Here is a 57671-nt window from a genome sequence, read left to right on the forward strand (position 1 = left end):
TCCGCCATTGGGTTTGATCGGATCCATCGCGCTATTCGGAGCGGGCGCCCTGCTGCTTTTCCTGACAACTCGAATAGCCGTACCAGCGCTCGTCTCCGCAACCAGAGCCGAGCCTGTCGTAATGTGGTTCTTGGCCGCGAGCGCATTCCTCTTTGGCCCCTTACTTCTCATGGCCGTTCTATTGCTTTCTCGAGAACGGCGGTCAGGAAAGCCTCACTCATGGGGTGCGCGGCTGTGGCTGCACCCGATGAATGGCAGAGACCTGCTTTGGTCCCTCGGCGGGCTCGTGGTTGTAAGCATGCTGACGGGTGGGATCGCAACTGCCCTCGGGTCGATTACGGACAGGTCCAAGTTCCACCCTTCGTTCATGGCGTTCGCCCCTCGTGGTCCCGGGCGATACTGGATACTCGGCGCTTGGCTCCCCTTTTTCATACTCAACATCCTCGGTGAAGAGTTCATCTGGAGAGCGTTCATGCTGCCGAAGCAGGAGGCCGCTTTCGGAAGGAATGCTTGGTTGGTCAATGGTTGCCTTTGGTGCCTATTCCACGCTGCCTTTCCCTGGCAGGTCTTGGTAACCCTTATCCCGATCACCTTGATCCTGCCCTACATCGTCCAGCGACGGCGCAGTACCTGGGGCGGCGTGATTATCCGTGCCGGGTTCGGTGCGATCGGCTTTCTCGCCCTGGCATTCGGGCTTGGCTAAGCGTCCAAGTATGGAACTATTTTTGGGTCGGGAAAAAGGAAAGTATGAAGCAAGAAATGTGTTTTAAGTTCCTAGAACACCTCTACAAGTACTCGGCTGGGATCCTGAAAAAAGAATACATCAACGACACAGATATCACGTATATCAACAATGAAGTCGATAATTTTTTCCGTCGAGTACAAGCTTCTGGGAGCGCTATTAGGGGCGAAGGATGATGAACATGTGCAAAGGTTCAATAAAATATCCGAATTCAATGAGAGAATCAAAAAAGTAATTGCGGTTCTGGAATTCGGACAGAACCATTAACTGGTCCTTCGCATAAGTTCTTGTTCCATTGCAAAAGCATCGATACAAAATGAGACCTCGAGGCCGCCTTCAGCTAGGCGTATCGAAATAGTGGACTGGAATCTACCTTGAATGAAACAGGATCTTCTCCTCGTTCGTCCAATGGCTTGCACCCTATGCGAAGATGGAGCCCGCAAGCAAATCCTATGAAACCCTATCTTAGCCTCATCGCCCTGGTAATCCTCTCCCAATCGCACCCGATCCGCGCCCAAGCGGTGGATTCCAATTATCAAGAACAAATCCGACGCGTAAATTCCCAGATCCATGCCGGCAAAACCCTGATGTGGACCGGCACCGCCCTGCTGCCCGTAAGCGCTTTGGCCCTGGTCCCGGTCCTCTACGATGGGGCTTTCGGGATTACCGGGGCCGATGCCGGTTTCTCGGTCTTCTTCGCGGTCCTTGGCCTCGGGCTTATCCATATCGGCATTCCCGTTTATGGAGAGGGCGCCAGCAATCTGGAGAATGCCGCGGGCGGGGAGGCCTCCGCACGATCTGTATCCGCCGAATCCGGCTGGTCCCATTACCGGAGGAGCTGGGGATTCATGGCCGCCGGGTCGCTTGTGCTGGTGGCGGACTTTCCCGTGGCGTTCTTAGCCGCCTTCGAGCACAGAGAGAACGCTCTGACTTACTCGGCAGATGCCCTGGGACTCACCGGCCTCAGCCTCCTGGGCATTGGCGCGTTGGAACAGCATTACAGCCTGTACCGGTTCATTAAAGCCTCCGATCATGCCCGGGACAGCCTCAAGGCGCATCCTCAAGTTTCGCTTCTACCTTATTTACGCCTGGGTAAACAGGCGCCGGGCGCGGGAATGCGCCTGACTTGCTCGTTTTAAGGGGTATTTAGAAGGAGCTCCCGCTTCCGGAATCGATTAAATAGATTCGCGGGACATGAATGCTTTCGGGAATACCAATCAGACCTTGATGCGGCACGACTTCAAGCGCGCCTACTACCGCACATTGTTATCGGAGTTCGATCCCGAAGACATAAAGGAGCTCCTCTCCCGGCAGCCTTTGGCGATCGGGGAAAAGCGATATTCCCTTTCCGAAGTATGCGAGCTCTTATGGAAGGAAAAAGGGAAAGTCCCCTTCGCATGGGATTGCGCCACGGATAATGATCTGGAACCATTCCTGGTGTCCAAAGGACGGACCATGGAATGGTTCATGAAGAAGGTTCTCTGGTTGAACAACAACAGTTCGGTAATGCCGGGTAAGGTTTTGCTGAGTTGGTTCTATCCGAAGCTGGAGTCCATGTTCCGCGCCTTGGACGCGCGCGAGCTTATTTTCCCCCTCATTACCCTGCACAACGAGAATTGGATGCCGAACGTAACCAGCCGCCGGGTCAAGAAGCGAGAGGAAGGGGATTGGATCAAATCCGTGCTAGTATTCATCCATGATTCCACGTATTCGGAAAGGTTGGACTGGGATTTCGATGCGATAGCCGGGCCCCAGTTCCTTTCGGTGCCTGGTGTGCTGGCGATGCCGCATTTCGAGAGGCACGTGATGATCAGCGATAGCCGGCACGTGGAGCGGGTGATTTGGGAAGAAGCCGATGCTCCAAGCTACGCAGAGGATTCCATGCTCATCAACGGCGAACCTTACGGGAAAAAGACTTCCTTCTCCGCCTTCTGCAAGAAAGCGGATATCGATTTGGATAAATATAAGCCGCCGGATTTGCCGGTGATCGAAATGGATCGGGATTACTTTTGCCCCATCCGCAAGCGGAACGTCCTATACGCGGGATGCGCTTACGGAGCGCCCTTTTATCTTCATTCGATCGAATACCGCAAGATCGCGCATATGAAGAAGGACTTGCTGAAGACCATCGTTTCCGATCTCGTGCGTGAAGACGAGATGAACATGGATGATCTGGAATCCAAGCATCTGGCATTGCTCGCCGCCCTTAAGGAAACCTACGCCTTCAGGTATTTCCATGCCGATGAAAGCATGACGCTGAACGACGCCGGCTTCATCAAGGGGGTATCCGCCAAGATCCTGAAATACCTTTTGGAGGCGTATCTGACCCATGGGCGGGATGCGTTCGAGTATAAGGAATTGAAAAGGCAATTCGAAATCACCTTGGGCCAGAAAAACGCGAATTTCGAAATCCGCTTTTACCGGTTAGTGGAAAAGCTGGATAACGATTCGCCCGGTTTCCGCATCCAGAGGACCGGACGCGGGAAATTCCGCGTGGCCACAAAAGGCATGCTGCGTTTCTCGGATGGCTGATTTAATGGAGGGCGGGTGCGAGACCGAGTCTTCTTTACATGCTCCCTTACTCGCCACCAACCCGATCCACGGGTTCCAGCCCATGCAGATACAGGTAGATCGACTCAAGATCGAAATCGGTCATGCGGCTGAACGGCCCCCAGGGCATCGGGCTCCATTGCCTCACCTTGCCCCGGTGGAAGCGGGCCACGAACTGTTCGCGGGTCCAACCGGTGATGATGCCCGTGCGAGGATCGGGGGTGAGGTTCGGGCTGACCACCACCTGCGTAGGATAGTCGGCCTTGCGAAGGACCAGGCCGCCCGCGAATCGGGGTCCGGTGAATTCCCCCGTCTTCATGTTCCGGGCCGTATGGCAGGATGCGCAAGTGGCCAGGGAATTGGCCAGGTAGCCGCCCCATTCCGCCGAAGGCGCGGCCGGCGGGCCCGCCGGGGCGGGTCGCTCCCCGGAGAATGGCCCCAGGAACCAGGCCTTGGTGATCCAGCCCATGGCGTTGTACCGGCTCGGGGGTACCTCGTGGGTTACGGGGGGCAAGGTACGCAGGTAGGAAACGATGGCGAGAAGATCGGCATCGGAAAGGTCCGGGTATTGCATGACGGGGAGGCCCACGTGCCCGCGGTGGTCGATGCCGGTGCGGAAGAAGCGGGCCAAGAGGGAATCGGGAACCGCGCCCAGGCCCGTAGCGACGTCGGAGGTGAGGTTGGTCGCGCGCATTTCGCCCAGGAAGGTCCGTAAGACGTACCCGCCGGTCAGAGGCGCTTCCCCGCCCGGCGTCCCGGCGCCCGGCGTCCCGCCGCCCCCATCGACAATCGCTTTTGCCTCCGGCGCGGCATGGCAGTCGGCGCAATGCCCAGGTCCATAGACGAGATAACGCCCGTGGGCGATAACCGCCGAATCCCGCGAGGCCGTAAAGGACCGGGCGGGCGCCTCGAACACGCGATCTTTTCGCAGATAGGATAAGCCCAAGCCCCCGGCGCATAAGAGCGCCAAAGCGGCGGCCCCGTATGCGAGGGCGCGCAACCAGCGCCGCGGCTTCCGTCGCCTAAGCGGGTGAGAAGGCATGGCCCTTTTCGGAACTATTCGGATTGCCCAGGACAAGCTCCCGCGCGGCCTCCGGGGAAGCGGCCTCCGGGGAGGCGGCTTCTGGGGAAGCTTCGCCCAGCGCGAAGCCTTGCCAGGTGCCCCGACGCGCGAATTCGCTTTCCAAAGCGGCGCGGAGCGCATCCTTGTCCCGACACCATAGGGGGGCGAGCAGCATTCCCGGCGGCGCGTCCCCGGACAAGCGTTGCACGCCGACCTGGGCCGGGGTGCGTTCCAGGACATCGGCGAGGCCGGCGACGTAATCTTCCGAGCCCAAGGGCGCCCAAATGCCGGACAGATAATCCGCGCCCAGGACCGTCCCGCGCACGGCATGCAAGGGATGGATCTTGACCGATTCGAAGCGCCAGGGCCGCAGGGCATCCGCGGTGGCGCGGAACTGATCGGGGCCTTCGCCGGGGAGCCCCAGGATCAGATGCACGCAAAGATCGAATCCGCGGCCGGAGCAGAGGTCCATGGCTTGGGCGAACTCCGCGAAGCAGTGGCCGCGGTTGATGCGCCGGAGGCTGGAGTCATGGGCCGATTGCAGGCCCAACTCCAGGGTCAGAAAGGTTTCCGCGCTCAGGCGGGACAGCAGGTCGGCGACCTTGGCGTCCACGCAATCGGGACGCGTGCCGATGGACAGGCCCACCACATCGGGATGGGCCAAGGCCTGGCGGTACAGGCTTTCCAGGCGCTCCACGGGGGCGTAGGTGCCCGAGAAGGGCTGGAAATAAGCGATGAAGCCGTCCACGCGGGAGCGGTCGCGATGGAAGGCTATGCCGGAACCCAATTGCTCGGCGATGGGAATGCGGCGGCTGCCGGCCACCGGCGAAAAGGCGCGGTTATCGCAGAAGGTGCATCCGCCCCGGCCCTTGGTCCCGTCCAGGTTGGGGCAGGTGAACCCGCCGTTGAGGGTAACCTTCCGGATACGGCGGCCCGCGAATCCCTTGCGCGCCAGCACGGACGCGTACGATGTATGGCGCATTCCCGAAGGCATAAAGCAAAAAACCGACCGCACGGGAATGGCTTTTATTCCCGCGGACACGGGAGTAAAACGCGATTACAACGGGTAGCGCGCCAATCCGGCAAGCCAAAATGGCGCGGAGCACCTGGCGACCGGCGTTTTCGGGGCGCCAATCGCATGCGTAGGATTGGCGCGACCCTTGCACTCCATATCGGCAGACCTATGAATCCGAATCGCCCGGAAGGCGCCCGCATCGCCGTCCTGTTCCTGCAGCCGCAATGCAATATGACCTGCCGCTTTTGCATCACGCAAGACGGCTTCTCGGCCATGCATCCGGAGGACGTTTTCCCCCTGCTGGATGGATTGGCGCGCTCAGGCATCGGGAACGTCATCTTCGGCGGCGGCGAGCCGCTGGCATGGCCCCATGATCTTCTCGGCCCGGCCCGCTATGCCAAACGTTTGGGCATGACCGTTCAGGTAGGCACCAACGGCATCGCGCTCAGGCCTCGTATCATGCAGTCCCCCGTCTTGGATCGCTTCATCCTGCCTTTGGAATCGGCGGATCCGCATGTCCACGATCGCCTGCGCCACGCCCGCGGCGGCCACCACGCGTTGATCCTCGATCGCCTGGAAGCCTTGGCCGAGCTTGGCCGCGAGGTCACCCTATCCACGGTGATCACCCGCGTGAACCGGAAAGGGCTGATGGGCCTGGCCGAATGGATCGCGGATTATCGCGCGCGCGGCGGCCATTTGCATGCGTGGCATCTATATCGATTCCTGGCGCGAGGCCGCGGCGGCGCGGTTTCCGGGAAAGAGCTGGGAACGCGGCGGGAGGAGTACCAGTCCGATTGCGAGGCGGTGAAGTCACGCTTTCCCGAACTGCCGATCCTCAAGCGGCCGGACATGACCCGTTCGCGCGCCGTCGGTTTCTATTGGATGGAAAACGGCCAAGTTCGTTGGTCGGGTCCCCATGGAGCGCCCGCGATGCGTAAGGAGATGAGGCAGGCCGCCGTCGCCTGACAAGGGCAGCCTTCCTCGATGCGGGCCTTCGGAAGGCCCTACTCCCCGCGATCCTTACGGGCCGCCGCCTCCAGGATACGGGCCGGGATCAAATCCAGCGACGCGACCTTCTCGGCCGCGCCAAAGGCGATCGCTTCCTTAGGCATCCCGAATACCACGCAACTGGCTTCGTCCTGCGCCAGGGTCGCGGCGCCCGCCTGCCGCATGGCGAGCAGGCCTTCGGCCCCGTCGTGGCCCATGCCGGTGAGGATGACGCCCACCGCGTTGCGGCCGGCATAGCGGGCCACGGAATGGAAAAGTACGTCGACGGAAGGGCGGTGGCGGCTGACCTGGGGGCCGCCCCGGACGACGGCGCGGTAGGCCGCCCCGTCCCGCATCAGTTCCATATGGTGGTTGCCCGGGGCGATGAGCACGCGGCCCGGAACCACCGAATCCCCGTCTTCCGCTTCCTTGACCTCCATCGCGCAAAGCGTATCCAGGCGGGTCGCGAAAGAGCGGGTGAAATGCTCGGGCATGTGCTGCACGATGAGGATGCCGGGCGCGTTGGCGGGCAGCGCGGTGAGCACGGCTTGCAACGCTTGCGTGCCGCCCGTCGAAGCGCCGATGGCGACGACGGAATGGGTGGTACGCGACAGGGACAGGCGGCCTAAAGGCGAGGCGGACGGAGCCTTTTTCGCTTCTTCGCGCCGGGCCACCCGCACGTGGGCCGCCGCGCGCACCTTGTCGCGCAACTCCACCGCCATCTCGCCGACGGCATAGGCCGCCCCCGGCTTGCAAACCACTTCCACGGCGCCGGCGTCCATGGCCTCCAAAGCGATTTCGCCGCCGCGCGGCGTCAACGAGGAAACGACGACGACCGGCATGGGGCGGAACTGCATCAGCCGCCGCAAGAAAGTAAGGCCGTCCATGCGCGGCATCTCGATGTCGAGGGTAATCACGTCCGGTTCCAACTGGACGATCATATCCCGGGCCACGAAGGGATCCGGGGCCGCGCCCACGACTTCGATATCGCCTTCCCGGCCCAGCTCTTGGGTCAGGACCTTGCGGACGATGGCCGAATCGTCGACGACGAGGACCTTGATGGGCCGGGATGGAACGGTTTGGTTAAGCATGGAGGGCTTCTTCCGGGTCGTAGGGCGCGCAGAAGCATGCCTGGAAAAGGATGGGCACGCCGTCGATCTCGAAAGCCATCACGTCCGATTTGCGCGCCAGCAGATCGGCCACGGCCGAAGGGAAGCCGAAGATGCGCGGGGACCCGAGATTGAAAGCGGTTCCAGTACCAAATAAAGTGGTAAGCAGGTGTCCGCAGGCGACGTTCAGGAATTCGCCCAAGGCGTCGCCGGCATGTTCGGCGGACTTTTCGTCCCCGGGCTCGGCGCCCAACAGGTTGGCGGCCAACTCCCGGGCCAAGGACTCCGGGAAAGCGGCCAAGGCCCCGCCGCGCGACGGGCCGTCGAAGACGAGGGATGCCGCCAGGTATTCTTCTCCTTGGGCCTTGAAACCGCCCTGGGAAAGCGCGTCGGCGAATAGGAAAGCCTGTTGCTCTAATATGGCGGGGACCGTGCTCAAGACCGCTTCGCGTTGCTGATTATCCATTTTCGACTCCCAGTATCTGGACCACGAGCGCCTTTAAGGCCTCGGGCCGGAATGGCTTCCGCAAGAAGGCGGCGATGCCGCGCTCCTTGAGTCCGCCGATGCGTTCATCGCTGCCTTCGGTGGAGATGACCACGATGGGGACGTCCCGCAAGGACGCGTCGTCCTTCAAGGCCGCGATCATTTCCAATCCGCCCATGACGGGCATGTTGAGATCGGCGAAGATGAGATCGGGCTTCCGCTCCCGCGCCAGGTCCAACCCCTCCTTGCCGTTCCCCGCCTCGCGCAAAGCGGCGATCGGGATGCCCGACAAGTTCAGGCATTTGGTAATGACGCTCTTCACCGTGCGGCTATCGTCCACCATCAGGATTTCGTATCCGGCGCTCATAGTTCCACCTCCCGCCCGGCGATCTTAAGTACGGTCTGGCCCGTGGCCATCCTGAGGCTCATGGTGCGGGGCACGCTGCCCCCCGTGTCTTCCCCCGAAACCAGGATGTCGTTCTTCCAAAGCAGCTTGCGCAGCACCGTGCAATTGCGTTCGCCGATGTTGAAGATGCCCTTCTCGTCCATGATGGCCGAGCCGCCGGCGACCTTGGCCACCAGGCTGCCTTTGCGCGCGCCCAGGTCGAAGAGCGCCTGCAGCAAGGCGGGCACGCCCGTATCCACGAACATGGGCGGATTGGCCGCGGCCTTGGCCGGGTCGATCTTGGACAAGGGTAGCATGCTATGGATGAGCCCGCCCACGCCGGCCTTGGCGTCATACAGGGACAACCCCACGCAAGAACCAAGGGAATAGGTGATCAGGGTTTCCTCGGGGGAATGGGAGATGGCCATTTCCGATATGCCTACCGTACGCATCATCTACCTGGCCTTTCCGTAGATGGACGGCCTCAGGCAGGCGAATCCGGTGTTCAGCCCGTTCAGGCTTTCGGCATGCCCCACAAGCAAGAATCCGCCCGGCCGCAGCAAGCGATAGCATTCGCGTATCAGCGCCTCGCGGGTGGGGCCGTCGAAATAGATCATGACGTTACGCACGAGGATGAGGTCGAAGGGCCCCTTCATGGGAAAGGGGGGCTGCGACAGGTTCAGGCGCTGGAAGGAGATGAGGGATTTGAGCGACGCGCGTACCGCCACGGAAGGCGTCTCGGCTTCGGGAGCGGGTTCGAACCAGCGGTTGAGGTAAGCCCGCGGGATCCCATCCAGCTTAGAGAGCGGATAGATTCCGGCGTGGGCGGCGGCGAGGATGCGGGTGGAAATGTCGGTGGCCAGGATGCGCGTATCGGTGCCGGGGCCGAGCCCGCATTCGGCCAGGGTCATCGCCAAGGTGTAGGGCTCTTCGCCCGAAGAGCTGGCCGCCGACCAGATGCGGAATCGGCTTTGCCCTTCGGCGCGCCAGCGGGTCACGTTTTCGGTGATGAACTCGAAATGCTCTGGCTCGCGGAAAAAACTGGTGGTGTTGGTGGAGATGGCATCCAACATGTGGATCATCTCGTCGCCGGCGGCGTCCTCTTTCAGGAGATCCAGGTAGGTCCCGAATTCCTCCAAGCCCAATTGCCGCATCCGTTTGCCGATGCGGGCGCTGACCAGGGATTCCTTGCCTTCGCTCAGGGCGATGCCGCAAGCGTCATAGACGATGTCCCGGAAGCGCGCGAATTCTCGGGGCTTGAGTTGCATGGAATCCCCCTCCGACTTGAGGATCCGGATGCGAACCGGACCCCGTAACGGGGAGGATACCTAGGCAATCGCCGTGCCATCTGGGAATCGGCCCTCCGGAAGGGAGCGCGCGGCCCTCGCATGGCCGCCGGAAGGGAGGGAACGAGGCCGGATGGGGGGAATCCGCACCGGCCGGATCCGGATTACTGATCGGTTTGAGGATCTAAGGGGCGGCCAATTCCTGGCCGTCGACGGACCCGATGGAGGTCAAGGTCCGGGCGGGGGCGGGGTTACGGGATTTTCCGGAATTGGCCGCGGGCCGATTCTAGCCGCGCGTTCCGGTGCGGGAGGGAACCGAGTCCGCGGAGGCTTCCAACGCCGCTTCGGCCGACTTCCGCTCTTCGCTGATCGCGTAAGAGGAGAAGAAACTCAAGAAGGCGAAAAGCAGGACGCCGATGGCGACCTGGCCGTAGGTACGGCTGCGTACGGCCATCGCCGCGCCGGCCTCCGCCTGGCGGTTCCGGGATTTGGCCAGATTCACCACGGCATCGATGCGCTCCCGGTGCCGCTGGTAGTCCGGGTTTATCTCCTTATCGAGCACGGCGCGGGCCGCTGCCTTGTCGCCCGCGCGGATGGCGGGCAGGAAGCGCTTGGTCAAGGCCTCCTGGATCCGCTGGGCCGGCAGATAGGAAGAATCCACCAGGGCCGAGCGCAAAGCGCCGGGCGGCAAGGCCCGTTCCCAATACTCGTGGCGGATCAGATACTCCGATTGCAGGCGTTCCGCGCGATCGCTCAAACTTTCGATTTCGCCGGAATCGCCGGCCTCCAGCAATTGATAGGCGATGAGCATGGTTTCCACCAGGTATTCCGGCGGCGGCAACACGTCGGCGATGACGTCCTGGCTGCGCTGGATGTCCTGGTAGATGGGGCCGTTCACCTTCACTTCGTTGACCGTGCTGATGCAGTAAAGACCGTAGAGCGAGAACGAGAGCAGGAAAACCGCGGCGAGGGTGGTCACCTTGGCCTGGGATCGGATGTTGCGCAGAAGGGGGGGCATAAAAAGCCTCGCTGTCCGGGTGATCAATGCGACGGACTCCGGCAATGATACCATTATCGGTTGCCCGGCCGATCGGTTAAATATTAGTATTCATCGGGATCCGGGCCGGATCCGAGGCCATCCGAAACATGGACGTTTCCCATCTCCCTCCCTCGCGGGAACGCGGCAGCGGCGGGAAATCCGGTTTGCCTTGGTGGACGTGGTTCCTACCCTTCCTCTTGTTCCAGCTCTGTACCGGTTTGTCCCTCCGATTCCAAATCGGCCACGGCATGTCCCTTTGGTATCTGCCCTTGCCCTTGGCCTTGGCCCTGGCGCAGTGGTGGGGCCCGCGCGTCTTTCTGGGGATGTACGTCAACGCCGTCTTGAGCGCGGGATATTGGGGCCTCTACCGTTGGTGGCTATGGCCCTTGTACGGCATCCCGGCCACTCTCGCCGTGGTCCTGTCCTGGTTCCTGTTCGCGCGCCTGCTCAAAGGCCGGCCGTGGATGCCCGATCTCCCCGATCTGATCCGCTTCCTGGCCCTGGGGGCCGGCCTTCCCTGCCTCCTCGGATCCTTCCTAGGCCAAACGATCTTCGCCATCCTCGGGGATGCGCCCTGGCAGGGATTCTGGCATCGCGTCCACGCCCAATTCGTCCTGGATTCGCTCAGCCTATTCTCGCTGACCATCCCGCTTTTGCTGTTCGCCACTTCCGCGATGGAACGCATGGGCCTTTCCTTAACCCAGGGCGCCTATCCCCGGCCGCCGCTGTTCCCCGCGCGCATGCCGGCCTTGCAACGCATCGAGATGGCCGCCTTGTTCCTCGCCCTCCTGGGGCTCAACCTGGGCTTTTCCATCGAGCGTTTCTGGTTCGCGTACGGGTTCTTCCTCATGTGGGCGGCCGTGCGCTTCGGGATCGGCCTCTCCTCCTTGGCCTGCGTCTGGGCCATCCTGCTGGCCGTGCCTTTGCGCGCGTTGATCTCCCAGGGACCGGCTTCGGATTGGATCGATCAAAACCTCATGGTGCAGATGAACCTGTACCTGGCCACGCTCTGCTTCGCGTCCCTGTTCGTGGGACGGGCCTTGAGCGATCTCACCCAGCAGATCGCGGTGCGCGCCCGCGCGGAAGAGGAATTGCGGAAGAGCCGATCGTTGCTGGAACACGCCCAGGACATAGCCAAGATCGGCTACTTATACATCGAGCCGGAAACCGGCATACGCATCTGGTCGCGCAACCTTAAGCGCTTCTACGGCCTCGACCCCGACGGCCCCGACCCCGATCGGGAAGAGCATTTCCGCATCCTCGGGAATGCGGCGGAGATCTTCCATGCGGGCGAAAAGGCGCTTGCGGAAAAAGGTTCCTTCGTCAACGAGGCCTTCGAGTTGACCCGTCCCGATGGGGAAAAGCGCCTCTTGAGGGTGGTGGCGAAACGGGAAGAAGCCAATGGAAACCGGCCCGCTTCCACCGCGGTCGTTTTCCAGGACGTCACCGAATGGGAGGCCTTGCAAACCAAGGCGCGGGAAGAGGAGGGCCGCTACCGGACCCTGTACGAATCGGCCGCCGACGCCATCCTGCTGGCGGAGAAAGGCCAGATCCTGGCGTGCAACCCCGAAGCCTTGCGGATGTTCCGGTGCGACCCAAGCTTCCTGATCGGCCGTTCTCCCATCGCCTTCTCGCCGCCCCAGCAGCCCGGCGGAACCGACTCGGCGCAAATGATCATCGCCGCCCGGGAAGCCGCCATGTCCGGACAGCCGCAACGCGTCGAATGGTTGTATCTCCGCGCCGACGGGACGCTCTTCGAGGCGGACACCACGCTGAACTCGGTGCAGTACGGGGGCCAGACCCGTCTCCTAGTCGTCATCCGCGACATCTCGGCGCGCAAGCGGATGGAGCGGGCCCTGATCGAAAGCGAAGAACGCTTCCGCCAGATGGCCGAGAACATCGAAGAAGTCTTCTTCCTCTTGGACTGCGCCGCGGGCGCCTTCTTGTACGTAAGCCCCATCGCCAGGGACATGCTGGGCCTTCCCGTGGCCGGCCTCGCCGAACAACCTTTGCTTTTCCTCGACCGTATCGACGCGGCGGATCGGGAACGCATCGGCCTTTTGACCGCGGCCGATCTGTGCCGGCGCCCCCGCAACGAAGAATTCCGCTACTCCCGTCCCGACGGCGTAAACCGGTGGCTGCGTTTGCGATCCTTCCTGGTCCCCGGCAGCGCCGGGGGCTTGGCCTACCGGGCGGCGGGGGTCATCGCCGACATCACGGAATACAAGGATGCCCAGGAAGAGGCCCGGCGCCACCAGCAGCGCCTCATCCAGTCGGACAAGATGAACTCCCTGGGGCTCATGGTATCGGGCGTGGCGCATGAGATCAACAATCCCAACAACCTCATCATGCTTAATGCGGACGTGATGGATACCTTCTGGAAGCATATGAAGCCGGTCCTGCGCGAGCACGCCGGAATCAATCCCGATTGGAAGCTGGCCGGCTTGCCTTTCGGGATCGCCGAAGGGAAGTACGAAACTTTGCTGGGCGGCGTCTCGGGCGGCTCCAAACGCATCAAGCGCATCGTGGAGAGCCTCAAGGATTTCGCCCGCGTCGATCGCCCCGATCTTTCCGAGGAAGTGGATCTGGATCGGGTGGTGGACGCTTCGGTATCCATCATCGGGAACGTCATCCGCAAGTCCACCGACCGTTTCTCGTTCGAACGCGCCGACGGCCTGCCCAAGGTCCGCGGCAGCTTCCAGAAGCTGGAACAGGTCGTGATCAACTTGATCACCAACGCCTGCCAGGCCCTGGACTCCCGGACCAAGTCCATCCGCATCTCGACCTGGCATGATAGCGAGGGCGGCTGGGTGGGGGTGCGCGTGGAAGACGAGGGCAAGGGCATCCCGCCCGAGCACCTCGGCAACGTCACCGATCCCTTTTTCACGACCAAGCGGGACGTCGGGGGCACGGGCCTTGGCCTCTCGGTGAGCTATGGGATCGTCCGTGAGCACCGCGGACGCATGGAAATCACGTCGGAAGTGGCGCGCGGGACGCGGGTGGAAATCCGCATCCCGGTCCTGGCCGGCGGCAAGGAAAACGGGAGCGCGGCCGTCGCCGCCGAACCGGAAAAGCGAGGAACCGATGGATAACGAGATTCCCGTCCTGATCGTGGACGATGAAGCGGAAATGCTGGACTCGGAGGCGCTCGCCTTGCAGATCAACGGGATCGAACCGGTGCTGACCTGCTCCGATCCGCGCGAAGCCATGGGCATCATCGCGCGTCATCCCGAATGCGTGGCGGTGCTCGACGTGACCATGCCGCACCTGGACGGGCTGGAACTGCTGAAGCGCATCGGCGAAACCTATCCGGACGTGACGGTGGTGATGATGACGGGCCTGAACGACGTGGGCACCGCGGTCCAATGCGTCAAGCTGGGCGCCTTCGACTACATGCTCAAGCCCATAGACCAGCAGCGCTTCCTGGCAACCGTGCGCAAGGCCCTGGATCATCGCGCCGGGCAGGGCGAAGCGGCCCGCCTGGCCCGCGGCCTTTTGGAAGATACGGTGGCCCATCCGGAGAGCTTCGAGGCCGTGGTGACGACCGAGCGGCGCCTACTCAATATCTTCAAGTACATCGAAGCGGTGGCCCCCACCGGCCTGCCCATCCTTCTGACCGGGGAGACGGGCGTGGGCAAGGAGCTCTTCGCCGGGGCCGTGCATAAGGCCAGCGGGCGCAAGGGGGAATTCGTTTGCGTCAACAGCGCCGGCATCGACGACACCATGTTCAGCGATGCGCTCTTCGGCCATGCGGCCGGCGCCTATACGGGAGCGCATAAGGAACGGCGCGGACTTATCGACAAGGCCAAGGACGGCACCTTGTTCCTGGACGAGATCGGGGACATGAAGCCCGAGTCCCAGGTCAAGTTGCTGCGCCTGCTGCAAGAGGGCACCTTCTATCGCCTGGGCCATGACGCCGAAGAACGTACCAACGCGCGCATCGTGGCCGCCACCAACCGGTCGCTGGGGGAATTGCAATCCGATCCCAGATTCCGCAAGGATCTCTTCTATCGCCTCAAGGCCCATCACGTGCATATCCCGCCCTTGCGCGAACGCATGGGGGACGTGCCCGTGCTGACGCAATGGTTCCTGGCCCGCTGCGCCGAAGAGCAAGGCAAGCCCAAGCCCACCGCTCCGCCCGAGCTGGCGGTCATCCTGGGCAACTACGCCTTTCCCGGCAACGTGCGGGAACTGCGCGGCATGGTCTACGACGCGGTGAGCCGCCATCAGGGCGGCGTCCTGTCCTGCGCCTCCTTCAAGGAGGCCATCGCCGGGAAGGACGGCGTTGAAACCTCCCGGGTCGCCCGCCCTCCCGAAGCCGACTCCGGGATCACTTTCCCCTTTCCCCTGCCTAACGCGCATGAATCCGAGCTGGCTCTCATCCGCGAGGCGCTCGCGCGCACGGGGGGAAACAAGACCCTCGCCGCCGAGATGATCGGCATGGCCCGCCAGACCTTCCGTACCAAGCTCAAAGAACTGGAATCAGCGGGCCCTGCCTAATTCCGGATCCCGGTTAAATCCCGGTCAGGCGCTAAGGCGCGCCGGGGCCGCGAGTTGCGCTTCTTTCCGCCCGGCCCGGCTGGAATTCATCCACCCCTTCGCAAGCCCTTTATCCCCCGGAACCGTCCCGAATGCGGCCGGATCGGCGCCGGATCGCGGGGTAACGCCGAAGTAACCTCCATGGCACGGCTCTTGCCATAGTCCTCTCCCGAACCGCGTCGGCTCCGCAGGCCTACGCGACGGTATACGGGGGACATATGGCGACTTCAGCGCTGCTCGGCACCGACGATACGACCACCCGGTCAACCCGATCGGGCGAACGGGAAATGGCGGACCTGGCCGACCTCGCCGATCTGGCGCGCGGCCTGTGCGGCCTCGCCGACGTGGCCGATCGATTTCCCGCGGCCCTGCCCCAAGTCGAACGCGGCTTCAAGGAACTGGCCGACCTCGCGCAGGAGTGCGGGGAAGCGCGCATCCGCCGTATCGCCATCGCCTTCGCGTCCATCCTCGGCAATGCCTATCGCGCGCCCCGGGAGGATTTGCCCTTCATCCTGGAAACCGCCGCCGCCTATCTGGAAGCCTTGCCCGGGAAATTGGCCCGCGCCCGCGGAAAGAAGGCCGCATGAACCCGGCCACCTTCGCGAGCCCATCCTTCCTCCTGCCCGCCGATGCCGATACCAGCATCCTGACCGATTTCATCATCGAAGCCTGCGAGCATCTGGAGTCTTCCGATCAGCATCTCCTGACCCTCGAATCCGATCCCGGCGAACGCGCCAGCCTGGACGCGGTCTTCCGGGCCTTCCACAGCATCAAAGGCGTGACCGGGTTCCTGGGGCTGGAAGGCATCAAGACCCTGGCCCACGAAGCGGAAAACCTGCTGGATCAAATCCGCACCGGCTCGATCAAACTGTCGCCCTCGGTCATGGACTGCGTTTTCGATTGCGTGGCCTTCCTGAAAGGGACGGTGGCGGACCTCAAGCGGGGCGTGGGCGAAGAGGACGATCGCCGCTGCCAAGCGGCATCTATCGCCTTGCGCGAACGCATCTCCGCTATCCTGCGGGGCGATGTCGCAACCGAATCCTGGACCGCATCGGCGCCGCAGGAATCCGAGTCAGCCGCTCCCGAGAGCCCAGACTCTCAAGCCGAGGTACCTCCGGTCGTAGTGGTTCAAGCAGAACAACCTCGGGCCGAAGGGCCGGAACCTACGTCAGTGAAAACCAACGCTCCCGCCATGGCCATCGCGCTCAAGGAAACCGTCAAGGTGGACGCCACCCGCCTCGATCGCCTGCTGGACGCCATCGGCGAGTTGGTGATCGCCGAGTCGATGGTGCTGGGCTCCCCCGAACTCAAACGCTCCCTCTCCCCCGCCCTGGTCCAGAAGATCGGGCAGCTCGACAAGATCACCCGCGAATTGCAGGAGATGGGGACCTCGCTGCGCATGGTGCCCGTCCGCCCCACCTTCCAGAAGATGCAGCGCCTGGTGCGCGATCTGGCCAAGCAAAGCGGCAAGGCTGTCGAGTTCGTCACCGACGGCGAGGAGACCGAGCTGGACAAGACCGTGGTGGAAAAGATCAGCGATCCGCTGGTCCACATGCTGCGCAACTCCCTCGATCACGGCATCGAATCCGACCCCGAGGCGCGCGTGCGCGCCGGCAAGCCCCGCACGGCCCGGGTGCGCCTTTCCGCCTTCCAGAAGGGCGGCAGCGTCTGCATCGAGATCGCCGACGACGGCCGCGGGCTGAACCGCGACGCCATCCTGGCCAAGGCCCGTGAACGCGGCCTATGGCGCGAGGAAGCGCCCCCTTCCGACAAGGAAATCTTCGGCTTCATCTTCGAGGCCGGCTTCTCCACGGCCAAGCAGGTCACCGAGCTTTCGGGCCGGGGCGTGGGCATGGACGTGGTCAAGCGCAACATCGAATCCCTGCGCGGACGCATCGACATCCAGAGCCGGCCGGGCGAAGGGACCACCTTCAGCATCTGGCTGCCGCTAAGCTTGGCCATCATCGACGGCATGGTGGTGCGCATCGGGGGGGACCGTTTCATATTCCCGACCCTCTCGATCGTCTGCATCGCGACCCCCGCGGCGGACGCCATCCATACCGTGCAGGGCCAGGGCGAGATGCTGCGCCTGCAGGACGAACTCATCCCCATCTATCCTTTGCGCGGTTTCCTCTGCGGCGATCGCTCCGGCGACCGGCGCCTCCTGGTGGTCGCCGAAGGCGAGGGACGCAAGGCGGCCTTTCCCGTGGACGAGCTGCTCGATCAACAGCAGATCGTCATCAAGAAGCTGGAAGAATCGTTCCCGCCCATCCCCGGCATCTCCGGGGGCGCCATCCTCACGGACGGCCGCGTGGGCCTCATCCTCGACGTCGACGCCCTGATGAAATTCGGATTCCAACCTTGAAAGGAGCCAATATGGCCGCCGGTAAATATCTCACCTTCCAATTAGGCAAGGAAGCCTACGGGATCGGGATCATGAAGGTCCAGGAAATCGTAGGCGTCATGCCCGTAACGCGCATGCCCAAACTGCCGCACTTCGTGCGCGGCCTGGTCAACCTCCGCGGCAAGGTCATCCCCGTCTTCGACCTGCGCCTCAAGTTCGGGCTCGAAAGGAAAGAGGATACGGACCGTACCTGTATCATCGTGGTGCGCCTCTCCCTGGACGGCAATGGCGCGGATGCTTCCGAGGTTACTCTCGGCATCATCGTGGACGAAGTGTCCGAGGTGGTCAACGTACCCGCCGATGCCATCGAACCCGCACCCGCCTTCGGATCCTCCGTGGACGTGTCCTTCCTGCTGGGCGTGGGCAAGCTGGGGAACAAGGTCGTCATGTTGTTGGACGCGGACCGCATCCTGCCGCGCGAAGAATTGCAGTCGGTCACCCAAGAAGCCGCGGTAGCGGCGTAAAGAAGGGCAATAACCATGTTCTCCAAATTAGGCCTTCGCGCCAAACTCTACCTGGGCTTCGGTACCGTCCTGGCCATCATCTTGTTCCTGGGCTCGTTCATCTACGCCAAGCTCGGCTCGGTGCGCGAGCTGGAAAAATTGATTACCGGCGATTGCCTGCCGGGCATGGCCGCCATGGCCGACGTGGAGGGCCTGGTTAGGCATCAGCACGACATGCTTCCCGAATACCTGCTCACTAAGGACGCGGAAACGAAGAAACAAATCGAATCCCGCCTGGCCGAAGCCAACATCGAGATGGATAAGTCCCTCGCCAAATACGAAGGCACCATCACGCAGCCCGAGGACCGGGAACAGTATTCCAGGATCGCTCCCGCCCGCCAGGCCTATGAGGAAGTGATCAAGGAAAGGATTTTGCCTTTGGTCAAGGCAGGCAAGATCCCCGAAGCCATCGCCGTCTACCTGAACGAGGCGAGGCCCAAGTTCGCCGCCTACGTCGGAGTCGTCGGGAAGCTCTCGGATTGGAACGCAGAGCACGGCAAGGATGCCGGCGACCGTATCTCGGTCGCCGTCAGCGGCGCCAACCGCGGCTTGGCCATCGGCCTGCTTATCGCCGTGTTCGCGGCCGCGGCCCTCGGTTTCCTCCTCAGCCGGTCCATCACCATCGCCCTCAAGGCCATCATCGAAGGGCTTTCCGCCGGCAGCCGGCAGATCGGCGCGGCCTCGGGCCAGGTGAGCCAATCGAGCCAGAGCCTGGCCGAAGGCGCCAGCGTGCAGGCCTCCTCTCTGGAAGAGACCTCCGCTTCCTTGGAAGAGTTGTCCTCCATGACCAAGCAAAACAGCGACAACGCGCGCCAAGCCAACGCCATGGCGGGCGAAGCCAGCGCCTCGGCGCAGGAAAGCCGCGTCTCCATGGAGCGCATGGGCCGGGCCATCGGCAAGATCAAAGCCTCCGCCGACGAGACCGCCAAGATCATCAAGACCATCGACGAGATCGCTTTCCAGACCAACCTCCTCGCATTGAACGCCGCGGTGGAAGCGGCCCGCGCCGGCGATGCCGGCAAGGGTTTCGCGGTCGTGGCCGAAGAGGTGCGCAATCTGGCGCGCCGCAGCGCCGAGGCCGCCAAATCGACCGCCTCCCTGATCGAGGATTCCCAGAAGAACGCGGACAACGGCGTGGCCGTATCCGGCGAGGTGGGACGCTTCTTGGGTCAGATCGCCGAAAAGGTCCAGAAGTTGTCCGGTTTGGTGGGCGAAGTCTCGACCGCGAGCGAAGAGCAGACCAAGGGCATTACCCAGATCAGCATCGCCGTGACTGAGATGGACAAGGTGACCCAAGGCAATGCCGCCAGCGCCGAAGAATCGGCCTCGGCCAGCGAAGAGTTGTTCGCCCAGGCCAAGGAACTTGGTGACATGGTATCGTCCCTGGTCGGCCTGGTGGACGGCGCTTCATCCGCCGCCGCCCGGTCCGCCGTGGCTTCTCCCGAGACCGCTTCCCCGCGCCGCGCCTCCGCCCCTATGCAAAGGCCGGCCAAGAAAGCCGACTGGTCCCCGATGCCTGCCGTCATCGGCAGCCGCAAACCCGTATCCGTACCGCGCGCCCTTTCCCTTACCGCCGAGGAGTTCTAACCATGGCCCTTCCTTCGATTTTCCGCGCGGCGCGTTTCGCCGCTGGCATCCTGGCCCTGGCCGGGCTCGTCTCCGCCCAGGAACCTTCCGTGATCCTGAAAAGCCTGGATCAGCTCGAGAAGCGCGTTTCCCGCGTCGAAGCCGAGCTGGGGCATCTCCGCAAGAGCGGTCCCGCGGCGACCGCATCGGTCCGCCCCGATACCGCCGTCGCCGCCTTGGCCGCGCGCCTGGATTCCTTAGGCGTCCGCCTCGGGCGTCTGGAAACGGCGCCGGTCGCGAAGACGGCGACTCCCGTTAAGCCTCCGGATTCCGCTGCCAAGGCCGTCGCCTCTTCCTTCGCGGCAGCCGCGCCGGAAAAGGACAGCATTGCCGTGCTTATCCGCGAAGTCAGGGCCCTCACCGCGGCCTTGAAAGCTGGTTCTATGGCTGCGGCCCCCGCCACGGCCGCCATCGCTCAGGCGCCGGCTAAATCCTCCGCTCCCTCATCCCTTTCCCCGGCCGCCGGCAGCGCCGTCCCCGCTCCGGCGCCGGCCGCAGCCCTTGCGCTCAAGGGCGATATCCAGATCCAGGGTGAACGCAAATTCACCGCCCAAAGCGGGCGCAACAACCTGGACGATTTCTGGGGCCGCTTGAACTTCGGCGCCGAATACAACGGCGACGATTTCCAATCCAAGGTCAATATCCGCATCTTCCCCGAGGGATTCGGCTTCGAGCCCCTGACGGGAGCGAGCTTTGACACCACCGGCCAGGGAAGCCTCAAGGTCCAATCGCAACCCAGCCCCCGCATGGTCATCAACCATGCCTGGGTCCGGTACACCACGGGGCCCGCCAAGGTGCGCCTGGGCCGCTTCGAGACCGTGGAAACCAAGAGCGACAATTACGGCAACTACGTGGACCTAGGGCCTTCGGGCGGATTCATGAGCCGCCCGGCGGTCCATAACGCCGTGGAAGCCACCGCCGCCGCGGGCCCCGGGAACGTTTCCGCCTTGCTGGGCGCGTCGGATACGAAACTCAACCACGGATTCCTCCGCATGTACGGGCGCTATCCGGTGGCGGCGGGCGTGGAGGCCACCTTGGGCTATCGCGCCAACCTTTTCGATCGCTACCACTATCCCGACGCGGAAATCCTGCAACGCTTCGATGCGGGCCTCTCGGCCGCTTTGCCCTCGGCCTGGAAGGCCTTCATGGAAGCGGCCGTCCTGCAAGCCGCCGGCCGCGCCGACGACACGCCCGTGTTACTGGGCATCCAGCACCCCGCCGGCAAGGTCTTCGACGTGGTTTCCCTGGAAGGGGAATGGCTCAACGACCGCAAGGCGGCGGGCAAGGATCGCCCCTGGCTATTGAACCTGCACGTCCGCAAATCCGCGGGCCGCCTGAAAGTGGACGCCGGAGCCTACTCCGACCCCGCCGATCCGGATTGGAACGCATTCAAGCTCGGGCTCCGCCTCACCTCCACCCTCCGCTGACGGGAATCCGTCGAAAGGAACATTATGGCAACGCATTCCATGAGCATCAAAAGCAAACTCCTGATCGGTTTCGCCACCCTTTCCGCCCTCATCGCCGTGATGGGATGGGGCGGCATCGCCGCGGCGCGGAACCTGAACGGGCGCATCGATACGCTCGGCTCCCGCAATCTCGTCGATCTCCGCGCGGTGATGGAAATCAAGGAATTCGAAGACGGCTGGCATCGCGCCTTGCTGAACAACGTGCTTTTCCAGGATCCCAAGCAGATGCAAGAGCAGGCCGACAAGATGAAGATCCGGGACGACTCCCTGAAGATCGTCCTGGGAATCATCCGGCAGCGATCAACGGGGGCGCAAGCCGAAGCGTTGGACGTGGCCGCCGCCACCTGGAAGTCCATCGAATCCGAGAAGGATGCCACTTTGTTCCTGTCCACGAGCGGAAAGAAAGCGGAGGCACGCGACTATTGGATCGAGAAAGGCCGGCCGCTGATCAAGAAGTTCGACAAGGCCCTCGCCGACGTTAAGACCGGCCAAGAGGCGGAAATCGCGGACTCGATGCTGAACTCGGCGTTGTTATATGCCCGCACCCGCTGGATGCTGATCGCGGCCGCCCTCGGTTCCGCCCTGGCCGGAATGGGATTCGGCCTTTGGTTGGCCTCTTCCATCAGCCGCGCCTTGAGCGCCGTCATCGCCACCTTGTCCGCCGGCAGCGAGCAGATTTCCTCGGCCTCGGGCCAAGTGAGCGATTCCAGCCAGAGCCTGGCCGAAGGCGCCAGCGTGCAGGCCTCTTCCCTGGAAGAGACCTCGGCCTCGTTGGAAGAACTGTCCTCCATGACCAAGCAAAATAGCGACAACGCTCGCCAGGCCAACGCCATGGCCGGCGAAGCCAGCGCCTCGGCGCAGGAAAGCCGCGCCGCCATGGAACGCATGGGACAAGCCATCGGCAAGATCAAGGCCTCCGCCGACGAGACCGCCAAGATCATCAAGACCATCGACGAGATCGCTTTCCAGACCAACCTCCTCGCATTGAACGCCGCGGTGGAAGCGGCCCGCGCCGGCGACGCCGGCAAGGGTTTCGCGGTCGTGGCCGAAGAGGTGCGCAACTTGGCCCAACGTAGCGCCGAGGCCGCCAAATCGACCGCCGCTTTGATCGAGGGCGCCCAGAAGAACGCCGACAATGGCGTGGCCGTATCCGGCGAGGTGGGACGCTTCTTGGGTCAGATCGCCGAAAAGGTCCAGAAGCTGTCCGGGCTGGTGGGCGAAGTCTCGGCGGCGAGCGAAGAGCAGACCAAGGGCATTACCCAGATCAGCACCGCCGTGACGGAGATGGACAAGGTGACCCAAGGCAATGCCGCCAGCGCCGAAGAATCGGCCTCGGCCAGCGAAGAGATGTTCGCCCAGGCCAAGGAGCTGGGGGACATGGTCTCCACCTTGGTCGGCATCGTCCACGGCTCCGGCGCCCAGCAGTCGGCCGAATGGCGCCGGCCCGACTCCCGTTCGCTACCGAGCGCCGGATCGAAGCCCCGCTCCGCATCCCCGCGTCCCACCGCCGTTAAAGCTCCTTTCTCAGGGAAGGCCGCTTCCGCCGGGAACGCGGTACGCTCCCAGGTCCCGCGCACCGCGGGACCCGCGGTAGCCAATGCAACGGGCCGCGATTGGGAACCCGCGAATGGCAACGAAAAAGGCACGGGGAAAAGCAATGGGAAAGGCCGCCGTCCCGAATCCGTACTGCCTTTGACCGATGAGGAATTGCGGGATTTCTGACCTAGTCGGCCATCAGCCAAGCGAGGAGGGCGTCCGGTTGATCACCGACCCGCACCTGGGCGGAACGATTGACCGCGACGTTTTCGAACAGCTTGTTTATCCGCTGCCGCGCCGTGTCCACCTGGATCGCGGCGCGTCGTTTCGCCCCCCAGTGCCGGGCGAACGATTCCGCCAAGGTGAATCGATCGAAATCCGGTAATTCGCCCGTTACCTGAGTGATGTCGATATAAGCCCGCATGAATCCCTGCCGCACCACTTCTTCGAGCATGGGAAGGATCATTCCCTCCAGGTCTTTGGCATCGTATTCGCCTTGGATACGGAAACGCACGTAGCCTTCCGCGGTTTCCGCGTCCAGAATCAGCGACCGGGTATGCAAAGGCACGCGCATGAAGGCTCCTTGGATTGGCCCGCCCCAAGTTCCTTGGTCGGGCCGGGAACCTTGGGCAAAACGCAAATATAGTTCCCGGGAATTCCATCTTGTTCCAACCGTCGCGATTGCCGGGATATGCTTTATTTCCGCCCTAAATCATCCTTAATTCCGCCGGAACCCCGTGGCGGAAACCCCCGGCCAATTTCGGACCGGAACCAATCCGGTCATCTTCCGCAAACGCTTTTCCGCCAAGAGGTTATGCGAAAACCGCATCCCCGCCGCCCGGAATCGACCGCCTTTTCCGTCGGGAGAAAACCCCACGCCCGGCCCTGGATCGGCCCATCCGGAGCGGAAGCGGCATCGCAACGGGCCTGGCACGTCCCTTGCCATATACAGGGTCATGCTCACGACCTTGGCCGCCATCATTCTCTTCCGTCTCGGGCGCCGGTTCTTCTCCCGCCGGGATCCGAAATCCGCTAACCGGACGTCGCCATGAGCGGCCTGCATGCCCTGGTCGTCGATGACGATACCCAGGCCCTGGAGACCATGGGCCTTATCCTGGAGATGGATAATTACCGAGTTTCCACCGCCGCGGACGGGCTGCAAGCCCTACGGTGCATGGAGAAGGGCGAAGAGAGCCTGGCGGACGTGGACTTCGCCGTCATCGACCTCGATATGCGCAACCTTTCCGGCATCGAGCTCTTGGCAGAGCTTCGCAAGCGGGGGTACGAATTGCCGGTGATGGTGGTAACGGGTTACGCCTCGAAGGGCACGGTGGTGGAATTGCTCCGCAAGGGAGTCATCGATTTCCTGGACAAACCCATCCACGTCGACGAGTTCCGCATGCGCGTGAATCGTCTGGCCGACGAGGCCTTGCGGCGCCGCACTTCGCGCGCGGGAACCCGCGAACACGTCCGCTCGGCCCCGTCTTTCCGGGCCTCGGCGGTCGTGGACCTGGCCCGCATCGGCCTTCCGTACACCGTGCGCCGGCGCATCGGGTCCGCGGGGGAAAGCAGCCTCATACTCGCCGCGCGCAAGCCGCATGGCCTGGATATCCTCATCGCGGACGTGGAAGGCAACGACTCGGAAAGCTTCTACGTCAGCGTGCTCGTGAAATCGTTCTTCGATCGCTGGCGCAAGGACGACATCGACGGACGCGAATTCATGGCCTCCCTCAACGGCGTGGTGCTGGGGGGAAGCCTGGAACGCAAAGAAGTCCGCGCCCTATTCCTGCGGATCCATACTTCCGAAAGGCGCGCGGAGGCGTACCTCGCAGGTTACCCCTGCTGGGCCTTCGCCGGCCTCGGCGGAAGTTCCCCGAAATCCGCCTGCCTGCGCGGGGAACCGCTCGGGATCGGGGATAAGCCCGGGCAATCCCTGGTGGAGATCCCGTACGCTGCCGGGGATCGCCTGTTCATCGTACCGGGACGGGGATGCGATGATTCGCCCGAAACCGGCTGGGTATGGTCGCGGACCCGGGAAAACATCCTGTGCCTGCGGGGCGGGGACTTGGGCGGCCTCGCGGATGACGTCTGGACGGAACTGGGCGAGCCCGATCATGATGGCTTGCCCGTCGCGCCCCCGGGAGGGGATTTCCTGCTCGGATTGGAGTTGCCATGAATAACCGATCCTTCACGGCCGATTGCCGCGCCCCCGGACGCGATCCGGATTGCGAGTGGCGCCTGGAAACCCTCGGCATGGTGGCCGAGGGAGTGGCCCATGATTTCAACAACATCCTGGCCGCCATCTCCGGTTTCGCCGAGTTGATCCTGGCGGGAGAGACCGATAAGCGCCCGGAAAGCCCGGATAGGCCGGCCTTGGACGCGATCGAGTTCGCCCGCCATATCCTGGATGCCGCCATGGCGGGAAAGACCAGCGTGCAGGAATTGCGCGCTTTCTCCCGTCCCGATAGGAACGCGACGGAATCGCTGGACCTGAACGAAGTATTGAAGCAGTCCATCGCCTTGTGCCGGGGCGCCTTGGGCGGGATCGTACGCGTCCGGACCGATCTCGCTTCCGTTCCGGCGCGCCTGCAAGGCTGCCGGGGCCTGCTCCAGAACGCCTTCTTGAACCTCTTCATCAATGCGCGGGACGCCATGCCCCAGGGGGGCACGCTTACCGTGCGCAGTCGGCTCCGCGAACCCTCCGATGCCTACGGGCATCCCGAATGGGTGGTCTCCATCCGGGACACGGGAATCGGCATGGAACCCGAAGCGCGGTCCCGCCTCTTCGAACGGTATTTCACGACCAAGGGCGAAAAGGGCTCCGGACTGGGCTTGGCCCAGGTGCGGGACACCGTGGCCAGGTATAGCGGAAGGATCACGGTGGAGTCGGAGCCGGGGGCCGGCAGCGAATTCCATCTTTACTTCCCGGTCGATCGCGAGGATTAGGGCGGGCTCAGGGGGGCCCCTAATCCATCGCGTTCATTCGGTCTTCGCGTTCACTCGGCCGGGCCGGCCAATTCCCGCGCCCGATCCAGCAAGGCCGCCGCCGCCTTCGCATACGCCTCCGACAGGGCTTGGGCATCGGCGAGTTCGCCTTCCCCCACCGCTTCGAAGTAATAACGGAATTTGGGCTCGGTGCCCGAGGGGCGCAATAGCATCCAACTGCGATCGGTGAAGACGATCTTGAGGCCGTCGGCGGTATTCAAGCGCGCCACTTCCTTGCGGGCCGCGCCCACTTCCATCTTGTCGCCGATCTTCACCATCCCGCCCTCCAAGGCGCGCATCACCGCATCCTTATAGCGCTGCCAGGCCTCGACGGAAACGCCTTTGACGTCGGCGCCGCCTTTGCCGGGATAGAACCATCCGTACTCGCGGCGCAATTCCCGATACTGCTCCGAGAGGCTTCCGCCGGCGGCCAGGCAGGAAAGGGCCGAGAGGAAACCCGCCAAGGCGCATTTCTCCAGGGTATGGCCCGTGAAGGAAATGCCGTCGCTTTCTTCGAAGGCCATTACGGCTTCGCCCGAAGAGAGCGGTCCGCGGAAATTCTTGAAGCCGACCTCGGTCTCGAACACCTTCATGCCCTGCTTCTTGGCGATCTCGGAAGCGAACCCCGACGAGGGAACGGTGGTCGCGAGGCCGCCCTTGATGCCGCGCTTCAGCAGGTTGGCGTAGCCGATGGCGCCGAAGCGATTCATGTCGATGTCCAGATCCTTGTCCGCGAAGCGGATGCGATCGGCGTCCGGATCCAGGGCCACCGCCAGGGTGCGCGGCCGACCTGACTTGGCCAGTTCGATGATGAGGATGGCCTGGTTCTTGGCGTTCGGTTCGGGTTTCACCCCGTGGAAGGAGTAATCATCCTCGGTGTTGTAAAAGCGGATGGCTTGGGCGGCTTCCAAGGCCCCCAGGGTATCGGGACCGAGCAGATGCTGGATGTATCCGCGCGACGACCCGTGCATATTGTCTATGGCGATGAAGAGTTCGGGGGCATGCCCGCGCAGCCAGGCGCGCAGGGCCTTGAGATCGAAGACCTTGCTCTTGTTCTCGACGAAAGCGGTGAAGATGGCGGCGGCGTCCACGCGCGTGCGCAGGGATCGGAAATCGGCATCGGCGCGGCGGAATTGGACGCCGGGGCGCATCAGGGCGTTGGCATGTTTCTCGATCAGGGAGGTCAGGTTCACGTCCGCGGGGCCGCCATCGGCGGGATTGAACTTGATGCCCGCGTATTCCATGGGATTGTGGGAAGGGGTGAAGTTGATCGACCCCGCCGCCTTGAGTTCGGTCAGGACCGCCGAGCCCACGCCCGTGGGGCATTCGCCCGCGTCGTGGATGCGGATGCCTTCCGCCGCCAGCTCGCGCATGGCGCAGGCCATGAACTCGTCGCCCATGAAGCGATTGTCCCGCAGCACCAGGATGCCCGCGCCCTTGACCTTTTCGAAGGAATCGTAACCGTTCGCGTTCAAGAAGGCGGGATCCTTCATCATGGCGATGATGCCGCGCACGACCTTATGGACGTTCTCGACGGTGAAGCCCTCGCCGATGGCTTCGCGCCAACCGGACGTGCCGAAGACGACGGTCGTGGCCGCGCCCGACTCGCGCGCCAGGCGGCCCATGAAATCGCGGATGCGGGCGATGAAGCCGAAGCAGGCCTCGCGCAAGGCAGCGGGCAGGGGCTTGTCATTGCAGGCCGCGCCCAAGGTGTTGGCGGCATCCCATAGGGCCGGGCCGCGCTCCCCGCGGGGCTCGAGGCAGGCCTTGACCTTGGCGCCCCATTCGCCCGGCAGCGCCGCCAGCGTGCTGACGGCGTCCTCGGACCAGGCGCGCGCGAAATCCCGCCTCGCCTTCACGATGGCCTCCCGGGCCTTGTTTGCGGTTCCCGCGCCGTCCGTAGCCATAGCGAATCCTTTCCCCGAGTGCGGATCAAAAATTAACTTATCGGCCATGGAACCGCGCGTAATCATAGTCGGGGGCGGATTCGGCGGGCTCAAGGCCGCGTTGGCCCTCGGCCACCCGGGAAACGCGCAGTCCCTCATCCCGCAAGTACTCCTCCTCGACAAGCGGAACTACCATCTCTTCCAGCCCTTGCTCTACCAGGTCGCGACGGCGACGCTGAACCCTTCCGACATCGCCGTGCCCATCCGGCAGGTGCTGGCCCGGCATCGCAACGTGTCCGTGCTGATGGAGAACGTTCTCTCGATCGATCTCGCGGGCAAGGCCGTCCTCACGGATACGGGAAGCCACCCGTACGATTACCTCATCCTGGCCGCCGGCGCTTCGCACAGTTATTTCGGGCATCCGGAATGGGAAGAGCTGGCCCCGGGCCTCAAGACCATCGAGCAGGCCCTGGAGATCCGCCGGCGCGTGCTGACCGCGTTCGAGCAGGCCGAGAAGGAAACCGATCCGGCCGCGCAAGCGCGCCTGTTGACCTTCGTGGTGATCGGCGGCGGGCCGACCGGGGTGGAGATGGCCGGGGCCTTGGCGGAGTTGGCCCATGCCATCGTGGCCAGCGACTTCCGCCATCTCAAGTCGGAACTGCTGAAGGTGATCCTGCTGCAAGGCGGCAATCGCGTGCTTCCGCAATTCGCGCCCGTGCTTTCCGTCAAGGCCAAGGCCGCCCTGGAAAAGAAGGGCGTCGAGGTCCGCCTGGACAAGCTGGCCAAGGAGATTACGCCCATCGGAGTGAGGCTGGACGAGGGCATGATCCCCTCGGCGAACGTCATCTGGGCCGCGGGCGTGAAGCCCGCCCCGATCAACAAGACCTTAGGGCTGCCCCTGGATCACGAAGGCCGGGTCATCGTCGGCCCCGACCTGTCCCTGCCCGGCCATCCCGAAGTCTTCGCCATCGGCGATCAGGCCCGCTTCGATACGCCCCATGGGCCGCTGCCCGGACTCGCGCCGGTGGCGATGCAGCAAGGCGTGCACGCGGCCCGCAACATCCTCGCGGAGATCGCCGGCCGTCCGCGGCGGCCCTTCAAGTATCTCGACAAAGGGACCATGGCCGTGATCGGACGTAACTACGGAGTTACCGACTTCCACGGCTTGCGCATCGGCGGCTATCTCGCCTGGCTGATGTGGCTCTTCGTCCACATCCTCTACCTGATCGGTTTCCGCAACCGCATCGCGGTGATGTTCAATTGGGCCTGGTCTTACCTGACCTTCAAGCGCGGGGCGCGATTGATCACGGGGCGGGGCTGGCGGGAGAACGAAGGCGCTCCGCCGCCAGCGCCCAAGCCTGTCGAAGTCGCAGCGGGAGCGCGCTGAATCCGAAGCCCCCAGAGAGAGGGTACAGGGTTTAGGGTACAGGGTTCAGGGTTAAGATCGCTTTCGATTCTTCCTCACCATATACCCTAAACCCTGTACCCTTTACCCCTTTCTTCCCGTCCAGCCTTCAGATATCCTTGACGAGGATGGCGAGATCCTTCCCGCCGTATTGCACCGTCTGATTCACTTTCCAACCGAGCTTCTCGAATACGCCCTGGCTGATGGGATTAAACACGTACAGCTTGGCAAAACCCAACTGCCGGGCCAGCTTTTCGATTTCGGCCGCCAAAGCCGAGGCCACGCCCTGGCCGCGGTAATCGGGATGCACGTACACCGAGGATAGCCAAGGAGTCAGATCCGGGAGGATCTCCATATCCGAAGCCTTGAGGGAAGCCGTTCCCAGGACTCCGCGCTCATCGTGGGCGATGAGGGTGATGGGCATTTCGTTCTCGTTCACCCGCCCGAACAGGCCCTTCTGGATGTCTTGCAGGCTGCGCATGGGAAAGGCGTACGCCCATTCCTCATAGATCCATTTCGCGATGATGGGGATCCAGTTCTGGAAATACTTGATATGGCTGATCTGCATCCAGCACGCTCCCGGCCGCCGGCCGACTTCCACCGCTTAGAAGATAACTATCGGTTCCGGGAAGCCAGGCGAACCGTCGGTCCGGAGGCCGGGGCTTATCCGGCCCGTTATTTACGCCCGTTATTCCCGCCCGAACAGGGCCCGCAACTCGCCCTTGGCTTTTTCGAGGCGGGCCTTCTGCGCCTCCGTCAGATTCTTCCCGCCCCGGTTGATGTAGAAGTTCAGCATGGACATGGCCGATTGGTAAGGCCCGGCCTTCCGCCGGCGGCTATGTTCCGCGGAACGCTTCAAGGAAGCGGCGATGGCGGCCGGGCTCCGCATCTTGAAGACGCCCGCATCCAGGTCCATGGCATCGCTGGTTTGCATGACGTGCTTGGACCAACGCTTTCCGGAAGATCGCGTAGTGGTCATGGCATGACCTCCTACCTCGAAAATACCTTCCCATCGCATGGGACGCGACGGACCGCGCAGCCCGCTAGAGGGCCTTAAGGCAGGCCTGCACGAAGATGCGATAATGGCACTCGACCATGGTTTCGCCATCGGTCTGTTCCGGCGCCCTTCCCCCTTGGGTGACGAGGGTGCTTACGGTATCCAACAGAATGCGATCCTGGCGCTTGTCGTAAAGGATGGCCCGGAAGGAACGCCCCACTTCCACGGTGTGGCGGAAATCCATGCCGTGCAATATTCCCCCGCCAACGCTGCCGATCACCTCGCCGGCATTATGGGCGAAGTCGGCGGCCAGGGTCGAGGCGGATGCCTGTCCGCCTTCCCTCGGAGGTACGTATACGACGAGCAATAACCGGGAGGGACCATACCGCAATGCGCGCAGGGAACGGAGACGCGAGGATGGCTTGCCCAGGACGGAATCGGCGCCCAGGCCCAGCAAGGCGGGGAAACTCTCCGCGCCGATTTCCTCCGTGGCGAAATCGTTTTGCCGGAGGACGAAATCCAGGCTCTGGATTTCGGAAACCACATCCTCGCTTTCCCGGTAGGTCCGGTAATCCGGATTGCGCGACTCCTTGCGCGGGAGATAAGCGATGGCGATGGAATCGGCCGGCGCGGCCCGGGAGCCGGCCTTTCCGGATCCGGTGGCCGCGCAATCCAAAAGGGCGGCCAAGCAGGCCGCGCACGACGCGAATCTCATCAAGGGAGCCATCGGAATACCTTTCCTTTGGATGACGCCGGCGGAGGCCGGAAATAAAATGCCAGGAAAAGTAGTCTTTTGGGCCGCTTTTAGTCCGGTTGCACCAGATTGATGAGGTTACCGCAGGTATCGTCGAACAAAACCGATTGGATGGGCCCGGTCCGTTTGGGCTCGCCCCGGAAAGCCACCCCGTTCTCCCGCAAGCGGCGCACCTCGGCGGAGATATCCCTGGTCACGAAGGCGGTGGAGGGAATGCCTGCCTTGTACATGGCCTTCTGGAAATCCTTGGCGGCGGCGAAACTCATGGGCTCTAGCACCAATTCCATGCCCGCGACGCCATCGGGGGAAGCCACGGTAAGCCACCGGTATTGGCCCATGGGGATGTCGGCCATCTTCCGGAAGCCGGCCTTCTCGACGTAGAACTTCAGGGCGGATTCCTGATCTTCGACCATGAGGCTGGCGAACTTGAGTTGCATCGGGGCTCCTGGGTGGGGTGAAATCGTCAGGCGCGCTTCGGCCCGTTCAGCAGCATCGCGCCTGGGTGAATCGATGTTCCTCTTTCGCGGCCCAGGCCGCGCCGGCGGACGAGGGCGGACCGGCGGCGACGGCTTCGATGGCGCAATCGCCATGGACCGGATGCGCAGCCGATTGCAAACCCGAATGCGAGGCCACGAGCGGGGACAGAGGCGAAGCCAAATGGGCGGGGCCTTCCCCCGCCAGATGGCGCAACACCGTCACCATCAAAAGCAAGGCGGCCCACATCCATCCGAAGAAGCCGGAGGCCCGTTCCACAGCGAGGATCTCCGCCTCCAGCCATACCGGCGCCGTCTCCCGCAAATCCTTTTCCGACCCGCCGAAGGCGAGGCCGATCCAACGTAACACCGAGGTTACTAGGATGCCGCCCACCAGCAGCAGGAAGGCCGCCGCCACGGCCGCGTCCAGCCTTTGGTTGAAAATCAGGCGATGGGTCAGGGCCAATTTTTCCGCGGGAACCGTTCCCGCGGCGATGTCGCCGGCCAATTTTCGCGCCGCCGCCAGGAAGCCGATCTTCGGGCTGGCGGAGAAGATTTTCTGGAATCCCGCGGTGAAGGTGACCACGGACAGCCACGCCAACGGCAGAACCGTGGCCAGGGCGTGGCGCGGGCGCGCCATCTTGAGGATGACCGTGGTGGCCAGGCACAGCGCGACCACCGCCAGCAATTGGTTGGCGATCCCGAACAAGGGCCACAGGCTATTGATGCCGCCCTGGGGATCGATCACGCCTTGGTACAGGAAATATCCCCAGGCCGCCACCAGCAGGCCGCTGGCCAGCAAGTTGGCCGCATAGGAACGCGTATCCGCCAGGGGCTTCCAGAATTGCCCCAGGAAGGCTTGCAGCAGGAAGCGGCCCACGCGCGTTCCCGCGTCCACCGTGGTCAGGATGAAGAGGGCCTCGAACATGATGGCGAAGTGGTACCAAAGGCCCATCAAGGCATCCCCGCCCAAGGCGGAGGAAAAGATCTTGGCCATGCCCAAGGCCAAGGTGGGCGCGCCGCCGGCGCGTCCGAACAAGGTCGGTTCCCCCACCGCATGCGCGAGGGCGGCCATGCTTTCCGTGGTCACCGGGAAGCCCCAATCGGTAATGGTCTTCACCGCGGCTTCCGCGGTGGCGCCCACCGCTGCGGCCGGGGCATTGATGGCGAAATAGGCTCCCGGCTCCAAGGTGGCGGCGGCGATCAAGGCCATCACCGCCACCGACGATTCCAGCAGCATGCACCCGTAACCGACCGGACGCGCATAGGTCTCGCGCGTAATCAGCTTGGGGGTGGTCCCGCTCGCGATCAGGGCGTGGAATCCGCTGATGGCGCCGCAGGCGATGGTGATGAAACAGAAGGGGAAGATTTTCCCTGCGAAGACCGGGCCGGTGCCGTCGATGAAGCGGGTGAGGGGCGGGAGCTGCAGTACGGGAAGCACCACCAGGATGCCCAGGGCCAAAGCGGCGATGGTGCCCAGCTTCATGAAGGTACTCAGGTAATCGCGTGGCGCGAGCAGAAGCCATACGGGCAAGATGGAGGCCGCCAGCCCGTACCCGATGATGATCCAAGCCAGGGCCGGACCGGTGAAGTTAAAGGCGGCGGAGAGCGAAGGGGAAGCGTAAACGAATTTGCCGCCCCACACCGAAAGCAGAAGCAGGAATACGCCGATGACGGAAACTTCCAGCACCTTGCCCGGGCGCAGAAAGCGGAGGTACACGCCCATCAAAAGGGCGATGGGGATGGTGGCCGCGATGGTGAAGGTTCCCCAAGGGCTGCCGGCCAGGGCCTTGACCACCACCAGGCCGAGCACGGCGATGAGGATGATCATGATGGACAGGATGGCGAGCATGGCGATGGCGCCCGCGGGCTTGCCGATTTCCTCCTGCACCATTTCGCCCAGCGACTTGCCGCCGCGGCGGATGGAGCAGAACAGGATCAGGAAATCCTGGACCGCGCCGCCTAATACGACGCCGATCATGAGCCATAAGGCCCCGGGCAGATACCCGAATTGGGCCGCCAGCACGGGGCCCACCAGGGGCCCGGGCCCGCTGATGGCGGCGAAGTGGTGCCCGAAGACGATCCATTTGTTGGTGCGGACGAAATCCTTGCCGTCCTCGTGGACCATGGCCGGAGTGGCCCTGCGTTCGTCCAGGAGCAGCACTTTGGCGGACAGCCATTTGGAATAGAAGCGGTAGCCGATGGCGTAGCTGCACGCGGCGGCGGCCAAGAGCCAGATGGCATTGAGGGGTTCGCCGCGATGGAGGGCCAGGATGGCATAGGCGGATGCGCCCAAGAGGGCGACGCCGATCCAGACCGCGGCCGAGAAGAAGCGTTTCGGACCGGACATGGGCAACAAGGTAATTATTGAAGCGTGAGCGCGGCCACAGGGATGCTTGCTCGGAAACGGCTCGGGATACACCTTTGCGATCGGTTCCATTTTTCCGCATAGGAGCAATCGATCATGAACCGACCCGCCATCATACTCGCTTGGGTTTTCGCAACCGTCGGCACGCTCTCCCTGATCGGCTTCGCCTATGCGATGACATCCGAAGTCCGATTCCTGCGCCACGCCGTGGCGATGGAAGGTCGCGTCGTCGGCCTTCCCGACCGTGCCACCGATCAGCCCATCTATCTTTACGAATTCCCCGCGGGAACGGTCCGGCGCGGACGCAGCCTCGGCGGTTCGAGTTCGGATCAGTACCTGAGCGGCGATCGCCTGCCGCTCTACGTGGACGCCCGCGATCCGGACTCGGCCCAGATCCGCAGGTTCGATCACCAATGGCTGCTTCCCATCACGCTGGGGACTTTCGCGGCCCTCTTCGGGGGCATCGGGTACGGCATCCTCGGGTATGGCCGGCGCCGCCGGGATCTGGAACGGAAGATTCGGGACCGGGGCGTGCGCATCCGGGCCGATATCGTCGGCATCGACTCCGTATCCAACTTCATGGTCAACGGCATCAACCCTTGGCGCATCCAGGCCCAAGCCCTGATCGACAGGAAGGTCCACCGCTTCGCCAGCGGAAACCTTTGGTTCGATCCCTCGCCTTATCTCGATCGCAACCAAGTGGAAGTGATGTACCTGGCGGAGAATCCGAAAAAGCATTGGATGGACCTGACCTTCCTTCCCGAATACGCGGGATAACCGGCCCGGCTAAGCCTGAATGCCGTTGGCTGCGAGAAAACCCTCCAGCCAAGCGATGAACACCCCGTCCGGTCCTGGCCCGGGCATTCCCCGCCACTTCCCATCCGCCCCGCCGAAGTCCTTGAGGATACGAATCCCGTCCCGCAAGGCTTCCCCTTTCTTCGCGTCCCGTTCCGGCCCGGCCATCTCCGGAATCGGGATGGCGGAAACGTATCGCAGCACCCATTTCAATTTATGGTCCGGAGAAATGCGCGCCGGGCCTCCCTCCGAAGGCGCGCAGGAGCCCAGGATGTAGCGGATGCCTTGGAAATCCTCCGCTTCCCGGGTCTCCATCAAGGTCGCCAGCAGTTGGCCCAAGGCCTCCGGCGGGCTCCGTCGCAATCGGGAACGCTCGCCGATGCGGGAAAGGATCTTCCCTTTGACCCGCCCCAAGTCCTCCGCCCGGGAGCCCAGCCAGCGCCGGAAATCGCCCGCTTCATGCCTGGCCCAATCCACCCGCGCCGCCGCCTCCGACAGCAACCCCTCTTCCATATGGCGTTCGGCGGTGAAGCAGGCGAAGGCATAATTCCGGTAGGCCGCGAAAGCTTCCTTCGCGATGACCGCGACGAAATGGAAATCCACGCAATCGCAAAGGTGCCCCAACATCGCCCAGCCCTCCCGGACGTCCGCTTCGATGAGGGAACTGCCTTTCAATCCCAGGCCCAAGCAAAGCGCCGCCCCCATCTTGAAACGGAAGACACCGTCCTGGTATTCGACCCGGAAAGCGGCTTCGCCGCCGATCCCGGCCGATGCGCCGACGCCGCCCGTTAAGGTCGCCAGGGCCGCGAAGGGCCCGGTCCGCGCGGCGGCCCATTGGAGCGAGCCTTCGCATTCAAAGCGCGCTTGCGCGCCCGCGAAGGCATAGGCTTCGCCTCCCGCCCGGGCTTCCGGGATTTTCGCGAAGTCGCCCGTCAGGGTCAACGCCCCCTGCGCCGTTCCGCCCACGAAGGCGGACAAGGATCCCGCCACCCGCAACTTCAGTTGGCAAGCGCGCCGGGCATCCGCCAGGTACGCGTCCCGGAATTTCACCGCGCCCAACCAGGAGAGGAGATTCAAGCCGCCGGGATCGGGCAATTCCACCGCCAGGGTGACCTTGCCTTCGAACACGGCGAAGGCGGCGGACCCGGCGACGCCGATGCGAAGCTGTTTCTTTCCCGGTTCGAAGGACGCTTCGCCCCCGTTCCAGCCGGCGAAGTAGCGGCCCAAGGCGGCTTCGGGCGTGAAGGTGAAACGCGAAGCTTCGCCCGGGGACACGGTTCCGGCCTTGGACGCGCCGTCTTTCCGCGGGGACCAACGCCACATCTCGCCCGCTTTCGGTTCGGCGGCGAACAGATGGGCCTTGAACCTGGATTTCAGGAACGGGGAGATGCCCTTTCCGCCCGCGGGCGAAAGCAGCCGATCCAATTCCTTGCGCACCTGCTTATCGGACGCCTTGCGCCAATAAGCGTCGACGCAGGTAGCGCCGCCGTTACGGTCATGGGCCCGCACCCGCGTCCAGGCCGCCGCCTCGCCCCATCTGCGGTTCCCGCCCACCTTTATCAATTCGAGGAGGGCGGACTTGGCGCGGCCGTTACCCGTCCCTCCGAAGAGGACTTGCGATTCCTTATCCAAAGCTCGTAGGTCCTCGCTGCGCCTGCCGGGATCGGGATTCTCCCAAGCCTGCATGGCCCGATCGCGCAGGCCCTCGATGCGCTGCGATTCCGCGAGCAGCTTCCGAACATCCTCTTCCGCGGGGAGCAGCAGATACTCCTCCCGAGCCGGGCAGTAATAGATCAGGCCGTCGAAAGCCGGTTGCGTTCCGGGCCCGGCGGGCAAAGGCCCGCTCGTCACCGGATCGGAAAGGGAATGCTTGGCCCTGAAGCGATAGCGGCAAGCCGCCACCGGTGCCCCATTCTCGTAGGGAAGTTCCAGAACGAATCCGACCTGCACCGCGCCGCCCTCTTGACCGATATGCCCTTCGGCATCGGGCAGTTCCATACGCTGCCCGCGCCCCCATTCCGCCCAGACCTTGAAGATCACCCGGGTTGCCGCCGATGGCGGGGCTTCCGCGTCGACACTGGCGAAAGCATTTTCGCCATACTCCCCGCGGGCCTCCATCCAACGCGGGTTCGACAAGCGCAATCCCGGCCCGGCGTCGAGCGGATGCGGCCGCGGCGGTTCGGTCTCGGGAAGGTACGGTTCCGGATTCTCCCAGTGAGGTCCGGAATGCGATCGGCCGCGCCCGCCGGCGGAAACCGGTTTGGGCCACTTCCGGGAACGGGATGAGGTGGGATGGATCTGCCCATCGGGGTGGATCATAAATCTCCTTTTCGGGTAGGAGCGAAAAGGAACCCAAAGGAACGGACCGGGAAGTGCGGGGAGGCACGCGTCCGGAGCGGAAGTGATCGACATCGCCGGCGGACGCCGACCCCGGTGACGCTCACGAGCCCTGGCTACGCCCATCGCTGGGCCTGGCCACGCTCCGTTGCCGCGCCCTGCCGCGATAGCTACTCTAAGGCCGATGCCCGACGCAGTGCCCTTGTCCCGCGTTCCACTAGTGGGAATCAGCGCCGCGTTGGCCGCGTTTTTGGCGCTCGCTCCGGCCGCCCGCGCCTCCGATGAGAACGGCCCGTGGATTCCCGCTACCCTGCAAATCGGATTCGACGCCAACCTATCCGGCGAGGCCGGCGCAGACGATGGCATCGCGCTTTATTACGGGGAGGGACGCCTGGAGGATCGTTTCCTGAAGCCGAGCTTCTGGTCCGAGGAAAGGTTCTGGCCCCACCTGGCCGGGTTCGGTTACCGGGCCGCCCGCTCGATCCTGCTGGATGATCCGATTGCCGCCTGGCTGACGGTCGCGCAGCACGAGGTTTTCGGGCATGGCTACCGCGGCCGCGAGGCCGGCTACCGCGGCATCGGGTACGAGCTTCCCCTGCCGCAACCGTACGGCCGGGGCGGCGGGCTCACGAGTTGGGCCAACCTTTCCGATACCGTCACCTTCGATCGCATCGTGGTGGTGTCCATGGCCGGGGTGGAAGCCCAGCGGGTGCAATCCGAAAGGCAGAAGCTTTATTGGACCCAATCGGGTTCCCTGGACACCCGCGGCGCCCGCTTGTACCTGCAGGGCGTCACCAGCCTCACCAATTACCTGTCCGTCACGCACGAATCCGATTTGAGCAAGCCCGATCCCGATCTGTCCAACGACATGCTCGAGTACATCTGGTTCCTGAACGGAAAGGAGGATAACCGGCCCTTCGCGGACTGGCGCCTGCATCTGCGGCAAATCCAGGATCGGGCTTCGGTGATGCTTATCATTGACCCTTTTTTATGGTACTCCGTGTGGGGCCTGCTCGCGAAGGAATATTGGCAAGGCCGGGCTTTCTTCCGCTACCCGACGGTACCCATCGGCCCGGTCCGCATGGTGCCGTCCTTCGGATATGGGCTGGGCCCCTGGGGCCCGGAGTACTCGTTCGAAGGCCTCTTCGCCATCGCCGACCGCGCGCTTTCCTTAACCTACCGATTGGGCGATGATACCTTCCGACGCTCGTTCGGATGGGACGCGGTCTCGCTCGGCCTATTGCATGCGGGCGGATGCGTACTGGACGGGGATTTCCATTTTTGGATGCAGCCGCGCCTCCTGCTCGAAGCTTCCGAAGCCAACCTTCGCTCGGCGGCCCGCCGCCCCGGACTCTCGGTCGGATTGAACGCGATGTCTCCCGTCCTCCCGGGCGGATTCCCGATGCGGGCGACGGCGGGAGGCGGTTGGAAATCCTCCGGCTATCTTCCCGGCAAGGATTTAAAGGAAGGCGGATACTGGCGGATAGGGCTGGCATGGACTCCCAATGCCGTCGCGGCGGAATAAAATCCGCGCAAAAAAAATCCGCGCCTCTCGGGGAGGCGCGGAAGGAAGAGATAGCAAGCGGGATTCGATCCCGCCGATGTCAGGCCTAGGCGTCAGGGCCGGTGCTTACGCGCCGACCATGGCTTGTAAATAGCCCTGGTACTTGTTGGTCAAGCGGCCGAAGGCGTTGCTGGCGCGCATGCGGCGCAGCGCCTGGTCCCGCAATTGGCGCACGCGCTCATGCGAGATATTCAGGCCGACGCCCACTTCGCGCAAGGTCTGCGGCGCGTTCTGGTCCATGCCGAACAGGCCGGTGATCACCTGCGCTTCGCGCTCGGGCAGCTCGGAGAGGATTTCGCGCACCAGCTCGCCGGTGGCGTTCTTCTCCAGCTCGTCTTCGGGGTTCTGCGCGCGCTCGTCGCGCAGCACTTCCTGGAACGAAGTGGTGGTGTCCGGGCCCATGGGCGCGTCGAAGGACAAGCCGCGGCCGGCGGTCTGGATCAGGCCCCGCACCTCTTCTTCCATCTCCTTGCCTTGCCCTTGCTCCTTCAGGGCCTTGCGCACGCGCAGGCACTGGTTCGCCGGCAAGCGGATCATGGATCCGGTCTCGTTGATGGCTTTGGTGATATAGGCCTTCATCCACCATACCGCGTAGGAGATGAACTTGATGCCGCGGGAATTGTCGAAGCTCTCGACCGCGCGGATGAGGCCCATGGAGCCTTCGTTCACGAGGTCGGAAAGCGGGATCGGGCAGCCGCGGTATTGCAAGGCCACCTTGAGCACGAAGCGCATGTTGGCTTTGATGATCCGGTTGCGCGCGGTGAGATCACCCTTGCGGCAGCGATCGAACAGCTTCTGTTCTTCTTCGCGGGAGATGGGGCGCGTCTTACGGATATCTTCCATATAACGCTTCAGAGATTCGTCATGGGAGGTATAAGACATGGGATTCTTTCGTTGCGGGCCACCGGGCCCTGCGGGAATTCATTTCTCTTTTGGACGACACAAATTACAAATTCATTGCGTGAAAAACCCGATAAATCTGCGTAGCGCTAATTGCGTCAAATCCAGGCATTCCCCTGCCTTTCCAGGGTTTTTTGGGGGTATGCCCGAAGTTACCGGGAGGCCGGCCCCCGCCCCATGGCCGCCAAATCGGCGTCCTCCAGGTATTGGTAGACCTCCAGGATACGGGAAGGGGACCATCCGGTGGCCAAGAGGCCTTGCAGGAACTCCACCGAAAGGCGGGTATCCCGGATAAAGGGCTTCCCTCCTAAAATCGAAGGGTTTGACTGGATTCGGCCGGATGCGGAAGCTGCAGAATTCATAGGGTCCTTATTCTATCCCAACAATGTACGTTTTGCCAACCCCGCGGTTTACTTGCGTAATGGCCCGTCTAGCGGCCCCATCCTGAAAAACCTTCATTCTGGAGGAGGTAAAACTATGCCCTCCCCCCGAGATTGGTTTCCGGTTAAGGAAAAGGAAAAACCTCCCGAAGGCGGGGAGACAGGCAAACCTGAGCGGAGTAAGGGTCCCGCCAACCGGAACCCGCCAGGGTCCACCGGCAACCGCTTCCTCATCTGGTACCTGCTGGGCATGGTCGGCATCATGCTGGCCGCGCGTTCCTTGGCGCCGCGCATGGGCGACGGGATGATCCCCTATAGCTCCTTCAAGGAAAAGCTGCGGGCGGGGGAAATCAACAAGGTGGAAATCGGGGCCGATCTCATCGTAGGGATGCCCAAATTGAAAGGCACCGATCCCAAATCCCTGGCCAAGGCCGCTCCCGTGCGGGCGGTGATGCCCGGGGAAGATGCCAGCCTCATCCCCATGCTCGACTCCCTCAAGGTGGAGTACTCCGCCCGTCCGGAGGAAGGCAAGGGCTTCCTACCCATGCTTTTGACTTGGGTGTTCCCCGCCCTATTCTTCCTGGGGATATGGAGCTTCATCTCCAAGCGCGCGGGCGGCGCCGCGGGCGCCGGATTGTTCTCCATGGGGAAATCCCGAGCGCAAGTGGTCGAAGAAGGCGAGGTCAGCACCACTTTCGAGGACGCCGCCGGCGTCGACGAAGCCAAGGAAGAGTTGATGGAAGTGATCGATTTCCTGAAAGCTCCCGCCAAATACCTGGCCATCGGCGGACGCGTGCCCAAGGGCGTATTGCTGGTGGGCCCTCCCGGGACCGGCAAGACCCTGCTGGCGCGCGCGGCGGCGGGCGAGGCCAAGGTCCCGTTCTTCCGCATCAGCGGATCGGATTTCGTCGAGATGATCGTGGGCGTGGGCGCGGCCCGCGTGCGCGATCTGTTCAAGCAAGCGCGCGAAAAGGCCCCCTGCATCGTCTTCATCGACGAGCTGGATGCCATCGGGAAAAGCCGCAGCAATTCCCTCAGCGGGCACGATGAGCGCGAGCAGACCCTGAACCAGTTGCTGGTTGAGATGGACGGATTCGATCCGCGCGTGGGCGTGATCATCCTGGCGGCCACCAACCGGCCCGAGACCTTGGATTCGGCCCTGTTGCGGCCGGGCCGATTCGATCGGCACATCCTGGTGGACAAGCCCGATCTGGCCGGGCGCGAAGCCATCCTGAAGCGGCATGCGCGCGGGGTGAAGACCGAGGAGAACATCGATCTGGCCGCCATCGCCCGCAAGACGCCGGGATTCGTGGGGGCGGATCTGTCCAACGTCATCAATGAAGCGGCCCTGTTGGCCGTGAAGGCCCGGCGGGAAAAGGTGGCCCAGGAGGATCTCGACGAAGCCATCGAGAAGGTGATGGCCGGGCTCAAGAAAAAGAACAGCCTGATGACGCCGCAGGAGAAGGAGCGGGTGGCGCATCATGAAACCGGGCACGCCCTGGTGGCCGCTTTTACCCCGGGAGCCGATCCGGTGGAGAAGATATCCATCATCCCGCGCGGGTTGGGGGCCTTGGGTTTCACCTGGCAATTGCCTACCGAAGAACGCTTCCTGATGACGGAAAGCCAGCTGCTGGCGCGCATCGACGTGCTCTTGGGCGGGCGCGCCGCGGAGGAAATCTCCTACGGGGACGTCTCCACGGGAGCGGCCAACGATTTGGGGCGGGCCACCGAAATCGCCCGCCAGATGATCATGGAGCATGGCATGAACGATCGTTTCCGGAACATGGTGCTCCGCGGCCCAAAAATCGGGGTGGGCGGCGGGGCCTTGCCCGAGAACTTCGGACCGAGGGAATTTTCCGAATCAACCCAGCGCTACGTGGACGAGTCCATCGCCGACATCCTGCGCGAACGCTACGCGCATGCGAACGAGATCCTGCGCGCCCGCCCGGAGTTGCTGGAAAAGGTGTCGCGGGCGCTGCTCGAGAAGGAGACCTTGACCCAGGCCGAGTTCCAGTCCCTCGTACGGGGGAACGCCGAACCGGATCAAGGGGCCCCGGATCGCGAACGCGAGGCTGAAGCCGCGGATGCCGGTTGGCGCTCCAGGCATTGAGCCATTTTTAATGGTCTAGCCTCTTTCCATCCAGTCGGGCGCGCCGATGGAATCGCGGGGGGTGGCGCCATTGCTCGGGGCGGCCGGGGCCGTTTTGCCGGGCGCGCCGAGGGAGGAATCGGACCCCATCCCGGAACCGCCGGTTCCGGTCCCGCCATTGCCCGAAGCACCTGGGCTGCCGGTTCCCGGTTGGCCGGATCCGGGCGAATTCGGCAAGCCGGTGCCCGGCGTGGCCGGCAGGTTATAAGGGCTGGACCATAGCGTATCGCGGCCATAGGCGCTATCCGAGGAGGATCCGCCCCTTCCTGGCAGCGTTCCCATGCCGGTGCCGCCCGCGGTGGAGTCCCAATAAGGCCGGTTGTACGCGGTATCCGAGCCGGGCGTGGTTGCGGAATTGCCGCGGCTCTGGGTCGTCGTGGCGGCCCATTTGGAGGCGCTGGACGCATTGGACGCCTGGGATACCTTCGAGGCTGCCTGCGCCATGCAAGCCATGGAGGCCGCCGCAAGGGAGGCCAGGACTGCGTTGCGTTTTAGCGGGTTTCGTACTGACATGATTCACCTCTTCTTCCGAATGGCCGAGGGGAGTAACATTGAAGATACGTTCGGAGGGGTGGGCGGAAAAATCTTGCTTCCTCCCGGCGCGAACCTTACTTTCAAGGGACCGCGCAACGGAGCGGCCACGGGCGATGGGCCCGTGGCCGCCAATCAAGGAAATAGGGCGGATTCGCCCCTCGAAGGCCCGGCCGCCCCTTAAGCGATCGGGCCCGTTAGTTCAGGCTCCCGGAACGTTCCAGGTTACGCCTACGCCGACCTTGGTACCGAGGTAATCGGTGCGATCACCGTTGATGAACCACGTCGGGGTCACCAGGGCATTGAGGCCCACGCGAGGCGTAAACAGCAAGGAGGCCATCACGTCCGGTCCCACGTCGAGGAAGTTGGCTTGCTCTTCGCGGGCATAGCCGACGTGGCCGCCGATCCGGGGCTGGAAGCGGGACGTATTCGGGCCTCCCATGGCCGTCAACGCCACGCCGCCTTCCTGGATGTCGCTGTTGCTATAGGCGCCACCCTTGGCTTGGTAATCATCGAAATTGGCGCGGAGGCCCAGGCCTCCGGCGCCCATGCCCATGGCATGTTCGGATTGCACGAAGCCGTTCACGCCTACACCGGTGTTATAACCGCTTTGATCGAGCATGGAGGCTTGCGCCGCGACGCCGGTCTTGAGGTTGGTGTACGCGGCGTGCGAGGACACTCCCAGAGCGAGGACACCCAGAGCCGCAAGTTTGAGGATTCGCATATGAACCGCCTTTCCGTTGGTCATAAGCTTAAGATAGGGTTCTGCGGCGGGCGATGCGCCTCTTTGGGCCAAGCGTCGGTCCGGCCGACAGTACGGGAGTGGTAGGCGCCCCTTCCGCAAGACCTGCCCCTCACATCGCCCTTCCGTTGCCCTGCCATTGCCATAGCCCCCTCGCTTTGATATGGTTTTCAAGCCATGTCCCATCTTTCCTTCCTGCACGATTTAGCCGTCGTCATCATCGTCTCGGGACTGGTCACCATCCTTTGCCATCGCTTCCGGCAGCCGGTGGTGCTGGGGTACATCGTGGCCGGGGTTATCATCGGCCCGCATACGCCCCCGTTCCCCCTGATCAAGGACGATGCGGCCATCCAGACTTTATCGGAACTGGGCGTGCTCTTCCTCATGTTCAGCCTGGGCCTGGAATTCAGCCTGCGCAAGCTGCGCCAGGTGGGCGCGACCGCCTTCCTGGCCGCTTCCCTGGAGATCATCGTGATGACGGCGATCGGCTTCGCGATCGGGCGGGCCTTCCTTTGGTCGCGCATGGACAGCCTGTTCCTGGGAGCCATCATCTCCATCTCCTCGACCACCATCATCATGAAGGCGCTCCAGGAGCAGGGGCTGCGGGGAGAGGATTTCGCGAATCTGGTATTCGGCATCCTCATCGTGGAAGATATCCTGGGCATGGTGCTCATCGCCACGCTCTCGGGCATCGCCCGCACCGGCAGCTTGCAATCCTGGGACGCCATTCTGATGGTGGGCAAGCTCGCCGTCTTCCTGATTTCCTCCCTGGTGCTGGGATTGATCCTGGTGCCGCGCTTGGTGCACTTCGTGGCGCGCTTCAAAAGCCAGGAGATGCTGCTCATCACCGTGCTGGGCCTATGCTTCGGCTTCTGCCTGGTGACGGTGCAATTGGGCTTCAGCCTGGCCTTGGGGGCGTTCTTGATCGGGGCGATCCTGGCGGAGTCCCGCGAGATCGGCAAGATAGAGGATCTGATGATCCCCCTCCGGGACATGTTCAGCGCAGTGTTCTTCGTTTCCGTGGGGCTGCTGATCGATCCGCGCCTCCTGTTGCAATACGCCTGGCCCATCGCCATCATCACCTGCGCCGTCATCGCCGGGCAGGTCCTCACCAGCTTTCTGGGGACCTACCTGGCCGGCCATAACATGCGCACCTCCATGCGGGTGGGCATGAGCCTTTCCCAGATCGGGGAATTCTCCTTCATCATCGCGGCTTTGGGCCTTTCCCTCAAGGTCACCAGCGGCTTCCTTTATCCCATCGCCGTGAGCGTCTCGGCGGTAACCACCTTGGTGACGCCCTATCTGCTGCGCGGCTCGGACCCTTTCGTTTCGTGGCTGGAACGCAAGCTGCCGCCTACGGCGCATTCCTATCTGAACCTGTACAGCCGCTGGTTGGGGCAGTTCTCGCAAGGCCGCAAGGACAGCCAGGTGCGCGCCATCCTGCGGCGCATCGCCGGGCAGTTGGGAATCTTCCTGGGGCTGATCGGCGGAGCCATCCTGTCGGCGGTGCTGCTCTCGCGCATCCTCCTGCGCTATTTCCCGTCCCTTTGGCCCTGGCGTAACACGGTCAATTCCTTCCTTTGGGCCGCGGCGCTGCTGGCGGCCATGCCGGTCTATCTCTCCGCCTACCGCAAGCTGAAGGCCCTCGGGATGATCCTTTCCGAACTGGGCATCACCGATGCCATGGGCGGGTCGCGTAAAACCGAAGTGCGGGCGGTGGTGGCCAATGCCATCCTGGTATTCGGGCTGATGGCGCTGGCCGCTTTCAGCATCGCCTTGAGTTGGGCCGTCCTGCCTCGCGGTTATATCCTCTGGATCCTGCTCGCCTTGGCCGCGCTCTTGATGTGGTGGCTGCGCACGCCCCTCAACCAGATCTATTTCCAAGGGAAGGCGGCCTTGGCCGAGACCTTCGCCCAGCCGGCGGCGGCTTCCGAGCTCGCTTCCGGCCCCGTGGCGCGCGCGGTCCCCCACCTGCTGAAAGAGGCGCGTCTGGAAACCGTGCTCTTGGCCGCAGGGATGCCGGGCGCGGGCCGGACGCCGCGGGAACTGGACCTCAAGAAGCGGACAGGGGCCTTCCTGGTGGGGATCGAACGCGAGGGCCTGGAAATCGTGAACCCGGACGCGGACGAAATGCTTCTTGCCAACGATCAATTGCTGCTGCTGGGCAGCCGCGAGCAGTTGGACGCGGCCCGTTCCGCGCTGGCGGGCGCCCCCACGGGGGGCGAGGCGACCCTTTCGGGGTGATCCATGCGGCGTCGATCACCAATTATATTGGCTATATCCGGACTCGCGGCGGTCTCCATGCTCGCGCTTGCCGCTTACGCTTGCTTCGTAGAACCCCATTGGATCCGGGTCCGCCAAACCCCCATCCGCATCGCTTCCGTTCCTTACTCGTGGCGCATCGTCCATCTGACGGATCTCCACCTCTCCCCCGCCGTGTCCTTGGATTACCTGGAAGGGGCGTTCCGCCAAGCCATCGCGCAACGTCCCGATCTGATCTGCATCACCGGCGATTTCTTCACGGATCGCCTGGAAGGCCGCGAGGCTTACGCCGCAACGCTCCGCATCCTTTCCCGGGCGGCGCCGACCTTCGCTTGCCCGGGGAACCATGACGGAGGCAAGTGGGCCCACGCTCGGGGAGGGCCTTCCGACCCGGCCGAACTCCGCGGGCTATTGAAAGAGGCCGGAATCCGCCTGCTGGAGAACGAGGATACGATCCTGACCTTGCCGGCGGGCCGGATTCTGATCGGAGGGCTCGGGGACATCTGGGCGGAACGATGCGACCCGGGTCTCATCCGGGCGGATTTCGATTCCTCTTCCGCGCCGCTCAAAATCCTGATGACGCACAACCCCGATTCCAAATCGCGAGCGGCGGCGATCCGATGGGACTTGCTTTTGGCCGGGCATACCCACGGCGGCCAATTCAGCCTTCCCTTCGTGGGGACGCCCTTAGCCCCAGTAGGGGACAAACGCTTCGTAAACGGGCTCTACTCCTATACGGGCCGGCCCTTCTATGTCTCCCCTGGAGTCGGAAATCTGCACGGAGTCCGCTTCAATTGCCGGCCGGAAATCTCGGTCCTGGATTTGTCCCGTTGAGGCTGTTCCGGGATCTATATTTCGCCAAACGCCGAAATCCCTAAGGAACAGCCCGAAACGGGCGATCCGGCCCCGAGTAACATTCGCATGGCAGCACGGACATACCCTTGAGCACCTCCGATCCCATGGCACCGGCCTTGGATTTCGAGGCCATTAACGCCCCGGATTTCCTGGGGCGTTTACGGGAATCGGGGGCTGCGGGCCAACGGGCCTTCGGAGAGCTGGTGCGCGTCACCCACGCCAAATTCCTGGGATTCATCCGCCGGCAATTGGCGTCGCCGGAGGAATGCCAGGAAGTGTTACAGGAAACCTACCTGGCCGTGCATAAAGGGCTGGTGAGCTTCAAAGGCGATTCCAAGCTGACCACCTGGATGTTCAGCCTGGCGCACCATAAGATTTGCGATCGCATCGGGGATCGCCAGCGTTCCCATGTGGAGCTGACGGAAAACCGCGAGGCGGCCTTGAGCACCGAATCGGCCGACGACGCCTTGGCGGGGGCGACCGCCTGGGACGCCTCGCCCGATCGGCTTTCGGCGCGCAATGCGGTGGAAGCGCTGATCGGCAAGGCCATCGACACCCTTCCCGATCAGGCCCGGCAGGTCTACCAATTGCGGGACGTGGAAGGACTTTCGGGAGAAGAGACCGCGGCCGTGACGGGGATGACGCCGGAAAACGTGCGCGTGCAATTGCACCGGGCGCGACGGAAAATCGTGGATTGGGTGCAGGAGAAGATGACGGGGGCCGCGGCCGCCGGGCCGGGGATGGCGTCATGAACGTTTTCTATAACATGCTTTATACCTGCGACCAGGTGCGCGACTTCATGTACGACTACCTGGAGGGGCATTTGCCCATGCTCACCTCCATCCGCTACCACCTGCATTTGAACGCCTGCCCGGCCTGCCGGGAGTACCTGTTCCTTTACCGCAAGGCCGCCAATGCCGAACAATTCCGCAAGGAAAATCCCCCGCCGGACGAGTTGCTCTCGACCACGCTGGATTTCCTGAAGCGGGAAGGCATCGTGGGCGAAGAGGATGCGGGAACGGTTCCGGAAGGCCCTCGCCCCTCCGGTTAAAGCGATCTTCGGCAGGCCGGAAGGTGCGGGCCAGGTATTGCGGTGAAGTCGTCGTAATGGAATCCGACGCCGACGTCGTCTGCCGCTGGCGCGGCGAAATTGGCACCCCCGCGGCCATGGCCGCGAAGGTAGATTTGCCAGCATGCGCGCCTGGCTTCCGATCCTTCTGAGCTCCGCCCTAACCGCCCATGCCGCCGGCTACGCGCCCCCGGCCACGGATCGATCCTGGACCGATCTTAGCGGCCAAGCCTGGAAATTCACGGGGAGCAATTCCCTGACCGGCGCGGAGGCGAGCGGATTCGACGACGCTTCCTGGCAAATGGTTCGCGTTCCGCATACTTGGAATACCAAGGCCAACCTTACCACTTATAGTAACGCCTGGTATCGTACCCATGTGCAAAGCGCTAGCGCGGACACCGCCGGAGGCAAGCGCTTCTATCTCTACTTCGAAGGCGCCAACGACAATGCCGACGTCTACCTCAACGGAACCCTTCTCGGCCGGCATCAGGGCGGCTATACGGCCTTCATCTTCGACGCCACGGCCGCGCGCAAGGACGGCGACAACGTCCTGGCCGTCAAGGTGGACAATGCGACCCATCCGGGCCTGCCGTCCAACGGCAACGGCTGGGTCCATTACGGTGGTTTGTTCCGGAAGGTCCGCATCCTCGCCACCAACCGGTATAGCATCGATCCGACCGACTTCGCCTCCCCGGGGGTTTATATCTCCCAAAGCAAGGTCAGCAGCGCCTCCGCAAACCTTTCCGTCCGCGTCATGTTGCGCAACTCCGGCCCGGTCGGCAAAACCTTGGCGGTGAACCTGATGGTTTGCGACAGTACGGACGGGATCGTAACCACCCTGCGGGACAGCCTGGCGGTGCCCGCGAACTCGGATACCTCCCTGGTCCTGAACGGCACCCTTGCGAGCCCTCATCTTTGGTCGCTGGGCGCGCCCTACCTCTACCGGATCTATACGGAGTTACGGGTGGATGGGGCGATCAAGGACATGGTCGCCCAGCGCACCGGCTTCCGATCCTACCAGCTCACCACGAGCTCGTTCACCATCAATGGCGAGCAGAAGCTGCTGCGAGGCGCCGGCATGCATGCCGAAAACGAAGCCTCCTATAACGCCCTGGACAGCGCGGCCGTCCGCAAGCAATTCGACGTGGCGCAGGACATGGGGATGAATTACCTGAGGCTGGTCCACTACCCGCATGCGACCGCCGCCTATAACCTCGCCGATGAAAGGGGCATCGGCCTCTCCACCGAGGATGGCCTATACCAGAACCAGGGCGACGTGAGAAGCGCGGTACGCGACGGCAACGCGCGCGAAATGGTGATGCAGAACTTCAATCATCCGAGTATCCTCTGGTGGGGCGCGGGCAACGAGGATTACTATGCCCCTAACACCACCGAGTTCGCGGCCATCATCAAGGCCGCCGACACCACCCGCCCCGTGGTATACGCCAGCAGCGGCCAGAACCCGCCGGGAGTCGATTTCATTTTCCAGAACATCTACCAAGGTTGGTACAGCGGCGCCATCAAGGATTTCCCCGCGGGCAACCATTGGATCTCCGAGACCGGGGCCGGCGGCGTGATCGCCTCGCACCAAAGCTACAAGGCCACCACGTTCACGGTCGGAACCTTCGAGCCCGAAGAATACGAAAGCCTGGTGTTGGAGCATAAGTTCCAATACCTGTTCAAGACCAAGCCCTCGGACGTGCCGTTATACTCGCATTGGGTCCTGTTCGACATAGCGGACACGAAGTACAAAGGGCTGAATACGAAGGGGCTTTTCACGGCGGCGGGTTTTCCGAAGGACCCGGCCTATCTCTGGAAAGCTTTGGCGCGGCCGAACGATCCCCTTATCAGAATTTGCGGCAAGCACTGGTACGTCCGGACGGCTACGCGGGACGTGAAGGTCTACTCCAACCGGCCTTCGATCACCCTCTCCGTGAACGGCGCCGCCAAAGGAACGAAGGCGGACGGGGCCTATACGAACCCGTCCACGGGCGGCGTCATCAACGACGTATTCTATTTCGATTCCGTGCTGGTCAAGGGAAGGAATACGGTCATTGCCTCGGATGGAGCCGGCAAGGCGGATACGGCCGTACTCTACTTCGAGGGAAGCGCCCCCGCGGCGCCCGCCGATCCGGCAGAGCCCGTTACGCAACTCACATCGAGCAGCGCCACCAACCCGGCCTATTTCGTGAACTCGCCCGTCCAACCCCAATGGCCCGCGTACTACCAATGCGATGGCAATGCCGACAACTCCTTCGACACCATCCCCGCCCTATTGGCCGATGCCGGTTGGATCGCTACGCGGCGGCAAAGCCTCGATCCGTCCACGTTATCCTTCACGGTCCAGAGCGGCCAAGGCGCCGATGTCTACGTCATGATGACCAAGCAGGCCAGCGTCCCGGCCTGGATCACCAGCGCGGGCCTTACCCCGTCCGGGATCTCCGGGAGATGGAGGGACAATGCCATGAACCTCGTCGATTACGAGGTGTATGGGAAAACCTTCCCCGCCGGGGCTTCGGTGAAGCTGGGCGGAACCTCCGTCGATTTCGTGGCGATGGTAAAGGCGGCCGGCCGCACCGGCATCCGCAAGAGCGAGCGAGGCATCCCCGCTGCTTCCGGATACCGTTTCCTTTCCGCCGCGAAGCGGATCCCGATACCGCTGGCCGCGGCAGGCGCTAGCAGGGAAATCGTTATCTACGATCTCTCCGGAAAATGCCTGCGGAAGGCGATGCTGCGCGGAAACGAAGCCCTTTTCGATGCCGGCGATGCGATCGGCGAGGGCTTGCATATCATCCAGGTACGGATGCCCTAGGGAAGGCGGTCTTTGACGCAAAGGGAATCCGGTTTAACTAGGTACCGAATACGTTTGCCAAGCGTTCTATTGGTGATCCTGGGATCGCAGGCCGGCACGTTCGCACAGTCGATCGGCATCACGGGGACGGTGGTCGACAGCTCGAGTTCGCAGGGGATAGCCAATGCGTCCGTCCGCCTGATCGAGTACCCGCAATTCACGGCAACGAGCATCGCCAACGGCAGCTTTACCCTTAGCGGTACCGTGACCGCCGCCATCGGCGCCCCCAGCCCATCGCAACCCCCTTCGATCGGCGTGGAATTACAAGGCGCTACGGTGAAGATCCGGAGGGAACGGGACGCGGGATCGGTAACCGTCGACGCATTCACCTGCGACGGGGCCCGCATTTCCAGCCGCCGGCTTCCGCGAAGCGCGGAAGCGACCGATGCCCGCTTCGCCGGCGCGGAACCGGCCGCTCTCGCCAAATCGGGCGCATCTTACACCTTGGAAGTCGCCGCGCCGGGATACGCTACGAAACAGATCGCGCAATCGGGGCCGACCGGGAACGCCGGCACCATCCGCTTGGCCGCGGGCCACACGCAGGCGGGCGCGTGGACGAAGATGGCCATGCCGGTCCCGTTCACCTATGCCATGAGTTTGCTCCACGACCCGGTCCGTCCGAGCGATTACTATGGATTCCTCACCGACGGCTCGACCACGCCGATCACCGTTGTGAAATCCACCGATTACGGCGCCACCTGGAAAACCGTCAACGTGGGCACGATGAAGGGCGATCCCTGGGGCGCCGCGATCGATCCCAACCCCAAACGCGATCCCGGAACGCCTCCGACCCTGTATACCCCTTGCGGCTACGGATCGTGGGGCCTTTGGAAATCGACGGACGGCGGCATCACCTGGACGCAAACGATCGGCAATCAATCCGCCTCGGCGCTCGCGGCCATCAGCGTCTACTGGCCGCCGGATCTCTATTCGGTGAGCATCCTTCCCGATAATCCACCGAACCACCTTCTGGTTACGTTTCATGATGGGGGATGGAAAAACAGCGCGGATCAAGGTTTGGGCGAGTCGACCGACGGCGGCCTGACATGGTTCGTCCACCAGCCGCCGGCCGGAATGGGAGCATCACAATATCTGGTCATTCTGGATGCGACCACATGGATGAGCGTCGCCCAGGATTACAGCGGCGGAATCTGGAAAACAACCACGGCCGGACGGGACAACGGCGCGATTAGCGCTACGGCCTGGAAAAAGGTCGATTCCCTCACGCATTTCCACGGTTCTTTCATGGCCGCGGTAACGCCGAAGGCCATCTACGTTCCCGGCAACGGCGGAATCCGGCGGAGCGCGGATAATGGCGAGACTTGGTCCTGGGGATACTCCGTCGGCGCGGGAAACTATATGACGAGCGTGGTGGCGACGGCGAAATACCTCTACGCCGACAATCTTCTCGGCCCCAACCTCCGGCGTTCGCCCATCGGCGACGGGACCCAATGGGCGACTTACTGCCCGACGCCCTCGGGCATGGCCGGAAGCGCAGGGCCGGGAACCTCGACCCACTACGCATCGACCGACGGCACTTCCTGGTATGTCGTTTGTTTCAACAACGGCGGCGGGGTGTGGCGCTATATCGAGCCGTAAGGTTCCGGGCCCGCGAGGGCCATCGCTGCGGCCCGGCGCCATCGGCCGATGGACCTAAAGGGCCATCTTCCCCAGGATAACCAGGCGCACCGCATCCAACCGCAACTCGGCGGTCGCGATATGCCGCAGCACTTCCTGGAGGAAGCGATCCGCTTGCTCCACTTCGGGCTGCGTTACCGCCGGATTGATGCTCATGAGGCTGCGCAGGCGATCGCGCTCGGCCCCCAGACGCTTCTCCGCCTCCCGATGGGCCTCTTTCTTGGCGTTGGCCTGCCGGAAATTCACGCGTTCGGCCGCGGACTCGAGCAGGTTCGGTACCAGCTTGTCGAACAGTTCATGATGTTCCTCGAGCAAGCCGGTCGGCGCCTGCTCGACCTCGGAAGCATCCAGGCGCGGAAGCAAGTGGGAGATGTCCTCGCCTTGGCCGTCCACCATCACCCGCAAGGGCTCGGGCGGTAGGAAGCGATCGAGGTGCAGATGGCCCGGAGCCGTGGCTTCGAGCACGAAGATGGCTTCCAAGGCGAAGCCCTTGGCAGGCGCTTCCCGCCATTCCACGAAGCCGACCGTCCCTTCGTTGCTTCCCAGCACCAGATCCACCGCTCCCCTCACCATGGGATGATCCAAGGTGAGGAAGGCCAAGTCTTCGCGCGCCAGGGCCTGGGCGCGATCGTAGGTGACCGCCACGCCGGTGGGCGGCAGATTGGGGAAGAAATCCACCTCCATGCGATCGCCGGGGAAAATGAAATACCCGCGCTTGGCTTCGGTGGTCTCGGAATCCACCCCGAAATGATCGAATACCTCTTCCAGGTATTCCTCCAGGCCGGAGTCCTCGTCTTCGGCGCGCATCTCGGCGATAAGGGCCTGCGCCAGCTCGGGACGGTTGGAATTGATCTCCAACAGCCGGTCGCGCCCCTTTTCCAGGGTCTCGCGTACGCGCGTGGCGAGGGTCTTGGTGCGGCGAACCAATTCTTCTACCGCAGCCGCCCCGCTCTCGTCCCCTTTGCCCGCCTCTGCGCCGTCCGCCGTTTCTCCGCCGCCGGGCCCCGCTCCGTATTCTGCTTGCGTCACCAGGCGGCAGGCCGCGAGTACGTCGCCGATTTGCTCGTCATAAAAGAAATCCGAACCCAGCACGGGATGCCGGAAGGCGTCCATGCCTTCCTCATACCAACGGTACAGGACCTCGTGCGCCGTGTCCTTCAGGAACGGCATGTGGATGTGGATGTCGCTTTTCTGCCCGATGCGGTCTAGCCGGCCGATGCGCTGCTCCAGCACGCTGGGATCCAGCGGCAGATCGAAGAGAACGAGATGATGGGCGAACTGGAAATTCCTCCCCTCACTGCCGATCTCCGAGCAGATGAGCAACCGCGCCCCGTCCGGCTGCGCGAAATAGGCCGCGTTCTTGTCGCGCGTGGCCATGGTCAGATTCTCATGGAAAGCCGCGAAGGGCGCCGCCGTCAGGGTCGGGAGGATTTCCTGCAACGCGAAAACCACCGCCTTATGGGAACAGATAAGGAGGATTTTCTCCTCTTCCAACTCCTTCAGAAGGCCCACCAGCCAGGCCAAGCGGGGATCCTTGCGCCAGACCTCCTGGAGAAAAGCCGCCGCATCGCCGGCATAGCCGGAAAGATCGTGGGAATTGTAGGCCGGCGCCCCATTGAGGAAGCGCCGCAGGGAGGATGCATCCGCGAAGGGCCCGGCGCCGGTCCCCGTGGTCATGAGCTTGGACCATTCGCGATGGGCGGGATAATCGGGGAGCGGGACGGGGTGGACCACGCGCTTGGGGAAGCCGCCCAAGGCCGAGCGACGGTTGCGGAACATCAAGCGGCCGGTGCCATGCCGATCGACCAGATCGTCGATGAGGGCGCGCTTGGCGCCGGGTTGGCCGTTCGCGTATGCGTCCAGGCGGGACCGTAGCGCCGCATCGCCCGGGAAGGTCGCGCCCAGCTTTTCCAAAGCCTCCGGCGCCGGGGACTCGCTGGCCAGGATGCGGTCTACCGCCACGGCCAGATCCTGATAACGGGCCGCTTCCGCGAGGTAGCCGTCCAGGTCGGTAAAGCGGCGCGGATCGAGCAGGCGTAGGCGCCCGAAATGCCCGCTCTGGCCCAATTGCACGGGGGTGGCCGTGAGCAATAGCACTCCCTTGCTGGCATTGGACAACTTCTCGACGGCGGCGTACTCGGGCGACGCCTTTTCCGTAGACCAGGAAAGATGGTGGGCCTCGTCCACGATCAGGAGGTCCAGCCCGGCCTCGACCGCCTGCTTCACGCGCCGGGCCGAGGTGGAGAAGAAGTCCACGGCCGCTATCATGGTCTGCCGGTTGAGGAAGGGATTCACGCTTTGATCGCCCTTTTCCTCGGAGCGGAACAGGTCTTCCTCGATCACCGTGAACATGTGGTTGAAGCGGCGGTAAAGCTCTACCATCCATTGGTGAACCAATTGCGAAGGGGCGATCACCAGCACGCGCCCGATCTGGCCGGTCACGAACAAGCGATGGAAGATCAGGCCGGCTTCGATGGTCTTACCCAAACCCACCTCGTCGGCCAAAAGCACCTTGGCATCGTGCCGGGACGCGACCTCGTAAGCGATGGAAATCTGGTGATCCAGCAGTTCCATGCGCGCTCCCACCAGGCCGCGCACGCGCGATCCCAGCATATCCCTGCGGAAAAGGTGGGTGCGGTAGCGGAGGGCGAATTCGCGCGGCTTCCCCGCTTGCCCGGCCAATAGGCGCTTATCCGGATCCGAGAAGGTCATGCGGTCGAGCAGATCCTGCTCCTTGAGCGTCTCCCCGTCCCCGTGGTAAACCAACAGGCCCCCGAACTCCTTCACCGTCTTCACCACGAATACCCGGCCCGAATTGGAACGGGCCCGATCGCCCGCCTTCAGGCGCACGCGCCGCAAGGGAGCATTACGATGCATGTACACGCGCACCACGTTGGACGCGCGGAAAGCGATCTTCACGTCGCGGAAGCCCGCTTCCAGCACCGTACCCAAGCCGAGTTCGGGCTCCGAATCGCTAATCCAACGTTGCCCCGGGACGAATTTCCCCTTCGCTTCCGACCTTATATCCAATGCATCCTCCCGTTCGGGAACGGAAAGATAAAAGCTAGGCCAGCGGACGGGCAGCTATATTTGCCGCCATGGCGGTTCGCAACGTGTTCCTCACCGGCGGAACGGGTTATATGGGCAGCCGCCTCATCCCGCGGTTATTGGCCCGCGGCCATCGCGTCACCGCCTGCGTGCGCCGCGGCTCCGAAGGCAAAGTCCCCGCCGGCGCCCGGGCGCTGCCCCTGGACCCCCTCGATGCCGCCGCGCTGAAGCCCGCCCTCCCCGGCCACGACACCTGGGTCCAACTGATAGGCACCCCGCATCCGGCCCCTTGGAAAGGCGCCCAATTCCGCGCCGTCGAACTCCGCGCCGCCCAGACCATGGCCGACGCCCTCCCCGGCTCCACCATCCGCCACGCCATCTACCTGAGCGTGGCCCAGCCCGCCCCCACCATGAAAGCCTACCTGGCCGTCCGCCAGGAAGGCGAAGCCCTCCTACGCGCTACCGGCATCCCCTGCACCTTCCTTCGGCCCTGGTACGTGCTTGGCCCCGGCCATCGCTGGCCCTACGCTTTGCTCCCCTTCTACGCCCTGCTGGAGCGCATTCCCGCCACGCAGGCCGGCGCGCTGCGCCTTGGCCTGGTGACCCTGGAGCAAATGCTAACGGCCCTCCTCCAAGCCATCGAGTCCGACCCGCCACCCCAACCGCGCATCATCGACGTCCCCGCCATCCGAAGGGCTACCCTACCCTAACACCTTCCCACCCGGAACCACCCCCTTCCCCAGGTGACCCACCTCCTTCCCCCGGTGACCCACCTCCTCCCGAAGGTACCCCCGATCCCTTCTTCTTAAAGACACACCTAACCCGCCCCCGTAACACGCAAGATACTATAGCCTTTCGACCGCACCTATTCTCAGCAAAGAACCAGCCCAGTCTTCCCCGCCCAAAATGTGCAAGGTCACGGGTTGCGATAGACGGGTCTGGGACGGGGCGGGGCTCGGTTCCGGCGAGTTGCTCGCGCGCGCGGCTCGGGGAAAGGATTCGATCAACCGCTTCGACAGCCCGCGACGGGATCAGGCCCAAAAAACCCATCCCGAGGCCCCCGGGCCGTCGTGAAGGCCTAAACCCGGCTTTCGCGGGCGTCCCCTTCCCCGAGCAGCGCATTGACCCAACACCAACGGAAAGCGAGCATCCGAGCCGGAACCGAGACCCGCACCGGCCCAGACCCACAAGAATCCCAACCCGAATAAACCTTGCACATAAGTGAACGTTCATTTATTATTGATCCCATGCGCACCCGCGACCCCCGGAAGGAAAGCCTTCTCCGCAGCAAGGCCATGGCCATGGTCGTGAAAGACGGCTTCAAGGGCTTCAGCATGCAGAAGCTCGCCAAGGCCGCCCGGGTCTCCCCCGCCACCATCTATATCTATTGGAAGGATAGGGACGATCTCCTCCTCCAGCTCTACGTGGAAGTCTTCGCCAAGATGATGGAAACCACCATGAGGGACTTCCATCCCGGCATGCCCTTCCACGAGGGATTGAAACACCAATGGAACAACCGGGCCCGCTGGTTCCTCGACCACCCCATTGAGGCGGCCTTCATGGAACAAGTGCGCTTCTCCCCTTTGCATGACCGCGCCCAGGCCGCGCTGGGGCCCAGCTATGCCGAGGCTATGAAGGCCTTCGTGCGAGGCGCGATCGCCCGCAAGGAACTCATTAAGGTTCCCGTCGAGGTATATTGGTCGGTTGCCTTCGCGCCTTTGTACCAACTCATCAAATTCCATCAGCACGGGAAGGGCATGCCCGGCTCCGGGCCCTTCGTCCTCGACGACAAGCTGATGCACCTGACCCTTGATCTCGTTTTGAAAGCCCTGAAACCCTGAGGTAACCATGAACGCTCCCGCCCAACCCCATGTTTTCACCTCGTATCAGAAGTTCGTGATCGCCATGCTGGCCTTCCTGCAGTTCAGCGTCATCCTCGACTTCATGATCATGAGCCCCTTGGGAGCCCTGCTGATGCCGGCGCTCTCCATCTCCCCGCGCCAATTCGGGCTGGCCGTATCCGCCTACGCTTTCGCCGCGGGCATCTCGGGAATCCTGGCGGCCGGCTTCGCGGATAAATTCGATCGCAAGAAGCTACTGCTCTTCTTCTATACGGGCTTCATGTTGGGAACCTTCTTTTGCGGCATCGCGCCAACCTACCATCTCCTCTTGATGGCCCGTATCGTCACCGGCGTGTTCGGCGGCGTCATCGGATCCATCGGCATGGCCATCATCGCCGACATCTTCCCTTTGCAGGTGCGCGGGCGCGTGATGGGCTTCGTGCAGGCCGCCTTCGGCGCCAGCCAGGTGATGGGCCTTCCCATCGGCCTCTGGCTGGGAAACCACTTCGGATGGCACGCGCCCTTCATCATGATCGTCGGCGTAAGCGGTTGCGTTGGTCTCGTCATTTTCGCCAAGATGCAGCCCATCACGGCCCACATCAAGGCGCAGACCACGCGCAATCCACTATTGCATCTTTTCAAGACGGTCAAGCAGGGCCGCTACCTGCAGGCTTTCCTGGCCACCATGTTCCTGGCCACCGGCGGATTCATGCTCATGCCCTTCGCCAGCGCCTTCAGCGTAAACAACCTCAAGATCGATCTGGATCACCTTCCCTGGGTCTACTTCGCCACCGGCATATCCGCCTTCCTCGTCGGCCCCTTGCTGGGCAAATTGAGCGACAAGATCGGCAAGTACCGTCTGTTTTGCCTGGGCTCTTCCGCCACCATCGCCACGGTCCTGATCTTCACCCGCCTGGGGGAAACCCCGCTGGCATGGGTCATCGTCATCAACATGGTCCTGTTCGCGGCCATCAACGCCCGCATGATTTCCAGCCAGGCCCTGGTCTCGGGCGTGCCGGATCTTCCCGATCGCGGCGCCTTCATGGCCGTAAACAATTCCGTCGCCCAGCTTTCCGGAGGAGTGGCGGCCGCGGTGGCGGGCCTCAT

General features: G+C 63.3%; 48 protein-coding genes (1 of these 48 only partly in view). 27 read left to right on the forward strand and 21 right to left on the reverse strand.

Going from position 1 to position 57671, the window contains the following annotated elements; genetic code table 11:
• Nucleotides 1–298 precede the first annotated feature (298 nt).
• From JF616_13690 to JF616_13700, 3 genes are all read left to right on the forward strand, one after another.
• Nucleotides 299–703 (forward strand): CPBP family intramembrane metalloprotease, encoded by a 405-nt coding sequence (locus tag JF616_13690; GenBank protein MBW8888802.1) that lies wholly within the window; start codon nt 299–301, stop codon nt 701–703.
• A gap of 491 nt (nt 704–1194) precedes the next feature.
• Complete coding sequence (locus tag JF616_13695; GenBank protein MBW8888803.1) at nt 1195–1881, forward strand: hypothetical protein; 687 nt, start codon at nt 1195–1197, stop codon at nt 1879–1881.
• A gap of 55 nt (nt 1882–1936) precedes the next feature.
• Entirely contained in the window at nt 1937–3274 is a 1338-nt protein-coding gene (locus JF616_13700) for a hypothetical protein (GenBank protein ID MBW8888804.1), read from the forward strand.
• A 46-nt stretch (nt 3275–3320) separates the two neighbouring features.
• Here the strand turns inward: JF616_13700 and JF616_13705 are convergent, their stop codons facing one another.
• Both JF616_13705 and JF616_13710 read right to left on the reverse strand, forming a co-directional pair.
• Entirely contained in the window at nt 3321–4292 is a 972-nt protein-coding gene (locus tag JF616_13705; GenBank protein ID MBW8888805.1) for a cytochrome C, read from the reverse strand.
• A 22-nt stretch (nt 4293–4314) separates the two neighbouring features.
• Nucleotides 4315–5337: a TIGR01212 family radical SAM protein gene (locus JF616_13710; GenBank protein MBW8888806.1), complete on the reverse strand. Its 1023-nt coding sequence runs from the start codon at nt 5335–5337 to the stop codon at nt 4315–4317.
• Nucleotides 5338–5538: 201 nt separating this feature from the next.
• Here JF616_13710 and JF616_13715 point away from each other — a divergent pair, with 201 nt between their 5' ends.
• Nucleotides 5539–6336, forward strand: a complete 798-nt coding sequence (locus tag JF616_13715; GenBank protein MBW8888807.1) for a radical SAM protein — start codon at nt 5539–5541, stop codon at nt 6334–6336.
• 38 nt (nt 6337–6374) lie between these two features.
• On the opposite strand, the gene JF616_13720 is transcribed toward JF616_13715, so the two are convergent.
• From JF616_13720 to JF616_13745, 6 genes are all read right to left on the reverse strand, one after another.
• A complete protein-coding gene (locus tag JF616_13720; protein ID MBW8888808.1) occupies nt 6375–7448 on the reverse strand; it encodes a chemotaxis response regulator protein-glutamate methylesterase in 1074 nt (357 codons plus the stop codon).
• On the reverse strand, nt 7441–7932 hold the full coding sequence (locus JF616_13725; GenBank protein ID MBW8888809.1) for a chemotaxis protein CheX: 492 nt from the start codon (nt 7930–7932) through the stop codon (nt 7441–7443). Before JF616_13725 ends, JF616_13720 begins: the two co-directional genes overlap by 8 nt.
• The gene (locus tag JF616_13730; protein MBW8888810.1) at nt 7925–8317 is read right to left on the reverse strand and encodes a response regulator; all 393 of its coding nucleotides are present in this window, start codon (nt 8315–8317) and stop codon (nt 7925–7927) included. The genes JF616_13725 and JF616_13730 overlap by 8 nt, the downstream gene beginning before the upstream one ends.
• Nucleotides 8314–8790, reverse strand: a complete 477-nt coding sequence (locus JF616_13735) for a chemotaxis protein CheD (GenBank protein MBW8888811.1) — start codon at nt 8788–8790, stop codon at nt 8314–8316. The genes JF616_13730 and JF616_13735 overlap by 4 nt, the downstream gene beginning before the upstream one ends.
• The gene (locus JF616_13740) at nt 8791–9603 is read right to left on the reverse strand and encodes a protein-glutamate O-methyltransferase CheR (protein ID MBW8888812.1); all 813 of its coding nucleotides are present in this window, start codon (nt 9601–9603) and stop codon (nt 8791–8793) included. It lies immediately after the preceding gene.
• 304 nt (nt 9604–9907) lie between these two features.
• Nucleotides 9908–10639, reverse strand: coding sequence for a hypothetical protein (locus JF616_13745; GenBank protein MBW8888813.1), 732 nt, complete (start codon nt 10637–10639; stop codon nt 9908–9910).
• Nucleotides 10640–10767: 128 nt separating this feature from the next.
• On the opposite strand from JF616_13745, the gene JF616_13750 reads away from it, so the two are divergent.
• The 8 genes from JF616_13750 to JF616_13785 all read left to right on the forward strand — a co-directional run bounded on the left by JF616_13750 (nt 10768) and on the right by JF616_13785 (nt 22920).
• Nucleotides 10768–13752, forward strand: a complete 2985-nt coding sequence (locus tag JF616_13750; protein MBW8888814.1) for a PAS domain S-box protein — start codon at nt 10768–10770, stop codon at nt 13750–13752.
• On the forward strand, nt 13745–15160 hold the full coding sequence (locus tag JF616_13755; protein MBW8888815.1) for a sigma-54-dependent Fis family transcriptional regulator: 1416 nt from the start codon (nt 13745–13747) through the stop codon (nt 15158–15160). The genes JF616_13750 and JF616_13755 overlap by 8 nt, the downstream gene beginning before the upstream one ends.
• Nucleotides 15161–15417: 257 nt before the next feature.
• Complete coding sequence (locus JF616_13760) at nt 15418–15786, forward strand: hypothetical protein (GenBank protein ID MBW8888816.1); 369 nt, start codon at nt 15418–15420, stop codon at nt 15784–15786.
• Complete coding sequence (locus JF616_13765) at nt 15783–17564, forward strand: chemotaxis protein CheA (GenBank protein ID MBW8888817.1); 1782 nt, start codon at nt 15783–15785, stop codon at nt 17562–17564. The genes JF616_13760 and JF616_13765 overlap by 4 nt, the downstream gene beginning before the upstream one ends.
• 11 nt (nt 17565–17575) lie before the next feature.
• The gene (locus tag JF616_13770) at nt 17576–18067 is read left to right on the forward strand and encodes a purine-binding chemotaxis protein CheW (GenBank protein MBW8888818.1); all 492 of its coding nucleotides are present in this window, start codon (nt 17576–17578) and stop codon (nt 18065–18067) included.
• A 435-nt stretch (nt 18068–18502) separates the two neighbouring features.
• A complete protein-coding gene (locus tag JF616_13775) occupies nt 18503–19693 on the forward strand; it encodes a hypothetical protein (GenBank protein MBW8888819.1) in 1191 nt (396 codons plus the stop codon).
• Between the two features lie 2 nt (nt 19694–19695).
• Nucleotides 19696–21159 (forward strand): hypothetical protein, encoded by a 1464-nt coding sequence (locus JF616_13780; GenBank protein MBW8888820.1) that lies wholly within the window; start codon nt 19696–19698, stop codon nt 21157–21159.
• A 24-nt stretch (nt 21160–21183) separates the two neighbouring features.
• Entirely contained in the window at nt 21184–22920 is a 1737-nt protein-coding gene (locus tag JF616_13785; protein ID MBW8888821.1) for an MCP four helix bundle domain-containing protein, read from the forward strand.
• Nucleotide 22921: 1 nt separating this feature from the next.
• On the opposite strand, the gene JF616_13790 is transcribed toward JF616_13785, so the two are convergent.
• Nucleotides 22922–23308, reverse strand: coding sequence for a hypothetical protein (locus JF616_13790; GenBank protein MBW8888822.1), 387 nt, complete (start codon nt 23306–23308; stop codon nt 22922–22924).
• Nucleotides 23309–23782: 474 nt separating this feature from the next.
• On the opposite strand from JF616_13790, the gene JF616_13795 reads away from it, so the two are divergent.
• The gene (locus JF616_13795) at nt 23783–24910 is read left to right on the forward strand and encodes a response regulator (protein MBW8888823.1); all 1128 of its coding nucleotides are present in this window, start codon (nt 23783–23785) and stop codon (nt 24908–24910) included.
• The gene (locus tag JF616_13800) at nt 24907–25680 is read left to right on the forward strand and encodes a hypothetical protein (protein MBW8888824.1); all 774 of its coding nucleotides are present in this window, start codon (nt 24907–24909) and stop codon (nt 25678–25680) included. The genes JF616_13795 and JF616_13800 overlap by 4 nt, the downstream gene beginning before the upstream one ends.
• A gap of 50 nt (nt 25681–25730) precedes the next feature.
• On the opposite strand, the gene JF616_13805 is transcribed toward JF616_13800, so the two are convergent.
• Complete coding sequence (locus JF616_13805) at nt 25731–27626, reverse strand: phosphomannomutase (protein MBW8888825.1); 1896 nt, start codon at nt 27624–27626, stop codon at nt 25731–25733.
• Nucleotides 27627–27672: 46 nt separating this feature from the next.
• Here JF616_13805 and JF616_13810 point away from each other — a divergent pair, with 46 nt between their 5' ends.
• Entirely contained in the window at nt 27673–28992 is a 1320-nt protein-coding gene (locus JF616_13810; protein ID MBW8888826.1) for an NAD(P)/FAD-dependent oxidoreductase, read from the forward strand.
• 127 nt (nt 28993–29119) lie between these two features.
• On the opposite strand, the gene JF616_13815 is transcribed toward JF616_13810, so the two are convergent.
• From JF616_13815 to JF616_13835, 5 genes are all read right to left on the reverse strand, one after another.
• Nucleotides 29120–29578: a GNAT family N-acetyltransferase gene (locus tag JF616_13815; GenBank protein ID MBW8888827.1), complete on the reverse strand. Its 459-nt coding sequence runs from the start codon at nt 29576–29578 to the stop codon at nt 29120–29122.
• A gap of 120 nt (nt 29579–29698) precedes the next feature.
• The gene (locus tag JF616_13820) at nt 29699–30028 is read right to left on the reverse strand and encodes a DUF3175 domain-containing protein (GenBank protein ID MBW8888828.1); all 330 of its coding nucleotides are present in this window, start codon (nt 30026–30028) and stop codon (nt 29699–29701) included.
• Between the two features lie 25 nt (nt 30029–30053).
• Entirely contained in the window at nt 30054–30722 is a 669-nt protein-coding gene (locus JF616_13825; protein MBW8888829.1) for a hypothetical protein, read from the reverse strand.
• Nucleotides 30723–30811: 89 nt separating this feature from the next.
• A complete protein-coding gene (locus tag JF616_13830) occupies nt 30812–31198 on the reverse strand; it encodes a VOC family protein (protein ID MBW8888830.1) in 387 nt (128 codons plus the stop codon).
• Between the two features lie 46 nt (nt 31199–31244).
• Nucleotides 31245–33584: a carbon starvation protein A gene (locus JF616_13835; protein ID MBW8888831.1), complete on the reverse strand. Its 2340-nt coding sequence runs from the start codon at nt 33582–33584 to the stop codon at nt 31245–31247.
• Nucleotides 33585–33698: 114 nt separating this feature from the next.
• Between JF616_13835 and JF616_13840 the strand changes: the two genes are divergently transcribed.
• Nucleotides 33699–34379, forward strand: a complete 681-nt coding sequence (locus JF616_13840; GenBank protein ID MBW8888832.1) for a DUF3592 domain-containing protein — start codon at nt 33699–33701, stop codon at nt 34377–34379.
• Between the two features lie 9 nt (nt 34380–34388).
• Here JF616_13840 and JF616_13845 read toward each other — a convergent pair whose 3' ends face one another.
• Entirely contained in the window at nt 34389–36716 is a 2328-nt protein-coding gene (locus tag JF616_13845) for a hypothetical protein (protein MBW8888833.1), read from the reverse strand.
• 202 nt (nt 36717–36918) lie between these two features.
• On the opposite strand from JF616_13845, the gene JF616_13850 reads away from it, so the two are divergent.
• Nucleotides 36919–38259: a hypothetical protein gene (locus tag JF616_13850; protein ID MBW8888834.1), complete on the forward strand. Its 1341-nt coding sequence runs from the start codon at nt 36919–36921 to the stop codon at nt 38257–38259.
• A gap of 105 nt (nt 38260–38364) precedes the next feature.
• Here JF616_13850 and JF616_13855 read toward each other — a convergent pair whose 3' ends face one another.
• Both JF616_13855 and JF616_13860 read right to left on the reverse strand, forming a co-directional pair.
• Nucleotides 38365–39180 carry an RNA polymerase sigma factor RpoD/SigA gene (locus tag JF616_13855; protein ID MBW8888835.1) on the reverse strand — a complete coding sequence of 272 codons (816 nt, stop codon included), beginning with the start codon at nt 39178–39180 and terminating at the stop codon, nt 38365–38367.
• 170 nt (nt 39181–39350) lie between these two features.
• Nucleotides 39351–39560, reverse strand: a complete 210-nt coding sequence (locus JF616_13860) for a DUF433 domain-containing protein (protein MBW8888836.1) — start codon at nt 39558–39560, stop codon at nt 39351–39353.
• A gap of 115 nt (nt 39561–39675) precedes the next feature.
• On the opposite strand from JF616_13860, the gene ftsH reads away from it, so the two are divergent.
• Entirely contained in the window at nt 39676–41688 is a 2013-nt protein-coding gene (gene ftsH / locus JF616_13865) for an ATP-dependent zinc metalloprotease FtsH (GenBank protein MBW8888837.1), read from the forward strand.
• A 15-nt stretch (nt 41689–41703) separates the two neighbouring features.
• Here ftsH and JF616_13870 read toward each other — a convergent pair whose 3' ends face one another.
• Nucleotides 41704–42240, reverse strand: coding sequence for a hypothetical protein (locus tag JF616_13870; protein ID MBW8888838.1), 537 nt, complete (start codon nt 42238–42240; stop codon nt 41704–41706).
• 220 nt (nt 42241–42460) lie between these two features.
• Nucleotides 42461–42982, reverse strand: coding sequence for a hypothetical protein (locus JF616_13875; protein MBW8888839.1), 522 nt, complete (start codon nt 42980–42982; stop codon nt 42461–42463).
• A 195-nt stretch (nt 42983–43177) separates the two neighbouring features.
• Here JF616_13875 and JF616_13880 point away from each other — a divergent pair, with 195 nt between their 5' ends.
• The 6 genes from JF616_13880 (at nt 43178) to JF616_13905 (ending at nt 51636) form a co-directional block, all read left to right on the forward strand.
• Complete coding sequence (locus JF616_13880) at nt 43178–45244, forward strand: cation:proton antiporter (GenBank protein MBW8888840.1); 2067 nt, start codon at nt 43178–43180, stop codon at nt 45242–45244.
• 57 nt (nt 45245–45301) lie between these two features.
• The gene (gene yaeI, locus JF616_13885; protein MBW8888841.1) at nt 45302–46096 is read left to right on the forward strand and encodes a phosphodiesterase YaeI; all 795 of its coding nucleotides are present in this window, start codon (nt 45302–45304) and stop codon (nt 46094–46096) included.
• 107 nt (nt 46097–46203) lie between these two features.
• Nucleotides 46204–46869 (forward strand): RNA polymerase sigma factor, encoded by a 666-nt coding sequence (locus tag JF616_13890; GenBank protein ID MBW8888842.1) that lies wholly within the window; start codon nt 46204–46206, stop codon nt 46867–46869.
• On the forward strand, nt 46866–47168 hold the full coding sequence (locus tag JF616_13895) for a zf-HC2 domain-containing protein (GenBank protein MBW8888843.1): 303 nt from the start codon (nt 46866–46868) through the stop codon (nt 47166–47168). Before JF616_13890 ends, JF616_13895 begins: the two co-directional genes overlap by 4 nt.
• A 142-nt stretch (nt 47169–47310) precedes the next feature.
• Nucleotides 47311–49998, forward strand: coding sequence for a beta galactosidase jelly roll domain-containing protein (locus JF616_13900; protein ID MBW8888844.1), 2688 nt, complete (start codon nt 47311–47313; stop codon nt 49996–49998).
• Between the two features lie 54 nt (nt 49999–50052).
• The gene (locus JF616_13905; protein MBW8888845.1) at nt 50053–51636 is read left to right on the forward strand and encodes a hypothetical protein; all 1584 of its coding nucleotides are present in this window, start codon (nt 50053–50055) and stop codon (nt 51634–51636) included.
• Between the two features lie 54 nt (nt 51637–51690).
• Here the strand turns inward: JF616_13905 and rapA are convergent, their stop codons facing one another.
• Complete coding sequence (gene rapA / locus JF616_13910; protein ID MBW8888846.1) at nt 51691–54705, reverse strand: RNA polymerase-associated protein RapA; 3015 nt, start codon at nt 54703–54705, stop codon at nt 51691–51693.
• A 68-nt stretch (nt 54706–54773) separates the two neighbouring features.
• On the opposite strand from rapA, the gene JF616_13915 reads away from it, so the two are divergent.
• From JF616_13915 to JF616_13925, 3 genes are all read left to right on the forward strand, one after another.
• On the forward strand, nt 54774–55433 hold the full coding sequence (locus JF616_13915; GenBank protein MBW8888847.1) for an NAD(P)H-binding protein: 660 nt from the start codon (nt 54774–54776) through the stop codon (nt 55431–55433).
• Nucleotides 55434–55970: 537 nt separating this feature from the next.
• Complete coding sequence (locus JF616_13920) at nt 55971–56564, forward strand: TetR/AcrR family transcriptional regulator (protein ID MBW8888848.1); 594 nt, start codon at nt 55971–55973, stop codon at nt 56562–56564.
• Nucleotides 56565–56571: 7 nt separating this feature from the next.
• Nucleotides 56572–57671, forward strand: partial view of an MFS transporter gene (locus JF616_13925; protein ID MBW8888849.1) — the 5' portion only. 214 nt of this gene lie beyond the right edge of the window; the window shows 1100 of its 1314 coding nt (coding positions 1–1100); the start codon lies at nt 56572–56574; its stop codon lies off the right edge, out of view.

The sequence above is a fragment of the Fibrobacterota bacterium genome (assembly GCA_019509785.1).
Classification (GTDB): Bacteria; Fibrobacterota; Fibrobacteria; order UBA11236; family UBA11236; genus Chersky-265.

Bases quoted from the DNA above. Each gene is read 5' to 3' on its own strand.
- JF616_13880 (MBW8888840.1), top strand. From the start codon at position 43,178: ATGTCCCATCTTTCCTTCCTGCACGATTTAGCCGTCGTCATCATCGTC.
- JF616_13770 (MBW8888818.1), top strand. From the start codon at position 17,576: ATGGCCGCCGGTAAATATCTCACCTTCCAATTAGGCAAGGAAGCCTAC.
- JF616_13875 (MBW8888839.1), bottom strand. From the start codon at position 42,982: ATGCGAATCCTCAAACTTGCGGCTCTGGGTGTCCTCGCTCTGGGAGTG.
- JF616_13790 (MBW8888822.1), bottom strand. From the start codon at position 23,308: ATGCGCGTGCCTTTGCATACCCGGTCGCTGATTCTGGACGCGGAAACC.
- JF616_13840 (MBW8888832.1), top strand. From the start codon at position 33,699: ATGAACCGACCCGCCATCATACTCGCTTGGGTTTTCGCAACCGTCGGC.
- JF616_13825 (MBW8888829.1), bottom strand. From the start codon at position 30,722: ATGAGATTCGCGTCGTGCGCGGCCTGCTTGGCCGCCCTTTTGGATTGC.
- JF616_13900 (MBW8888844.1), top strand. From the start codon at position 47,311: ATGCGCGCCTGGCTTCCGATCCTTCTGAGCTCCGCCCTAACCGCCCAT.
- JF616_13820 (MBW8888828.1), bottom strand. From the start codon at position 30,028: ATGCGATGGGAAGGTATTTTCGAGGTAGGAGGTCATGCCATGACCACT.
- JF616_13870 (MBW8888838.1), bottom strand. From the start codon at position 42,240: ATGTCAGTACGAAACCCGCTAAAACGCAACGCAGTCCTGGCCTCCCTT.
- JF616_13800 (MBW8888824.1), top strand. From the start codon at position 24,907: ATGAATAACCGATCCTTCACGGCCGATTGCCGCGCCCCCGGACGCGAT.
- yaeI (MBW8888841.1), top strand. From the start codon at position 45,302: ATGCTCGCGCTTGCCGCTTACGCTTGCTTCGTAGAACCCCATTGGATC.
- JF616_13715 (MBW8888807.1), top strand. From the start codon at position 5,539: ATGAATCCGAATCGCCCGGAAGGCGCCCGCATCGCCGTCCTGTTCCTG.
- JF616_13700 (MBW8888804.1), top strand. From the start codon at position 1,937: ATGAATGCTTTCGGGAATACCAATCAGACCTTGATGCGGCACGACTTC.
- JF616_13795 (MBW8888823.1), top strand. From the start codon at position 23,783: ATGAGCGGCCTGCATGCCCTGGTCGTCGATGACGATACCCAGGCCCTG.
- JF616_13725 (MBW8888809.1), bottom strand. From the start codon at position 7,932: ATGGATAATCAGCAACGCGAAGCGGTCTTGAGCACGGTCCCCGCCATA.
- JF616_13845 (MBW8888833.1), bottom strand. From the start codon at position 36,716: ATGATCCACCCCGATGGGCAGATCCATCCCACCTCATCCCGTTCCCGG.
- JF616_13785 (MBW8888821.1), top strand. From the start codon at position 21,184: ATGGCAACGCATTCCATGAGCATCAAAAGCAAACTCCTGATCGGTTTC.
- JF616_13755 (MBW8888815.1), top strand. From the start codon at position 13,745: ATGGATAACGAGATTCCCGTCCTGATCGTGGACGATGAAGCGGAAATG.
- JF616_13830 (MBW8888830.1), bottom strand. From the start codon at position 31,198: ATGCAACTCAAGTTCGCCAGCCTCATGGTCGAAGATCAGGAATCCGCC.
- JF616_13730 (MBW8888810.1), bottom strand. From the start codon at position 8,317: ATGAGCGCCGGATACGAAATCCTGATGGTGGACGATAGCCGCACGGTG.
- JF616_13835 (MBW8888831.1), bottom strand. From the start codon at position 33,584: ATGTCCGGTCCGAAACGCTTCTTCTCGGCCGCGGTCTGGATCGGCGTC.
- JF616_13695 (MBW8888803.1), top strand. From the start codon at position 1,195: ATGAAACCCTATCTTAGCCTCATCGCCCTGGTAATCCTCTCCCAATCG.
- JF616_13720 (MBW8888808.1), bottom strand. From the start codon at position 7,448: ATGCTTAACCAAACCGTTCCATCCCGGCCCATCAAGGTCCTCGTCGTC.
- JF616_13855 (MBW8888835.1), bottom strand. From the start codon at position 39,180: ATGTCTTATACCTCCCATGACGAATCTCTGAAGCGTTATATGGAAGAT.
- JF616_13895 (MBW8888843.1), top strand. From the start codon at position 46,866: ATGAACGTTTTCTATAACATGCTTTATACCTGCGACCAGGTGCGCGAC.
- JF616_13735 (MBW8888811.1), bottom strand. From the start codon at position 8,790: ATGATGCGTACGGTAGGCATATCGGAAATGGCCATCTCCCATTCCCCC.
- JF616_13710 (MBW8888806.1), bottom strand. From the start codon at position 5,337: ATGCGCCATACATCGTACGCGTCCGTGCTGGCGCGCAAGGGATTCGCG.
- JF616_13750 (MBW8888814.1), top strand. From the start codon at position 10,768: ATGGACGTTTCCCATCTCCCTCCCTCGCGGGAACGCGGCAGCGGCGGG.
- JF616_13690 (MBW8888802.1), top strand. From the start codon at position 299: ATGCTGACGGGTGGGATCGCAACTGCCCTCGGGTCGATTACGGACAGG.
- JF616_13805 (MBW8888825.1), bottom strand. From the start codon at position 27,626: ATGGCTACGGACGGCGCGGGAACCGCAAACAAGGCCCGGGAGGCCATC.
- JF616_13745 (MBW8888813.1), bottom strand. From the start codon at position 10,639: ATGCCCCCCCTTCTGCGCAACATCCGATCCCAGGCCAAGGTGACCACC.
- JF616_13780 (MBW8888820.1), top strand. From the start codon at position 19,696: ATGGCCCTTCCTTCGATTTTCCGCGCGGCGCGTTTCGCCGCTGGCATC.
- JF616_13920 (MBW8888848.1), top strand. From the start codon at position 55,971: ATGCGCACCCGCGACCCCCGGAAGGAAAGCCTTCTCCGCAGCAAGGCC.
- JF616_13760 (MBW8888816.1), top strand. From the start codon at position 15,418: ATGGCGACTTCAGCGCTGCTCGGCACCGACGATACGACCACCCGGTCA.
- ftsH (MBW8888837.1), top strand. From the start codon at position 39,676: ATGCCCTCCCCCCGAGATTGGTTTCCGGTTAAGGAAAAGGAAAAACCT.
- JF616_13740 (MBW8888812.1), bottom strand. From the start codon at position 9,603: ATGCAACTCAAGCCCCGAGAATTCGCGCGCTTCCGGGACATCGTCTAT.
- JF616_13860 (MBW8888836.1), bottom strand. From the start codon at position 39,560: ATGAATTCTGCAGCTTCCGCATCCGGCCGAATCCAGTCAAACCCTTCG.
- JF616_13915 (MBW8888847.1), top strand. From the start codon at position 54,774: ATGGCGGTTCGCAACGTGTTCCTCACCGGCGGAACGGGTTATATGGGC.
- JF616_13815 (MBW8888827.1), bottom strand. From the start codon at position 29,578: ATGCAGATCAGCCATATCAAGTATTTCCAGAACTGGATCCCCATCATC.
- JF616_13765 (MBW8888817.1), top strand. From the start codon at position 15,783: ATGAACCCGGCCACCTTCGCGAGCCCATCCTTCCTCCTGCCCGCCGAT.
- JF616_13850 (MBW8888834.1), top strand. From the start codon at position 36,919: ATGCCCGACGCAGTGCCCTTGTCCCGCGTTCCACTAGTGGGAATCAGC.
- JF616_13810 (MBW8888826.1), top strand. From the start codon at position 27,673: ATGGAACCGCGCGTAATCATAGTCGGGGGCGGATTCGGCGGGCTCAAG.